This window comes from Streptomyces sp. NPDC002520 (assembly GCF_053595235.1).
Window position 1 is genome coordinate 1 of record NZ_JBSFXG010000014.1, and the last position, 57,671, is coordinate 57,671.

General features: G+C 69.4%; 46 protein-coding genes (1 of these 46 running past the window's edge). 19 read left to right on the forward strand and 27 right to left on the reverse strand.

Annotated features, from left to right (window positions below; genetic code table 11):
• Positions 1 to 99: 99 nt before the first annotated feature.
• From ACWD5D_RS20670 to thyX, 3 genes are all read right to left on the reverse strand, one after another.
• A complete protein-coding gene (locus ACWD5D_RS20670) occupies positions 100 to 1,785 on the reverse strand; it encodes a ribonuclease J (RefSeq protein WP_451374180.1) in 1,686 nt (561 codons plus the stop codon).
• Between the two features lie 154 nt (positions 1,786 to 1,939).
• Positions 1,940 to 2,839: a 4-hydroxy-tetrahydrodipicolinate synthase gene (gene dapA / locus ACWD5D_RS20675; RefSeq protein ID WP_451374181.1), complete on the reverse strand. Its 900-nt coding sequence runs from the start codon at positions 2,837 to 2,839 to the stop codon at positions 1,940 to 1,942.
• A 211-nt stretch (positions 2,840 to 3,050) separates the two neighbouring features.
• Entirely contained in the window at positions 3,051 to 3,794 is a 744-nt protein-coding gene (thyX, locus tag ACWD5D_RS20680) for an FAD-dependent thymidylate synthase (RefSeq protein WP_451374182.1), read from the reverse strand.
• A 184-nt stretch (positions 3,795 to 3,978) separates the two neighbouring features.
• On the opposite strand from thyX, the gene ACWD5D_RS20685 reads away from it, so the two are divergent.
• Positions 3,979 to 4,239 (forward strand): hypothetical protein, encoded by a 261-nt coding sequence (locus ACWD5D_RS20685; protein ID WP_451374183.1) that lies wholly within the window; start codon positions 3,979 to 3,981, stop codon positions 4,237 to 4,239.
• A 90-nt stretch (positions 4,240 to 4,329) separates the two neighbouring features.
• The gene (locus ACWD5D_RS20690; RefSeq protein WP_451374184.1) at positions 4,330 to 4,884 is read left to right on the forward strand and encodes a hypothetical protein; all 555 of its coding nucleotides are present in this window, start codon (positions 4,330 to 4,332) and stop codon (positions 4,882 to 4,884) included.
• A gap of 69 nt (positions 4,885 to 4,953) precedes the next feature.
• Here the strand turns inward: ACWD5D_RS20690 and ACWD5D_RS20695 are convergent, their stop codons facing one another.
• The 6 genes from ACWD5D_RS20695 to eccD all read right to left on the reverse strand — a co-directional run bounded on the left by ACWD5D_RS20695 (position 4,954) and on the right by eccD (position 12,028).
• The gene (locus ACWD5D_RS20695) at positions 4,954 to 5,406 is read right to left on the reverse strand and encodes a hypothetical protein (protein WP_451374185.1); all 453 of its coding nucleotides are present in this window, start codon (positions 5,404 to 5,406) and stop codon (positions 4,954 to 4,956) included.
• Between the two features lie 13 nt (positions 5,407 to 5,419).
• A complete protein-coding gene (dapB, locus tag ACWD5D_RS20700; RefSeq protein WP_451374186.1) occupies positions 5,420 to 6,172 on the reverse strand; it encodes a 4-hydroxy-tetrahydrodipicolinate reductase in 753 nt (250 codons plus the stop codon).
• Positions 6,173 to 6,199: 27 nt separating this feature from the next.
• Positions 6,200 to 7,579 carry a M16 family metallopeptidase gene (locus tag ACWD5D_RS20705; protein ID WP_451374187.1) on the reverse strand — a complete coding sequence of 460 codons (1,380 nt, stop codon included), beginning with the start codon at positions 7,577 to 7,579 and terminating at the stop codon, positions 6,200 to 6,202.
• Positions 7,576 to 9,795 (reverse strand): polyribonucleotide nucleotidyltransferase, encoded by a 2,220-nt coding sequence (locus ACWD5D_RS20710; protein WP_451374188.1) that lies wholly within the window; start codon positions 9,793 to 9,795, stop codon positions 7,576 to 7,578. Before ACWD5D_RS20710 ends, ACWD5D_RS20705 begins: the two co-directional genes overlap by 4 nt.
• A gap of 297 nt (positions 9,796 to 10,092) precedes the next feature.
• Positions 10,093 to 10,380: a 30S ribosomal protein S15 gene (rpsO, locus tag ACWD5D_RS20715; RefSeq protein ID WP_005479656.1), complete on the reverse strand. Its 288-nt coding sequence runs from the start codon at positions 10,378 to 10,380 to the stop codon at positions 10,093 to 10,095.
• A 184-nt stretch (positions 10,381 to 10,564) separates the two neighbouring features.
• A complete protein-coding gene (eccD, locus tag ACWD5D_RS20720; protein WP_451374189.1) occupies positions 10,565 to 12,028 on the reverse strand; it encodes a type VII secretion integral membrane protein EccD in 1,464 nt (487 codons plus the stop codon).
• A gap of 162 nt (positions 12,029 to 12,190) precedes the next feature.
• Here eccD and eccCa point away from each other — a divergent pair, with 162 nt between their 5' ends.
• The 9 genes from eccCa (at position 12,191) to ACWD5D_RS20765 (ending at position 25,215) form a co-directional block, all read left to right on the forward strand.
• Complete coding sequence (gene eccCa / locus ACWD5D_RS20725; RefSeq protein WP_451374190.1) at positions 12,191 to 16,153, forward strand: type VII secretion protein EccCa; 3,963 nt, start codon at positions 12,191 to 12,193, stop codon at positions 16,151 to 16,153.
• A 69-nt stretch (positions 16,154 to 16,222) separates the two neighbouring features.
• The gene (locus ACWD5D_RS20730; RefSeq protein ID WP_451374191.1) at positions 16,223 to 16,726 is read left to right on the forward strand and encodes a hypothetical protein; all 504 of its coding nucleotides are present in this window, start codon (positions 16,223 to 16,225) and stop codon (positions 16,724 to 16,726) included.
• 56 nt (positions 16,727 to 16,782) lie between these two features.
• Positions 16,783 to 18,219, forward strand: a complete 1,437-nt coding sequence (locus ACWD5D_RS20735) for a WXG100 family type VII secretion target (protein ID WP_451374192.1) — start codon at positions 16,783 to 16,785, stop codon at positions 18,217 to 18,219.
• A gap of 72 nt (positions 18,220 to 18,291) precedes the next feature.
• A complete protein-coding gene (gene mycP, locus ACWD5D_RS20740; protein ID WP_451374193.1) occupies positions 18,292 to 19,701 on the forward strand; it encodes a type VII secretion-associated serine protease mycosin in 1,410 nt (469 codons plus the stop codon).
• Between the two features lie 51 nt (positions 19,702 to 19,752).
• Entirely contained in the window at positions 19,753 to 20,184 is a 432-nt protein-coding gene (locus tag ACWD5D_RS20745) for a hypothetical protein (protein ID WP_451374194.1), read from the forward strand.
• 10 nt (positions 20,185 to 20,194) lie between these two features.
• A complete protein-coding gene (locus ACWD5D_RS20750; RefSeq protein WP_451374195.1) occupies positions 20,195 to 22,456 on the forward strand; it encodes a DUF6571 family protein in 2,262 nt (753 codons plus the stop codon).
• Positions 22,457 to 22,468: 12 nt separating this feature from the next.
• The gene (locus tag ACWD5D_RS20755) at positions 22,469 to 23,137 is read left to right on the forward strand and encodes a hypothetical protein (protein WP_451374196.1); all 669 of its coding nucleotides are present in this window, start codon (positions 22,469 to 22,471) and stop codon (positions 23,135 to 23,137) included.
• A 313-nt stretch (positions 23,138 to 23,450) separates the two neighbouring features.
• Positions 23,451 to 24,083: a hypothetical protein gene (locus ACWD5D_RS20760; protein ID WP_451374197.1), complete on the forward strand. Its 633-nt coding sequence runs from the start codon at positions 23,451 to 23,453 to the stop codon at positions 24,081 to 24,083.
• A gap of 499 nt (positions 24,084 to 24,582) precedes the next feature.
• Positions 24,583 to 25,215, forward strand: a complete 633-nt coding sequence (locus ACWD5D_RS20765; RefSeq protein ID WP_451374198.1) for a hypothetical protein — start codon at positions 24,583 to 24,585, stop codon at positions 25,213 to 25,215.
• Positions 25,216 to 25,651: 436 nt separating this feature from the next.
• Here the strand turns inward: ACWD5D_RS20765 and ACWD5D_RS20770 are convergent, their stop codons facing one another.
• Positions 25,652 to 25,966: a WXG100 family type VII secretion target gene (locus tag ACWD5D_RS20770; protein ID WP_451374199.1), complete on the reverse strand. Its 315-nt coding sequence runs from the start codon at positions 25,964 to 25,966 to the stop codon at positions 25,652 to 25,654.
• Positions 25,967 to 25,997: 31 nt separating this feature from the next.
• Positions 25,998 to 26,336 carry a WXG100 family type VII secretion target gene (locus ACWD5D_RS20775; RefSeq protein WP_451374200.1) on the reverse strand — a complete coding sequence of 113 codons (339 nt, stop codon included), beginning with the start codon at positions 26,334 to 26,336 and terminating at the stop codon, positions 25,998 to 26,000.
• Between the two features lie 294 nt (positions 26,337 to 26,630).
• On the opposite strand from ACWD5D_RS20775, the gene ACWD5D_RS20780 reads away from it, so the two are divergent.
• Positions 26,631 to 26,954 carry a DUF397 domain-containing protein gene (locus ACWD5D_RS20780; protein ID WP_451374201.1) on the forward strand — a complete coding sequence of 108 codons (324 nt, stop codon included), beginning with the start codon at positions 26,631 to 26,633 and terminating at the stop codon, positions 26,952 to 26,954.
• Positions 26,955 to 27,157: 203 nt separating this feature from the next.
• Here the strand turns inward: ACWD5D_RS20780 and mycP (ACWD5D_RS20785) are convergent, their stop codons facing one another.
• Both mycP (ACWD5D_RS20785) and eccB read right to left on the reverse strand, forming a co-directional pair.
• A complete protein-coding gene (mycP, locus tag ACWD5D_RS20785; RefSeq protein ID WP_451374202.1) occupies positions 27,158 to 28,393 on the reverse strand; it encodes a type VII secretion-associated serine protease mycosin in 1,236 nt (411 codons plus the stop codon).
• A gap of 19 nt (positions 28,394 to 28,412) precedes the next feature.
• A complete protein-coding gene (gene eccB, locus ACWD5D_RS20790; protein WP_451374203.1) occupies positions 28,413 to 29,942 on the reverse strand; it encodes a type VII secretion protein EccB in 1,530 nt (509 codons plus the stop codon).
• Positions 29,943 to 30,127: 185 nt separating this feature from the next.
• On the opposite strand from eccB, the gene eccE reads away from it, so the two are divergent.
• The 3 genes from eccE (at position 30,128) to ACWD5D_RS20805 (ending at position 36,192) form a co-directional block, all read left to right on the forward strand.
• Entirely contained in the window at positions 30,128 to 31,465 is a 1,338-nt protein-coding gene (gene eccE / locus ACWD5D_RS20795) for a type VII secretion protein EccE (RefSeq protein WP_451374204.1), read from the forward strand.
• A gap of 2 nt (positions 31,466 to 31,467) precedes the next feature.
• A complete protein-coding gene (locus ACWD5D_RS20800; RefSeq protein ID WP_451374341.1) occupies positions 31,468 to 32,256 on the forward strand; it encodes a hypothetical protein in 789 nt (262 codons plus the stop codon).
• Positions 32,257 to 32,613: 357 nt separating this feature from the next.
• Complete coding sequence (locus tag ACWD5D_RS20805; RefSeq protein ID WP_451374205.1) at positions 32,614 to 36,192, forward strand: SCO5717 family growth-regulating ATPase; 3,579 nt, start codon at positions 32,614 to 32,616, stop codon at positions 36,190 to 36,192.
• A 135-nt stretch (positions 36,193 to 36,327) separates the two neighbouring features.
• Here the strand turns inward: ACWD5D_RS20805 and ACWD5D_RS20810 are convergent, their stop codons facing one another.
• On the reverse strand, positions 36,328 to 37,275 hold the full coding sequence (locus tag ACWD5D_RS20810; RefSeq protein ID WP_451374206.1) for a bifunctional riboflavin kinase/FAD synthetase: 948 nt from the start codon (positions 37,273 to 37,275) through the stop codon (positions 36,328 to 36,330).
• Between the two features lie 273 nt (positions 37,276 to 37,548).
• Positions 37,549 to 37,824: a helix-turn-helix domain-containing protein gene (locus ACWD5D_RS20815; RefSeq protein WP_451374207.1), complete on the reverse strand. Its 276-nt coding sequence runs from the start codon at positions 37,822 to 37,824 to the stop codon at positions 37,549 to 37,551.
• A gap of 95 nt (positions 37,825 to 37,919) precedes the next feature.
• On the opposite strand from ACWD5D_RS20815, the gene map reads away from it, so the two are divergent.
• Complete coding sequence (map, locus tag ACWD5D_RS20820) at positions 37,920 to 38,687, forward strand: type I methionyl aminopeptidase (protein WP_451374208.1); 768 nt, start codon at positions 37,920 to 37,922, stop codon at positions 38,685 to 38,687.
• Between the two features lie 194 nt (positions 38,688 to 38,881).
• Here the strand turns inward: map and ACWD5D_RS20825 are convergent, their stop codons facing one another.
• The 8 genes from ACWD5D_RS20825 to rimP form a co-directional block, all read right to left on the reverse strand.
• Positions 38,882 to 42,841 (reverse strand): serine protease, encoded by a 3,960-nt coding sequence (locus ACWD5D_RS20825; protein WP_451374209.1) that lies wholly within the window; start codon positions 42,839 to 42,841, stop codon positions 38,882 to 38,884.
• Between the two features lie 521 nt (positions 42,842 to 43,362).
• The gene (gene truB, locus ACWD5D_RS20830) at positions 43,363 to 44,268 is read right to left on the reverse strand and encodes a tRNA pseudouridine(55) synthase TruB (RefSeq protein WP_451374210.1); all 906 of its coding nucleotides are present in this window, start codon (positions 44,266 to 44,268) and stop codon (positions 43,363 to 43,365) included.
• Positions 44,265 to 44,717, reverse strand: coding sequence for a 30S ribosome-binding factor RbfA (gene rbfA / locus ACWD5D_RS20835; RefSeq protein ID WP_451374211.1), 453 nt, complete (start codon positions 44,715 to 44,717; stop codon positions 44,265 to 44,267). Before rbfA ends, truB begins: the two co-directional genes overlap by 4 nt.
• 42 nt (positions 44,718 to 44,759) lie before the next feature.
• Positions 44,760 to 45,056: a DUF503 domain-containing protein gene (locus ACWD5D_RS20840; RefSeq protein WP_451374212.1), complete on the reverse strand. Its 297-nt coding sequence runs from the start codon at positions 45,054 to 45,056 to the stop codon at positions 44,760 to 44,762.
• A gap of 188 nt (positions 45,057 to 45,244) precedes the next feature.
• Positions 45,245 to 48,331 carry a translation initiation factor IF-2 gene (gene infB, locus ACWD5D_RS20845; RefSeq protein WP_451374213.1) on the reverse strand — a complete coding sequence of 1,029 codons (3,087 nt, stop codon included), beginning with the start codon at positions 48,329 to 48,331 and terminating at the stop codon, positions 45,245 to 45,247.
• A gap of 144 nt (positions 48,332 to 48,475) precedes the next feature.
• Positions 48,476 to 48,772, reverse strand: coding sequence for a YlxR family protein (locus tag ACWD5D_RS20850; RefSeq protein WP_451374214.1), 297 nt, complete (start codon positions 48,770 to 48,772; stop codon positions 48,476 to 48,478).
• Positions 48,773 to 48,884: 112 nt separating this feature from the next.
• Positions 48,885 to 49,871 carry a transcription termination factor NusA gene (gene nusA, locus ACWD5D_RS20855; protein WP_451374215.1) on the reverse strand — a complete coding sequence of 329 codons (987 nt, stop codon included), beginning with the start codon at positions 49,869 to 49,871 and terminating at the stop codon, positions 48,885 to 48,887.
• 2 nt (positions 49,872 to 49,873) lie between these two features.
• Positions 49,874 to 50,383, reverse strand: coding sequence for a ribosome maturation factor RimP (rimP, locus tag ACWD5D_RS20860; RefSeq protein ID WP_451374216.1), 510 nt, complete (start codon positions 50,381 to 50,383; stop codon positions 49,874 to 49,876).
• 343 nt (positions 50,384 to 50,726) lie between these two features.
• Between rimP and ACWD5D_RS20865 the strand changes: the two genes are divergently transcribed.
• From ACWD5D_RS20865 to ACWD5D_RS20875, 3 genes are all read left to right on the forward strand, one after another.
• Positions 50,727 to 51,251, forward strand: coding sequence for a hypothetical protein (locus ACWD5D_RS20865; protein WP_451374217.1), 525 nt, complete (start codon positions 50,727 to 50,729; stop codon positions 51,249 to 51,251).
• Positions 51,248 to 51,751, forward strand: a complete 504-nt coding sequence (locus tag ACWD5D_RS20870) for a ferritin-like domain-containing protein (protein ID WP_451374218.1) — start codon at positions 51,248 to 51,250, stop codon at positions 51,749 to 51,751. The genes ACWD5D_RS20865 and ACWD5D_RS20870 overlap by 4 nt, the downstream gene beginning before the upstream one ends.
• Positions 51,752 to 51,848: 97 nt before the next feature.
• Positions 51,849 to 52,757 carry an aminoglycoside phosphotransferase family protein gene (locus tag ACWD5D_RS20875; RefSeq protein ID WP_451374219.1) on the forward strand — a complete coding sequence of 303 codons (909 nt, stop codon included), beginning with the start codon at positions 51,849 to 51,851 and terminating at the stop codon, positions 52,755 to 52,757.
• A gap of 209 nt (positions 52,758 to 52,966) precedes the next feature.
• Here ACWD5D_RS20875 and ACWD5D_RS20880 read toward each other — a convergent pair whose 3' ends face one another.
• The 4 genes from ACWD5D_RS20880 to ispG all read right to left on the reverse strand — a co-directional run.
• Positions 52,967 to 54,670 (reverse strand): proline--tRNA ligase, encoded by a 1,704-nt coding sequence (locus ACWD5D_RS20880; protein WP_451374220.1) that lies wholly within the window; start codon positions 54,668 to 54,670, stop codon positions 52,967 to 52,969.
• A 121-nt stretch (positions 54,671 to 54,791) separates the two neighbouring features.
• Entirely contained in the window at positions 54,792 to 55,322 is a 531-nt protein-coding gene (locus ACWD5D_RS20885; protein ID WP_451374221.1) for a GNAT family N-acetyltransferase, read from the reverse strand.
• A gap of 145 nt (positions 55,323 to 55,467) precedes the next feature.
• Positions 55,468 to 56,316 carry a GNAT family N-acetyltransferase gene (locus ACWD5D_RS20890; RefSeq protein ID WP_451374222.1) on the reverse strand — a complete coding sequence of 283 codons (849 nt, stop codon included), beginning with the start codon at positions 56,314 to 56,316 and terminating at the stop codon, positions 55,468 to 55,470.
• A 198-nt stretch (positions 56,317 to 56,514) separates the two neighbouring features.
• A protein-coding gene (gene ispG, locus ACWD5D_RS20895; protein WP_451374223.1) for a flavodoxin-dependent (E)-4-hydroxy-3-methylbut-2-enyl-diphosphate synthase crosses the window boundary here: on the reverse strand, positions 56,515 to 57,671 show its 3' portion. Its footprint extends 1 nt past the window's final position; 1,157 of the gene's 1,158 nt are visible here — the last part of the coding sequence; the start codon is cut by the window's right edge — 2 of its three bases fall inside, at positions 57,670 to 57,671; its stop codon occupies positions 56,515 to 56,517.

A 57,671-nucleotide genomic window follows, 5' to 3' on the forward strand; every position in this document is an offset into this window, starting at 1 on the left:
CTCCACTCTTTTTTCCCCCCGCCCGCCTCCGGGGCCCCCCTCGACATGCGTCGAGGGGCCCCACTGCTGGTCAGCGCACCGGAGGTCGGACCAGGACGGTCAGACCTCGACGACGACCGGGAGGATCATCGGGCGCCGGCGGTAGGTGTCGGAGACCCACTTGCCGAGCGTGCGGCGGATGAGCTGCTGGAGCTGATGCGGCTCCACGACGCCGTCCTGGGCGGAACGCTCCAGGACCTCGGTGATCTTCGGGAGGACGTCCGCGAAGGCCGAGTCGTCGATGCCGGAACCTCGGGCCTGCACATGCGGGCCACCGGTGATCTTGCCGGTGGAGGAGTCCACCACCACGAAGACCGAGATGATGCCCTCGTCGCCGAGGATCTTCCGGTCCTTGAGGGCCGGCTCACCGACGTCGCCGACGGAGAGTCCGTCGACGTACACGTAACCGGCCTGGACCTTTCCGGTGATCTTCGCCTTGCCCTCGACGAGGTCGACGACCACGCCGTCCTCGGCGATGACGATCCGGTCGTGCGGAACACCTGTCATCGCGCCCAGCTCGGCGTTGGCGCGCAGATGGCGCCATTCGCCGTGGACCGGCATCAGGTTCTTCGGGCGGCAGATGTTGTAGAAGTACAGCAGCTCGCCCGCGGACGCGTGGCCGGAGACATGGACCTTGGCGTTGCCCTTGTGGACGACGTTGGCGCCCCAGCGGGTCAGGCCGTTGATCACGCGGTAGACCGCGTTCTCGTTCCCGGGGATGAGGGACGAGGCCAGGATGACCGTGTCGCCCTCCACGATCCGGATCTGGTGGTCGCGGTTGGCCATGCGGGACAGGGCCGCCATGGGCTCGCCCTGGGAGCCCGTACAGACCAGGACCACCTCGTTGTCCGGGAGGTCGTCCAGGGTCTTGACGTCGACCACCAGGCCCGGCGGGACCTTCAGGTAGCCGAGGTCCCGCGCGATGCCCATGTTGCGGACCATGGAGCGGCCGACGAAGGCGACCTTGCGGCCGTACTCCTTCGCCGTGTCCAGGATCTGCTGGATGCGGTGGACGTGGCTGGCGAAGCTCGCGACGATGATCCGCTTGCTGGCGCCGGCGAAGACCTGGCGCAGCACGTTGGAGATGTCGCGCTCGTGCGGGGTGAAGCCGGGCACCTCGGCGTTCGTGGAGTCGGTGAGGAGGAGGTCGATTCCCTCCTCGGACAGCCGGGCGAACGCGTGCAGGTCGGTGAGGCGGTTGTCCAGCGGGAGCTGGTCCATCTTGAAGTCGCCGGTGTGCACCACCATGCCGGCGGGGGTGCGGATGGCGACCGCCAGGGCGTCCGGGATGGAGTGGTTGACGGCGACGAACTCGCAGTCGAAGGGACCGATGCGCTCGCGGTCGCCGGCCGCCACCTCAAGGGTGTAGGGGCGGATCCGGTGCTCCTGGAGCTTGGCCTCGATGAGCGCGAGGGTCAGCTTGGAGCCGATCAGCGGGATGTCCGGCTTCTCGCGGAGCAGGAACGGGACAGCGCCGATGTGGTCCTCGTGGCCGTGCGTGAGGACGATGCCCTCGATGTCGTCGAGGCGGTCCCGGATGGACGAGAAGTCCGGCAGGATCAGGTCGATTCCGGGCTGCTCCTCCTCGGGGAAGAGTACTCCGCAGTCGACGATCAGCAGGCGGCCGTCGTATTCGAAGACCGTCATGTTCCGGCCGATCTCGCCGAGGCCGCCGAGCGGGGTGACTCGCAGGCCGCCCTTGGGGAGCGGCGGGGGCGGGCCGAGTTCAGGATGCGGATGACTCAAAAGACTCTCCTCACCACACGCGCCACGTACCGGTGGGCACGTGGCGCGCATGACGTTCGTGCAGAAGCAGTTGTCGTGGTGGATGCGGGCACCGGTGGCCCACGTATGCGGTTGTCGATTCAGTTGTGAAGTTCGGGTGGTGCCAAGTCTGTTGTCAGAGCTGTACCCCGCCAGCAGCAAGATCGATCTTGAGCTGGGCGATCTCCTCGGGCGAGCACTCGACCATGGGGGCACGCAGCGGTCCGGCGGGCAGGCCCTGGAGGGCGAGCGCGGCCTTGGTGGTCATGACGCCCTGGGTGCGGAACATGCCGGTGTAGACCGGGAGGAGCTTCTGGTGGATCTCGGTGGCCTTGACGACGTCGCCCGAGGTGTACGCGTCGACGAGGGCGCGCAGGTCCGGGGTGACGAGGTGGCCGACGACCGAGACGAAGCCGACCGCGCCCACGGACAGGAGCGGCAGGTTGAGCATGTCGTCGCCCGAGTACCAGGCGAGACCGGACCGGGCGATGGCCCAGCTGGCGCGGCCGAGGTCGCCCTTGGCGTCCTTGTTGGCGACGATCCGGGGGTGCTCGGCGAGCCGGACGAGGGTCTCGGTGCTGATCGGGACACCGCTGCGGCCCGGGATGTCGTAGAGCATGACCGGCAGGCCGGTGGTGTCGGCGACGGCCGTGAAATGCCGGTACAGGCCCTCCTGCGGGGGCTTGTTGTAGTACGGCGTCACGACCAGGAGGCCGTGGGCGCCGACACGCTCGGCCTCGCGGGCCAGCTCGATGCTGTGGTGCGTGTCGTTGGTGCCGACGCCGGCCACGATGTGGGCGCGGTCGCCGACGGCCTCCAGGACGGCTCGTACGAGGTCCGATTTCTCCGCGTCGCTGGTGGTCGGGGACTCGCCGGTGGTGCCGTTGACGATCAGGCCGTCGTTGCCTGCGTCCACCAGGTGAGCGGCGAGCCGCTGCGCGCCGTCGAGGTCGAGTGCGCCGTCCGCCGTGAAGGGCGTGACCATGGCGGTGAGGACCCGCCCGAAGGGGGTCTGCGGAGTCGAGGTCGGAGCCATGGGTAACACGCTACTCGGTGCTCAATCCGGGGTCTGCCCTTGGGGTGCCGGGAAAGTCAGGACAAATATGGAGCCCGGCACTGCCTGCTCGGGGGTTCAAGCAGTGCCGGGTCCGTTTGATCAGGCTAGATGAACTTCTCTAAATGCCGCAATACGGACACTTCGGGCGGCTGATCCGTACATCCGTTCCGCGAGGGGGAACAGGGCTTCGTTACGGGGCCACACGGCCGTTCGCATTGAAGGCGGCGTAGGTGAGCGGCATGAGCCGGGCCCACTCCTGCTCCATCTTCTCGCCGACCATCTCGATCTCCCGCTGCGGGAAGGACGGCACCTTGGCCAGCTCGTGCTGGGTGCGCAGACCGAGGAAGTGCATCAGCGAACGTGCGTTGCAGGTGGCGTACATCGAGGAGAAGAGGCCGACGGGGAGCACCGAGCGGGCGACCTCACGGGCCACGCCCTCGGCGAGCAGCTTCTGGTAGGCGGCGTACGCCTGCTCGTAGCTCTCGGCCAGGGTGCTGCTCACCGCCTCGTGCTGGGCCGGGGTGCCCTCGACGAAGACGTACTTGCCCGGGCGCCCCTCCTGGACGAGCTTGCGGGAGGTGTCGGGGACGTAGAAGACCGGCTCCAGCTCCCGGTAGCGGCCCGACTCCTCGTTGTACGACCAGCCCACGCGGTGCCGCATGAACTCGCGGAAGACGAAGATCGGGGCGCTGACGAAGAAGGTCATCGAGTTGTGCTCGAACGGGCTGCCGTGCCGGTCGCGCATCAGAAAGTTGATCAGGCCCTTCGAGCGCTCGGGGTCCTTCTTCTGCTCGTCCAGGGACTGCTCGCCGAGCGTGGAGACACGGGCGGCGAAGAGGACGTCGGCATCCGAAGCGCTGGACTTCACGAGCTCGACGGTGACGTCACTGCGCAGGGTGAGCGACTCGGGGGTGGTCACGAGGGTCCTTCCCATCACTTCTTGAGGTTCGCGCCCACTGTACGGGGGACGTCTGACAGTCCCGAACGACAGACCCGGACCACACCCCTGCCGTGGATTTTTTCGGACATGGGCACCTTTTGCGTCACTCGAGCGTCTGTATCGGTGAGGACCGCACATTCGACCCCCCGAGACGACCCCGAGTGGAGGCGTACGTTCCATGTTCCTCCCCCAGCTGCCGCCCGGAGGTGCCCCCGGGGAGCCCCTGCCGTTCGCCTTCCTGGCCGAGTCGGACAGGTTCCGCAGCGATGTCGCTCCCCCGCCCCGCCGGCGTGCGTCCGCCGGACGAATAGCCGGGCAGTGGCTGCTGGGGCTCACCATCGTGGCCGGGCTCGTGGGCGCGGTGATCATCGGTGCGCCCGCCCTGTCCACGCCGTCGAACACGCCCGCCCAGCAGTCCCAGGCCTCCCAGGGGCACTGACCCTTACGGACGCCCAAGGGTGGTGAGTGGCAACCCGGCCGGATAGCCTCACCGGGCACAGCCCACGCGAGGACCGAGTGAGGACCAGCCGTGCCCCTGCCCTTCCTGACGGCCGACCGCACCTTCGACGCGGCAACCGACAGCTCGCTGCCGTACGACGACCGAGACCGCTGGCGGCGCCCCTACCGCCCCGGCCCGTGGCGCGTGGGCGGGGCCGCGCTCGGGCTGCTGCTGTCCTCGTTCGTGCTGTTCGCGGCGGTCCTCATCGCCCTGACCGGATCGGCGTCCTCCGCCGCCGTGGTGCTCGCGCTCGCGCTGGCGGTCATCGCGTCCGCGCTGCGGGTGCTGCGCATGGGCGTGTGGGTGAGCGCGCGCGGGCTGCGTCACGTGTCCTTGCTGGTGACGCGCACGGTGCCCTGGAGGCGCGTGGTCGCGGTGCGCACGGCACAGCAGCCGGTGCGCTGGCTCGGCCTGCCCCGCACCGTGCAGGGACAGGCCCTCACGCTCGTCCGCAAGGACCGGGCCGTCGAGGACACCGAGCCGCTGCTCACCACGCACACACTGGACTTCCTGAACCGCCCCTCGGCCTTCGACCGGGCGGCGGACACCGTGGAGGCGTGGGCCGCGGAGTACGTGCGCCCCTGACCCCGACAGGCCATGACGCAGGGGCCGATCCGCTCGGTGCGGGTCGGCCCCTGCGTCGTGTCGTCCGGGTCAGGCCTGGACGGGCCGGCCGTCGTGCAGGGCGATGGCGCGCTGCATGGCCTTGCGGGCGCGCGGGGTGTCGCGGGCGTCGTGGTAGGCGACGGCCAGCCGGAACCAGCTGCGCCAGTCGTCCGGGGCCGCCTCCGTCTCGGCCTTGCGCTTGGCGAACACCTCGTCGGCCGAGTCACGCTCGATCCGGCCGCCGGCGGTGCGCCGCAGCTCGTCGACGGGCAGTCCGCCCTCCGCGTCGAGTTCGGCGGCGAGCTGGTTGGCCTTGCGGACGAACTGGGTGTTCTTCCACAGGAACCACAGGCCGATGACCGGCAGGATGAGCACCGCCACGCCGAAGGTGACGGTGAGCAGCGTGCCGGACTGGATGAGCATCACGCCACGGCTGCCGACCAGCAGGAAGTAGAAGAGCAGGACGGCGGCCGTGACGAGGTAGGTGATCTTCGCGCGCATGAGGTGTCCGGATTCAGCCCAGGTCGAGGAAGTTTTCCAGGCCGAACGTCAGGCCCGGGGTGGACACCACGCGGCGCACGCCGAGCAGGATGCCCGGCATGAAGCTGCTGTGGTGCAGGGAGTCGTGGCGGATGGTGAGGGTCTCGCCCTCGCCGCCGAGCAGCACCTCCTGGTGGGCCAGCAGGCCGCGCAGCCGTACGGCGTGCACCGGGACCCCGTCGACGTCCGCGCCGCGCGCGCCGTCCAGGGCGGTGACGGTGGCGTCCGGCGCCGGGGCGGTGCCGGCGGCCCGGCGGGCCTCGGCGATGAGCTGGGCCGTGCGGGTGGCGGTGCCGGAGGGGGCGTCCACCTTGTTCGGGTGGTGCAGTTCGACGACCTCGACCGACTCGAAGTACGGCGCGGCGATCTGCGCGAACTTCATGGTCAGGACGGCCCCGATGGAGAAGTTCGGGGCGATGAGCACACCCGTCTCGGGGAACTGGGCGAGCCAGCCCGTCAGCTGCGCGAGGCGGTCCTCGGTCCAGCCCGTCGTACCGACGACGGCGTGGATGCCGTGGCGCACGCAGAAGTCGAGGTTGCCCATGACGGACGCGGGGGTGGTCAGCTCGACGACGACCTGGGCGCCGGTCTCCGCCAGCGTCTCCAGCCTGTCGCCGCGCCCGAGGGCGGCGACCAGCTCCATGTCCTCGGCGGCCTCGACCGCCCGTACCGCCTCGGACCCGATGCGACCCTTGGCACCGAGGACCGCCACGCGCAGCTTGCTCATCTCTTGCTTCCTTACCGAAGACGGGTGTTAGGCGACGGCGTCGTGCAGCCGTGCGGCCTGCTTGTCCTTCAGCGGGCCGATGACGGACAGGGAGGGGCGCTGTCCCAGGATGTCGCGGGCGACCGACCGGACCTCGTCCGGGGTCACCGCGGCTATCCGGGCCAGCATGTCGTCGACGGACATCTGCTCGCCCCAGCACAGCTCGCTCTTGCCGATACGGTTCATCAGCGCGCCCGTGTCCTCGAGGCCGAGGACGGTGGAGCCCTGGAGCTGGCCTATGGCGCGGTTGATCTCGTCGTCGGAGAGGCCGTTCTCGGCCACCTGGTCGAGTTCGTCGCGGCAGATCTTCAGCACGTCGTGCACCTGGCTCGGCCGGCAGCCGGCGTACACGCCGAACAGGCCGCAGTCGGCGAAACCGGAGGTGTACGAGTACACGCTGTAGCACAGGCCGCGCTTCTCGCGGACCTCCTGGAACAGCTTGGACGACATGCCGCCGCCCAGGGCCGTGTTCAGAACACCCATGGCCCAGCGGCGCTCGTCGGTGCGGGCGAGGCCCGGCATGCCGAGCACGACGTGGGCCTGCTCGGTCTTTCGGCCCGTCAGCTCGACGCGGCCGGACGTGCGTATCGTACGGCTGCCGTCGCGCGGGGCGATGGGACGTGCGTCGAGGTCCTTGAAGGCGCCCGCCTTCTCGAAAGCCGCGCGCACCTGTCGTACGACCTTGTTGTGGTCGATGTTGCCGGCGCAGGCGACCACGAGGTGGGTCGGGTCGTAGTGCTTCTTGTAGAAGCGGCGGATGCGGTCGGCGGTGAGGGCGTTGACCGTGTCGACGGTACCGAGGACCGGACGGCCGAGCGGGTTGTCGCCGAACATGGTGTGCGCGAACAGGTCGTGCACACAGTCGCCCGGGTCGTCCTCGGTCATCGCGATCTCCTCGAGGATCGCGCCGCGCTCGACATTGACGTCGTCTTCGAGGATCAGCGAGCCCGTGAGCATGTCGCAGACGACGTCGATGGCGAGCGGCAGGTCGGTGTCGAGCACGCGCGCGTAGTAGCACGTGTACTCCTTGGCGGTGAACGCGTTCATCTCGCCGCCGACGGCGTCGATGGCGGCGGAGATGTCCAGCGCGGACCTGCGGTCGGTGCCCTTGAAGAGCAGGTGCTCCAGGTAGTGCGTGGCGCCGTTCAGGGACGGCGTCTCGTCGCGGGAGCCGACGTGCGCCCAGATGCCGAAGGTGGCCGAGCGCACGGAGGGCAGGGTCTCGGTGACGATGCGCAGGCCACCCGGGAGGGTGGTCTTACGGACCGTGCCGATGCCGTTCTGCCCCTTGATGAGGGTTTGGGTACGGGCGACGGCCCGCGCCTCCGAAGAGGTGCGGGCCGTCGCCTGCGAGCTGCGGGACGTCACTGGTCGGCGTCGTCCTTCTTCGTCTCGTCGCCGTCCTCGCCCTCGATCACGGGGATGAGGGAGAGCTTGCCGCGGGAGTCGATCTCGGCGATCTCGACCTGGACCTTCTGGCCCACACCGAGGACGTCCTCGACGTTCTCCACGCGCTTGCCGCCGGCCAGCTTGCGGATCTGCGAGATGTGCAGCAGACCGTCCTTGCCGGGCAGCAGGGAGACGAACGCACCGAAGGTGGTCGTCTTGACCACCGTACCGAGGTAGCGCTCGCCGACCTCGGGCATCGTCGGGTTGGCGATGCCGTTGATCGTGGCGCGGGCGGCCTCGGCGGAGGGGCCGTCGGCGGCACCGATGTAGATCGTGCCGTCGTCCTCGATCGTGATCTCGGCGCCGGTGTCCTCCTGGATCTGGTTGATCATCTTGCCCTTCGGGCCGATGACCTCACCGATCTTGTCGACCGGGATCTTGACGGTGATGATCCGCGGGGCGTGCGGGGACATCTCGTCGGGCCGGTCGATGGCCTCCATCATCACGTCGAGGATGTGGAGACGGGCGTCGCGGGCCTGCTTGAGGGCCGCGGCCAGGACGGAGGCCGGGATGCCGTCCAGCTTGGTGTCGAGCTGGAGAGCGGTCACGAACTCCTTGGTGCCGGCGACCTTGAAGTCCATGTCACCGAAGGCGTCCTCCGCACCGAGGATGTCGGTGAGGGTGACGTAGTGCGTCTCGCCGTCGATCTCCTGGGAGATCAGGCCCATGGCGATACCGGCGACCGGGGCCTTCAGCGGCACACCGGCGTTCAGCAGCGACATGGTGGAGGCGCAGACCGAACCCATGGACGTCGAGCCGTTGGAGCCGAGAGCCTCGGACACCTGGCGGATCGCGTACGGGAACTCCTCGCGCGTCGGCAGCACCGGCACGAGGGCGCGCTCGGCGAGGGCGCCGTGGCCGATCTCGCGGCGCTTCGGGGAGCCGACGCGGCCCGTCTCACCGGTGGAGTACGGCGGGAAGTTGTAGTTGTGCATGTAGCGCTTGCGGGTCACCGGAGAGAGGGTGTCCAGCTGCTGCTCCATACGGAGCATGTTCAGGGTGGTGACGCCCAGGATCTGGGTCTCGCCACGCTCGAACAGCGCGGAACCGTGCACGCGCGGGATGGCCTCGACCTCGGCGGCGAGCGTCCGGATGTCGGTGACACCACGGCCGTCGATGCGCTTCTTCTCCTTGATCACGCGCTCGCGGACCAGCTGCTTGGTCAGCGCGCGGTACGCGGCGGAGATCTCCTTCTCGCGGCCCTCGAACTCCGGCAGGAGCTTCTCGGCGGCGAGCGCCTTGACGCGGTCGAGCTCGCTCTCGCGCTCCTGCTTGCCGGCGATGGTGAGCGCCTGGGCCAGCTCGGGCTTGACGGCGGCCGTCAGTGCCTCGAAGACGTCGTCCTGGAAGTCCAGGAAGATCGGGAACTCGCCGGTCGGCTTCGCGGCCTTGGACGCGAGGTCGGCCTGGGCGCGGCACAGGACCTTGATGAAGGGCTTGGCTGCCTCCAGACCGGCGGCGACGACCTCCTCGGTCGGCGCCTCGGCGCCGCCCTCGACCAGCTTGATCGTGTGGTCGGTGGCCTCGGCCTCGACCATCATGATCGCGACGTCGCCGTCCTCCAGGACGCGACCGGCGACCACCATGTCGAAGACGGCGTCCTCGAGCTCGGAGTGCGTCGGGAAGGCGACCCACTGGCCGCGGATCAGCGCGACGCGGACGCCTCCGATCGGGCCGGAGAAGGGCAGGCCGGCCAGCTGGGTGGACGCGGACGCGGCGTTGATCGCGACGACGTCGTACAGGTGGTCGGGGTTGAGGGCCATGATCGTGGCGACGACCTGGATCTCGTTGCGCAGGCCCTTCTTGAAGGACGGGCGCAGCGGGCGGTCGATCAGACGGCAGGTGAGGATCGCGTCCTCGGAGGGACGGCCCTCACGGCGGAAGAAGCTGCCGGGAATCTTGCCGGCGGAGTACATCCGCTCCTCGACGTCCACCGTCAGGGGGAAGAAGTCGAGCTGGTCCTTGGGGTTCTTGGATGCGGTGGTGGCCGACAGCACCATGGTGTCGTCGTCCAGGTACGCCACGGCGGAGCCGGCGGCCTGCTTGGCCAGGCGGCCCGTCTCGAAGCGGATGGTGCGGGTGCCGAAAGCTCCGTTGTCGATAACGGCCTCGGCGTAGTGGGTCTCGTTCTCCACTAGCGTTTTCTCCTCGTCTTCGTCCCTCCTCGCCCGTGTGGCAGGGGGACGGTTGCGGAGCAGCGCGCCGGGCGGTGCGGGCCGGTCTTCGATCGAAGCACCCGGGGCTCGCTTTCCCCCGGGGGCCACTACCGAGGACCGGCGGCGGCTAGGCGCGCTCCTCCTCCTCGTTCTGTGTCGTGCTAATGCGTTCTGCTACCACACTACAAAGCGTGAGTGACACTCCGCACGTTTCCGCACATACAGCAAAGGGAGCGGCTCCCGATCCGTCACGGGAACCGCTCCCTCCATGGCGTCTTACTTGGCGCCCGCCGCACCGCGGCGGATGCCGAGGCGGTCGACCAGCGCACGGAAGCGCTGGATGTCCTTCTTCGCCAGGTACTGCAGCAGGCGACGGCGCTGACCGACCAGGATCAGCAGACCACGGCGGGAGTGGTGGTCGTGCTTGTGGGTCTTGAGGTGCTCCGTCAGGTCGGAGATCCGACGCGAGAGCATGGCGACCTGGACCTCGGGGGAGCCGGTGTCGCCCTCCTTGGTACCGAACTCGGTGATGATCTGCTTCTTCGTAGCGGCGTCGAGCGACACGCGTACTCCTCATAGTCTGTGAGTGCCACCGAGTGCTCCCGGTCTTCATCTCGGGAAAGCTTCCGTTACTCGGGAGGCGGGATCCGTCTGCACGCGGCCGCCGGGCCGGTGGGCTCCGGGGGTGCGTGCGGGTACGGCCGTCACTCAGGGTACCAGGGCCCAGGACCGCACCGTCCCGGGCCTCCTAGCCGACCATCGAGCGCACGTCCGTCAGCACGCCCAGCACCGCGAGGCAGAGCGGGGCCAGGGAGAGCAGGACCGTGCCCTCGGCGAGGTCGAGGAAGCGACCCCAGAAAGGGGACAGGCCCTTGCTCGGGATGATCAGACCGATCGCCGTGATCAGTGCGGCTCCGGCGGCGACGGCCGCCGTGAGCCAAGCGGTGCGCAGGTCGAGGGCGCCGCGGTCGTGGTGGAGGACGAATTCGGTGAGGGCGCCGGCGGGTGGGTTCAGGGCGAGGCCCACCAAAAGCAGCGCGATCGCCGCGAGACCGGCGACCAGGACGCAGGTCACCTGGGAGGTGTAGCGGAACAGGCGCGCGCGGATGAGCATGGCCAGGCCCGCGGCCAGAGCGAGCAGCTGCCCCCAGGTATTGGCGGAGAAACCGAGTACGGCGGCAGACGCGACCACCAGCGCCGAAGTGCCGCCGACCAGGCCCAGCAGCATCTCGTGGCCCCGCCGCGCCTGCGCGGCGATCCGCTCGACGTCCAGCGGCTCGGCGTCCGCCCCCTGAGTGGGGTCGGAGTCGTCATCCGTGGCTGCGCGGGGAGAGGCATAGCCGATGGGCAGCCGGGCGAAGCGGGCGGAGAGCCCGGGCAGAAAGGCGACCAAGCCGATCGCCACCGGGGCGCACACCGACGCGGCGCCGGTGGCGGAGGCGTCGGTGAGGAGAGCCGCGAAGGCGGCCAGGGTTCCGGCCGTGGACAGGAAAGAGGCCGCCACGAAGGGCGCGTCTCCGCCGGGCGTGAGCACCACAAGGGCGACCGACGCCAGCAGAACCGCCACACAGCCGAGCATGAACTGGAGTTTCCCCGGCCCCTGTCCTGCCGACGGGCTGATGACCCCTGAGCCCGCGATCATCAGCAGAGGCAGCGCGCCGAGCCCCAACGCGATGGCAGCAAGCCGGTCGCCGTACACGCGTGCGCGAACGCCGGCGAATGCGGTGAGCAGCACGCCAAGACCGGCGGCGATGATTCCGGGCAGCCCGTGCATGTCGTGACGGACGGGATCGGCAGACCAGAGGACGAAGCCGGAGAGCAGCAGGAGCAGGGCGCCACCGGCCAGGCCCGCGACGCGCAGCAGATCGTCGCTCCAGAGGTGTCGGTCGCGTACGACGGCGGAGGCGACGGCGTCGGAGACGTCGTCGTAGACCGTGGGGGGAAGGGACTCGGCGAAGGGGCGCAGGCTAAGGACCTCGCCGTCGAGGACCCGTTCGTCGGCGAGGGTCCTGGCGCTGTCGAGAACCCGGCCGTCACGACGCACGAGGTGGTATCCGGCCGGAGCGCCGACGGCCTGGGTCTGGCCTGTCAGGCGCAGGATCTCCGGGTAGATGTCCGCCACGGCGATGTCCACCGGGAGCGCCACATCGATGCGGCTGTCGGGTGCCACGACCGTGACTCTGCAGAATCCCGTCGCCGCTGTCGTACTCACCTTCACAGACCCCCTGTTCGCGGATGCGCACGCTCGGGCGTCACCCTACCGGGAGGCCGTGTCGGTGGTGACCAGTAGGATCGCGCAACAAGCGGAGGACAGCCGTCGCCACGGGGGTGCCGGTGATCAACCGATCGTCCCTACAGGAGGATTGACGCTCCGGTGAGCCAGATCGCCATCAAGCGCCCGCCACGCGCACTGCCGCCCGAAGTGCCCTCGGATGAGGTGCAATTGGAAGCTCCTCCCGAGCTGCCGCGCGGGCAGCAGGAGGGCATGCTGATGCAGGTCCTGCCCACCCTCGGTATGGGCTCTTCCGTGGTGTTCTACTTTGCCTCCCCCAACGCCCATCCGTTCATGCGGATCATGGGTGTGGTGATGCTCGTGTCGACAGCGGCGATGGTGGTCTCACAGATCGTCCGCTATCGCCGCGGTACGCAAGGGCAAATGGCCGATGTCCGCAGGGACTACCTCCGGTACCTGGCCCAGACGCGCCGCACGGTCCGCAAGACCGCACTGCGCCAGCGCGACGCACAGTTGTACCTGCACCCGGCACCGGACCAGCTGTGGTCGCTGGTGGCCGAAGGCAGCCGGGTATGGGAAAGGCGCATCGGGGACGAAGACTTCGGACAGGCACGAATCGGCCTGGGGCCGCAGCAATTGGCCACCCCCCTGATGGCGCCGCAGACCGCGCCGGTGGATGAGCTCGAACCGTTGTGCGCGGGCGCCATGCAGCGCTTCCTCGCGGTGCACGGCCAGCTGGACGGCCTGCCGGTGGCACTGTCGCTGCGGGCCTTCTACCACCTCACGGTCTCCGGTGATCCCGAGTGCGCCCAGTCCGCGGCACGTGCGCTCGTGTCCCAGACGACCACCCTGCACTCCCCCGACGACTTGATCGTGGCCGTGGTGGCCTCGAGGGGCACGGCAGCCCGCTGGGACTGGACGAAGTGGCTCCCGCACTGCCAGTTGACGGGGCAGTTCGACGGAGCCGGCACCCGTCGCCTGTTCGGCGACGACCTGGGCGAACTGGAGCAGTTGCTCGCGGCCCGCCTGGATGGCCGACCCCGGTTCAGCCGAAGCGGACATCCGCTGCTGGACCAGCCGCACGTTCTCGTGATCGTGGACGGCGGCGTCGTGCCGCCCACGTCCGCGTTCGCGGCGCCGGAGGGCTTGCAGGGTGTGACGATCGTGGAGGTCGTCTCCGGCGAGCTCGACCGACCCCGAGGCGACCTGTCGATCGTCGTGCGCCCGGACAGGCTATGGCTGGATTCCGGTGGAGGTGTCGCCTTCGAGGGTGTGCCCGACGGACTGTCGCTGCCCGCCGCGGAGGCGCTGGCCCGCCAGCTCGCCCCTTTGCGCATGGGCGGTGGGGACGATGACGAACCACTGCTCGCGAACCTGGACTTCACCGATCTGCTGAACCTCGGCGACGCTGCCTCCGTGGATGTCAGGCGCACCTGGCGGCCGCGCTCCATGCCGGAGCGGCTGCGCGTGCCGATCGGCGTCGGCGAGGACGGCCAGCCCGTCATGCTCGACCTCAAGGAGGCCGCGCAGGACGGCATGGGACCACACGGCCTGTGCGTGGGCGCGACCGGCTCCGGCAAGTCGGAGTTGCTGCGCACCCTGGTACTGGGCCTTGCGGTCACCCACTCCTCGGAGACCCTGAATTTCGTCCTCGCCGACTTCAAGGGCGGCGCGACGTTCGCAGGCATGTCGCAAATGCCGCACGTGGCCGCCGTCATCACCAACCTCTCCGACGACCTCACCCTGGTCGACCGCATGGGAGACGCGATCCGGGGCGAGCTGCAACGGCGTCAGGAGCTGCTTCGCGCGGCGGGCAATTACGCCAACATCCACGATTACGAGAAGGCACGCGCCGCCGGCGCCCCCTTGGAGCCGCTGGCATCGCTCGTTCTGGTGATCGACGAGTTCAGCGAACTCCTGACAGCCAAGCCCGACTTCATCGACATGTTCATCCAGATCGGGCGAATCGGTCGATCCCTGGGTGTGCATCTACTGCTCGCCTCGCAGCGCCTGGAGGAGGGCCGGTTGCGCGGCCTCGACACCTACTTGTCGTACCGAATCGGCCTGCGGACCTTCTCCGCGGCGGAGTCCCGGGCGGCCCTGGGTGTTCCGGACGCGTATCACCTTCCTTCCGTCCCGGGCTCCGGGTACCTGAAGTTCGGTACGGAAGAAATGGTGCGCTTCAAGGCAGCGTACGTATCGGGGACGTACCGCACGGGTGGCACTCAGGTCACGCAGGGAAGTCTGCCCATCGACCGCCGGCCCGCGTACTTCACGGCCTCGCCCGTACCGATGACCTATGCGGCGCCCGACCCGGCACAGCTGCAGACCCAGGCGGTGCGCGCGGAGGACGACGCACTGGCCGACACCGTGCTGGACGTGGTCGTGCAGCGGCTAGAGGGCCAGGGTGTTCCGGCCCACCAGGTATGGCTGCCTCCGCTGGACGAGGCACCGACGCTGGACCAGCTGCTGCCCGCGCTGGCGACCACCCCCGAGCGCGGCCTCCACGCGCCGGAGTACACGCGCCTGGGCGGACTGACCGTCCCGCTCGGCCTGATAGACAAGCCGTTCGAGCAGAAGCGCGAGTTGCTCTACCGGGACTTCTCGGGCGCGGCGGGTCACATGATGATCGTGGGTGGCCCGCAGTCCGGAAAATCGACGTTCCTGCGCACCCTGGTCTCTTCCTTCGCACTCACTCACACCCCACACGAGGTGCAGTTCTACTGCCTGGACTTCGGTGGCGGCGGCATGGCCGCCCTGGCGGACCTCCCGCACGTGGGCGGCGTCGCCTCCCGGCTGGACCCCGAGCGAGTCCGCCGCACGGTCGCGGAGGTGGCGGGCATCCTGAACCGCCGCGAGCAGTTCTTCCGCACGAACAACATCGACTCCGTCGCGACGTACCGCCGTCGCCGCGCGGCCGGCGAGTTGCCGGGCGAGCTGTGGGGCGACGTCTTCCTGGTCATCGACGGCTGGGGCAATTTCAAGACGGACTACGAGGGCCTCGAGGGCGTCGTCAACGACATCGCCGGCCGGGGTCTCGGCTACGGCGTCCACGTCGTCGTCTCGGCGTCGCGCTACATGGAGGTCCGCGCAGCCCTCAAGGACCAGGTTCTGGGCCGGCTGGAGCTGCGTCTGGGTGACGTGATGGATTCCGAGTTCGACCGCAAGGTCGCCATGAACGTGCCGGCCGGCGTGCCCGGCCGCGGGCAGGTCCCGGAAAAGCTCCACTTCATGACGGCGCTGCCGCGCGTCGACTCCTCCTCGTCGCACGACGACCTCGCCGACGCGACGGCGCAGTTCGTGCAAGCGGTGAAGGCCGCCTGGCACGGGCCGGCCGCGCCCGCGGTGCGCCTGCTGCCCCGCAAGCTGCCGGCGGACCAGCTCCCCAAGGGCTTCGAGTTCCCGCAGCACGGGATCGCGATCGGTATCGACGAGGCGAACCTGGAGCCCGTCTTCATCGACCTCGACACCGACCCGTTCCTCCTTGTCTTCGGTGAGAGCGAGTCGGGCAAGACCAACCTGCTACGGCTTATCGCCAAGCAGATCGCCGAGCGCTACACGCCCGCCGAGGCCCGGATCGTCGTCGGCGACTACCGGCGCTCGATGCTCGAGGCGGTCTCGGAGGCACACCTGCTCGAATACGCGCCCATGGCGTCGGCGATGCAGGTCCACATGGACGCGATCCGCCAGTTCATGGAGATGCGGGCACCGAAGCCTGACATCACACCCCAGCAGCTTCGCGATCGGAGCTGGTGGACCGGCCCCCAGCTGTTCGTCATCATCGACGACTACGAACTGGTGGCGACCAACTCGGGCAACCCGCTGAGCCAGCTGGTGGAGCACCTCCCCTACGCCCGGGACGTCGGCGTCAAGTTCATCGTCGCCCGCAGCGCGGCGGGCGCCTCCCGAGCCATGTACGAGTCCTTCATGCAGCGGGCGAAGGAGCTGGGAGCGCAGGGAGTGATCCTTTCGGGTGACCCGAGCGAGGGCGACATCATGGGCACCGTCCGAGCCCGTCCGATGCCGCCGGGCCGTGGCGTGTTCGTTTCCCGCAAGCGGGGGACGTCACTCATTCAACTGGGGTTGCTTCCGCAACGGCATTAGAGTGATTGACCAAGTGTTTATTCCGTTCGACCGAGCGGAGCGTACGGGGAAAGCGGGGAGGCGACCGAGGTGAGTTCGAGCGGGGGCGACGGGTCGAGGAGCGCTCCGGACACGGGCAAGTCCTTCGACAGCCTGTCCGGCGTGAACCCTCAAATGGCGCTGGACATCCAGCACAGCGCCATGAAGAAGTTCAAGAAGCGCGTCGACGAACTACTCCTCGACCTGGAGAAGTCGGAGGCCGCCCCGGGCAAGGTGGGCGACGACCGCCTCCCACGCACCCAGCTGGGCTCCTCCGACTTCAAGGAAGCACAGTTCCTCTACGACTCGTACACCATCGTCCACGACGAGTTGGAGAACCTCTCGAAAGCGCTGAGCGCCCAGATCGAGGGGATGGGGCTGGCTGTGCACGCGTCGCGGGTGGGCTACCAGAACCTCGACGATGACATCAAGGCGCGGATGAGGGCGGTCAACGCGGAGTCGGAGAAGTATTACGACGTTGATCGGGATCCGTATGCGTTGCAGCCGGACAAGTCGACCACTTCCGGCTCCGAGGGAACGAAGGAGCAGTGGTAGTGGGCGAGCAACCCAAGAGGCGAGAGCCACAGCTCGCCCGCACGGACTTCGAGTCCATGACGCACGAGCAGCTGGCAGCAATGCTCGATACCGCAAGCACGGCGGGGGCGTCGCACCTCTCCTCCAAGCTCTCCAAAGCTGCGTCTACGATCACCAAGATCGGCGACGACCTCATGAAGCACGTGAAGGGCCTGGAGTGGCAGGGCGAGGGCGGTGACGCCTTCCGTGACTGGGGTGGGCAGACAGCCAGCGCCACTCTGCGCCTGGGTGAGTATGCCGCAGTGGCGTCCCGCTGGATGGGCACGGTGTCCCAGGGCATCGCCGAGGCCAAGGCAGCGATGCCGGATGTCTCCGAGACGACCCAGGCCGAGAAGGACCTCATTAACGCCCACGACACGATCGCGGCGACCAAGCAGCCGGGTGCCCACAACGACCCCGACGCACAACAGTTGGCCCGGACAGCGAGGACGGACGCCGCGACAGCGCAGCAGCGGATGGACGCGGCACGGGGCGAGGCGATCCAGCAGATGCGGAAGCTGGCGCAGACGTACGAATACTCGGCACAGCAGGTGAGCAGTGTGACGCCGCCTACGTTCTCGCCGCCGGCGAAGCATATGGATTCCAGAGATTGGGTCGGAAGCTCCCAGTACGTCCCGGCGGGCTCTGGCGGGTACGTGGCAACCTCCAGGACCGACCTTGGCCCCAGCGGAGGCGCCACTGCACAGCACGGCACCCCTCACGTGGTTCGCCAAGTTGCCACTGAGCGAGTCACGCCAGATGTGACGAACCGGCACGTGCATCCTTCACAGCCCGCGTCTCTTGATCTTGACGGGGTGGACACGCTCCCTGAGAGCACGACGCCAACTCGCACACCGCCTACAGTCGTCCCGCACCAGGATGTACCGGTGCAAGGTCAGCCAACCTCCGTGCCGCCCATCTTCACCGGCGGTGACCGCGGTCCCAGTGCGACCTCCAGACCACGGTTCCCCACCCAGCCCCAGGTTCCGCAGATGACCGCACCTAGGGGCATTACGACCGGGCAGGCGCCCCGTCTCCCCCGCGAGACGGGCATCACGGGCGGGCGACCCGTGACATCCGTCCCCGGCCGGCCTCAGAACGGCATTCCGCGCGGAACGGTCATCGGCAATGAAAGCACCCAGGGCCGTACGGGCATGGCGCGTGGGGTCACGACAGGGGCTCCTGTCGAAGGTGGCGCCAGCTACACCAAGGGTCCGGCCAGCGGCCGTCGTCTGACATCCGAGACAGGCGGGGTCGTCGGCAGCAGGCCGATGCAGCAGGGCCGTGGCCGCGCACGTCCGTTCACGCCAGGAGGCTCGGGTCTCGTTCGCCCTGCGCCCAATACGGCCGAAGGCAGCCGCGCAGTGGTCGGCCGTACGGGTACGACGGCGAACCCGGGGCAGCCTTCGGACTCACGCAAGGACCAACAGCGGGGCCAGCGGCCGTACGACCTCGTCGAGGGCGAGGAGACGTGAACGCGTGACGACCGTCGGTCGCTTCCTCCGGTCGTCGACTGAGTCTGGCCAACCCCACATCCAGGAAGGCATATGCGTACCAGCAGGAAGCGAAGGCTACGGCCCCTGCCAACATTGTCGGCTGTTCTCGGCCTACTGCTTGTGGGCGTGGGTGCCGCGCCCGCCCACGCGGATTCCGTCCGGGAACGTCAATGGCACCTCGATGCCATGCACGCCCCGGAGATGTGGAAGTCCAGCACGGGTCGTGGCATCACGGTGGCGGTCATCGACTCCGGGGTCGACGACTCTGTGGCCGATCTCAAGGGCCAGGTTCTGAACGGCAAGGACTACTCCAGTCAGCGCGGCGATGAACACACTGATCTCGACGGCCACGGAACGGGAATTGCCGCGCTCATAGCGGCTACCGGGGCACGCGGTTCACTGAACGGCTCCTACGGCCTCGCCCCGGGTGCCAAAATCCTCCCCATTCGCATGCGTTACGCCACGGAGGACTACGGTCAGCTCGACAGCAAGGCCGAATTCTCCCGCGTTCTGAGCCAAGCCATTCGCTACGCGGCAGACAGTCGTGCCCAGATCATCAATATGTCCCTGGCCAGCTCCGACGCACCGGGAACGCACAACGTCGGAACCCCCGAACTGGCGGAATCCGTGAAGTACGCCCTTTCCAAGGGAAAGCTGCTGTTCGCCGGCGTTGGCAACAACGGGGACAAGGACAACTCCCTGATGTACCCGGCTGCCACACCCGGCGTGGTGGGTGTTGGTGCAGCAGACAAGAACGCCAAGGTTCTTCCGTTCTCGGAAACCGGTGACCAGGTCGACCTGGTGGCACCTGGATCGGACATGGTGCACGCCTGCCCCGGGGGATCCGAGGTCTGCAAGTCGAGAGGGACCAGCGACGCCGCGGCCATCGCCTCTGCCTCGGCAGCTCTCCTCTGGGCCAAGCACCCCGATTGGACCAACAACCAAGTCCTCCGAGTCATGTTGAACACGGCCAGCAAGCCATCGGGGGGCGAAAAACACAGCGACTACGTGGGCTACGGCGGCGTTCGGCCCCGTGTCGCTCTGGAAAACCCGGGCGGCCCTGGCCCCGCCGACGAATACCCACTCCCCGACCTGGCTGCTGCAGCCTCCGAGCCTCCGTCTCCCGGGGCGTCCGCATCCACCGGCTCGACAAGTGCCGGCAAAGCCGATAACAAACCAGGAGCCGCCGCATCGAAGGAGAGTAACGGAGACAGCACCCCACTGTGGATCGGGCTCAGCGTCGCAGGCGTAGCCCTCCTCGGAACCGCGATCACGTTCTCCGTGCTCCGAGCCCGTCGCCGTTCGGCTCCTGCGCCGATGCCGACCATTCCACCGATGCCGCCCACGTACGCGCCATACGGGCATCCGCAGCAGTTCCCGCGCTCCGGACCACCCCAAGGCCGCGTCACTAGCACAGCTCCAGCCGAGGGAGCGCAGCCCCATCCGGAACAGAACCCGTGAGCCTGCGAGGACGTACTCCATCAGTTGCCGGTGACAGTCAAGAGGACAGACATGTCGTTCGATGAAATGTGGGGGCAGGCCCGCAGCACGGCCGCTACCCGCCAGCAGAGCAGCATGCAACTCAATCATCTCGTGGCCAGCGGGGGCGGAGGAGGAAGCGATTCCGACTACACCGTGACGTCGTCGGAGCTGAAAGCCGTGGGCAACGAGGCCCAGGAGCTGTATCACCGGCTGGAGACTGACGCGTTTCACGCCGGTGCCCAAACAGGAACCGCGTCGACTGATCTGACCAATGACGGCTTCACGACTGGCCCAGCACTGTGCTCCGCATGGGACACATGGCGCTCACAAGCGGAAGCACTGCTGAGTGCATGTGCGCACATCCACAACCACCTTGAGGACACCGTCATCACACACGAGAACCATGAAGAAGTCCTCGTGACCAATCTCTCCGTCGAAGACATCGACAAGCACTTCAAGTGAGGCATTCATCGTGGTGACGTTTGACCATCTCATCCATGCCCGCTTTAAGGGCTTGCAAGATGCCGTCGATGACTGGTCAGAGACAGTCAAGAAACTGTCCAGCCTGCAAGAAAAGGCTGAGAACGGCATGCAACGGAAGGCTGAGAAGGCAGACTGGAAGGGCGAGAACGCCGGTATCACCCTACCGTTCGTCAAAAAGACAGCTAAGGAGTTCGGGGACGCCACCAAAGAAGCCGAGAGCATTCGAAACATCCTTCGCGATGCTCTGGCCGAGTTCAAGGCTGCGAAAAAACAGTTGAAGGACGTGATCAATGATGCCCCATCCAGAGGCATCCGCGTCGACCTCAACGGAGCCGTGAGCTATCTAGTACACCCAGACCGACGCGGCAAGAACTACCACGGTCCGGAGCCCAAGCAAGCTGACTTCGACAAAGTAAACGCCGACATAAAGGCTGCGCTCGACAAGGCGAGCCATGCTGACGAAATCGCCTCCCGGGCGCTGCGAAAACTGGTCGGAAAGGACGAAAATAACTTCTCAGGCACCGACTATGACTCGCTTAAGCAGGCTGGCAGGCTGCAAGATGCCGAGGATGCTCGAGCGGCTGCGAAAATTGTCGCGAAGGGTGACAGCGCCACGTCCGATGAAATCGCCCGCCTAAACAAGTACCTCACGGACAACGACAGCGATCCGTACTTCGCGGAGCGTTTCGCACTCGAGGTCGGAACAAAAGGCACCCTCGCCTACTGGGCAGATATGGGCGACCCGAGCGACGCATCGCGATTGGCCATGGACCACCCGAAGCAAATCGCAGAACTCCAAAAGAACTGGAGCCTCACGCTAGCGAGTGCGTCACACTCCGACAGCCCGGACATGGCCAAGTGGAAGGCAGACATGATCAAGTCCGGCGACGACTATGTGCGCTCGCGCGGAACATCTGCGTACGGATTCCAGATCATGAGCAACCTCATGCGTGATGGCTCATATGACTCGAAGTTCCTGCACGATTATGGAAATGCTGTCTTTGCCACGGAACGCCGCTTGACTCATGAGGGAAAGCTGAAACCAGACCAAGCCTGGCATACACCTGTTATGGGGATGATTCCGAAGCTCAACTGGGACGGAAAGGGTGTCGGAGAGGATCCGATGACCGGATTTATGGAGGCACTCGGACACAACCCCAAGGCGTCCACCGAATTCTTCAACAGTAAGCTCGACCTCACCCCCGACAATACTCATGACCACAAAGACGTCGACGCGTTCAAGTACTTCACCCATGATCGCGACTGGGTAAAGGACAACACACTTGACGGCCTGACCGACAAGTACGGCTACGAGAGCCTGGGGCACGCGTTGGAATCCGCGACCTTGGGCCATGCTTACGACGACCCGACGCCTCAACTCGTTCGCACTGACGAAAGTGCCAAGGTGATGGAGAAGGTAGTTGAAGCGTACGGCGATCCCACGCACCTGAAGAAGGAAGAAGCCCTGTCGGGGAGTCTCGGTCGAATGACCGCAGGTTACATCGACGACGTCAACTGGGCCCTGAACGAGAACCGGACGGACAGCATGTTTGCTCCTGGTCACGGGGCACATGGGCACGCAGAGTTCGGGATGGACGGTGCGAGGAAGTTCCTCAGCGCGCTCGGCCAGCACCCGGATGCGTACTCCGAGGTTGCAAACGCCGAACGGATCTACACATCGGCGGGAATGGAGGCTCAGGTCGACGCCAATGGCCACATCCATGAGCCCCGCGTCCGTGAGGCACTGCGAACCGGCGCGGAAGTCCAGGGCATGCTCGACCAAGCCCGGGCTGACCAGGTCCAGGCCGCAGGTGTGGCGAAGGACAAGGAGTACAACGATGCATTGGAGAAGCGAGCATCCTGGATCGAGTTCGGTGCCGGGGTCAGCATTGCTGCAGGTGCAGCCTTCCTCCCTCCGGTGGCTGCAGCAGGTGTGGCCGGCACCCTGATCCCGCTCGGCATGGAGCAGGGGCAGGCACTCTTGGAACAGGCAATGGGGGATGCGGTCGGAGACTGGGCCGAGTCTGATCAGAAGGACAGTGGAGACGACACTCAAAAGCAGCGAAACGAAATCTTCAAGACCGGTGAGTTCAATGCAGGCTATCCGATGAATGAATTCCTGAATCGTCATCACATTAATCCAGACGACAGTAATTTTGCCCAAACCCTAGAGACCGACATGATCGCCGGATATGGTAAGGGCACCGACCGTGAGAGCCAACAGGGGGTTCGCCCTCAAGCAGGCGGCTGACAAGGAGGCGAAATGACCCGTGTGCGTACGACAGCAGGCATCCTGGCCCTTTGCTTCCTCACCATTGCTGGAGCCTCCGCTTGCCAGTCTGGCAATAGTGAGAAAGATACAGAGTCCAACCGGACGGCCGACATCAACTGCGACGGCTCCTTGAATAGTTCGGCCATAAGCGCCACGAGGAAACTGCTTGGGTCAGAGTCCTTTATTACTTCAACTGGTGATGGCGGCGCTGCCAGCACAGCAAAGGATATCGTTTCCGAATACCGCACTCATGGAATCAGCGGGGGAAAAGAGGCTGGGCTCTGCTGGATCTATAGCTCCAAGAAAGACCTCAGCGACATAACGATCTCCTTCGCCTTCTCAGGCGAAGTTCCACAGAGTGACAAGGTAGCCTCAACATTCACTCCGTATCGCCTGGGCGCACTGGCACTGACCAGCACACAGCGAGCAGTCATTTATATGAAATGTTCCAGTGTGAAGTTCGAGTCCGACGGCAGCAGAGAGACGTTCGTGCTTCGCGGTGAGACGAACAACCGCTACGAGCCCGAAGGCTCATCTTTCGAAGCGCAAAAAAACAACCTTATCGTCATGCACTCTGCCAGCCTTGCTCTGGCCAGGGCGCTGAGATGCGAAAACAACGGAGGACTCCTGAGCGAGTTCAAGATGCCAGCCAAGGCCTAATGGCCTCCGATTCACAATCGAATACCCTGCCCTTCCTCCTCACCACCCTCCTTGTGATTCTTGGCCTCGCCAATCAGCGCAAGCTCTACTGGCGCTTCACGGCGTTGCGTTTTTGAAATCCTGAAGCCGATGAATCCTCGGATGCTGTCTTCGTGTGGCAGCGTGGGCTGCTGTTCGTTGCGGCTGGGGTGTTGGTGCTTCAGGACTGCAACGCGATGAACCCGCACAGATGGAGGTCGCCGGTGAGTAACTCTCGTGCTGCCGCATACCGTCGCGGAGCAAACGCAGCAGATCGTATAGACGGAGGTCGCCGATGAGCCGTTTTCGCGTTGACATTCTTGGGACAGCACTTCTTGTGATTGCCTGCACTGGATGCGGGGAGAACAAGCCGCTCCAAGGGGCGGCGGGGCTGAAAAAGGCGTGCGGTGGGATTCTGGACTCCGCGGCGGTCAAGGAGGCCAAGACGAGCGAAAAATTCAGTCGCGCATACGATGCCTCCACCTCTCAAGAATCACCTACTGCTGCCGCGAAAATTCTGCTGGCTGAAGATCATGCTGCCTATGCATGCAAGATCGCCGTTGATGACGCCCCCGCGTCCGGGAGTGCTGGCTTGTGGATCAAGTTCACACCAGGACTGGAAAGCCTCTTCCCGGAAGAGGAGAACCGGAGTTTCAGTTCCTATAAAGCCTACAAGCTCGGTTCAGGTATGCAGGCAACCACCGAATCAGGGAGCGCCGACGTGTACTTCCCGTGCAAGCTCAGGGATCAGGACACGCCCCTTTCGGTGACGGGCAGCCTCTACAACGATCTGGATCTCTCCGTGAAAACGAGGTTCAGGACTCTCTTCCGCTCCTCTCTCCACATGGCGAAGCTCCTCAAGTGTGAGAACAAGATCAGCTTTCCATCGCCGGAAGAGATGAAGCCCCTTCCCCTTGACAAGAGTTGACACCTTCCGTGTCCGTGCCCCTTTACATCACCGAGACAGCCGCAGTGAGACAGACCTACGCCGTAAATCCGAAGCGAAGCTTCACTGGCTCGTCGCCTCCGCTACCCCGGGCTTCCGCACCAGTTCGCAAGTAACCCAACGTCGTGGGCGGACGGAGACACTACGGACAAGATCAACGACAAGCTCGGAGAATCGGCCGAGTGGAAGAAGTTCGGCATCGGCCAAGGCCTCGGCTTGGCAACGGGTCTCGTGCTTCTCCCGATAGGCGGGCCAGCCGTTTCCGCTGCGGCAGCATTTGTCGTCCCCACTCTGGTCGAAGGAGCAGCTGGAGCTGCAGAAACACAGTGGGGGATCGAGGTCGACAGGGAGACCAAGGAAAAGAAGCTGATCTCTCTAACAAGAAGCGCATGAAGGAACATCCGGGCGATAAAACGGAAAGCGTCCTGAACGCGTACGATCGCGGGGCGAATACAAGTGATCGCACAGACGGAGGCCGACGGTGACGCACTACCGAATTACTGTTCTTTCTACGGCACTACTCATTTTTGCCTGCGCTGGATGTGGAGGCGACAAACCGCCCCACGGGTCCGCCGCTCTGGAACGGGCGTGCGACGGCGTTCTGGATTCCGCAATGATCAAGGAGGCCCAGAAGAGCGAGAAATTCAGTCACGTATACGATGCGACGACCTCGGGTAAATCTCACACATCTGCCGTAAAGACTCTACTCACCGAAGATCATGCCGCTTACGTATGCCAGATCGCCATCGACGATGACCCGACACCTGGCTCTGGTGCCCTGTCGATCAAATTTACGCCAGGCGAAGGAAGGCTGTTCTCGGAAGAGCAGACTCATAGCATGAGCTCATACAAGGCGTACAAACTCGGCTCAGGCATACAGGCTACCATCGAAGCAGAAAGTGCCGACGTATATTTTCCGTGCAATCTGAAGACTGAAGATACTCCACTTTCCGTGACGGGGAATATTTATAATGACCTGGATCTCTCCGTCCAAACGCGGTTCAGGACTCTCTTCCGCTCCTCCATCAAGATGGCGAAGCTTCTCAAGTGTGAGAACAAGATCAGTTTTCCATCTCCAACGGAGATGAAACCCCTTCCGCTCAACAAGAGCTGACACCTTCCATCGGAGCGGAGACAGTCCACTACCGCCCGCAGAAGCGCCGACCAGGCCCATGGCACGTGCGCGGGGGCCCGCTCTCAATCCACCGTGCGGGAGACCGCGGCACGGAGCGCCCCGGTCGAGTACTGGGTCCTCGGCGACAGCTTGCGGTTGAGTGCTTATTACTGCCCGTTCGCCAATGACAGTGAAATCAAAGACGACGGTGCATACGGAGGCTTCGAAGAGCCCTCCGGTTCCCAGAATTTTGTGGCGTGGGTCACCGCAGCCTGCACGGGTGCGCAAGCATGGGGCTCTACACCGTGACCCCTACCGAGGGATCTGGAAGAGTCGCCATCATCTCCTTGTGGGTTCGAGGGTGGGGCAGAAGAAAAGAAGAAGGAGGCAGCGTTCATCACGCTGCCTCCCTCCTTGCTTGCCGGTGCAGAAGGCTTCAGCCGCCCATCAGCATCCGGAACCGCGCCGCGTTCCCCTTGTCCGTGTCCTGGTAGCCGATGACCGACTCGTCGAGGAGCTTGGCGATGTGGGCGAGCTTCTGGCCCATCTGGGCCATTTGCTCGCCGCTGTCCCGCTGGATCTCGATGTAGGCCGTCTTCGCCTCGCCCTCCCAGGTCTCGGCCACGGCCTTGACCCGGCCCATAAGGTGCTCCAACTGCTCCGACAGATTCTTGGCAGTGTTGCGGACATCGGTGGCGGCCTGGGTGACCGTGTCGAAGTTGACTGCTGTGCGGTCGGCTGCGTGGCTCATGATGGGTATCTCCCTCGTGGGTGCGTCGGGCTCAGGCGAGATCGGTGATGCGGCTGGTGACCTGGTAGGAGTTGTCCACCTTCCGGATGTGGGAGATGCGCTCCTGCTCTTGGTCGCTGAATCCGCCGACGCTGGCCCTCATCGCCTCCTCGAGGTCGACGAGATCGTCCTGGAGCTTCTTGAGGTGCCGGTTGACGCCCTGCTGAACGGTGTCGAACTCCTTGCCCGCGGCGCCCTTCCAGCCGGCCTGGATCATGTCCACGACGCGGTTGAGTGAGGTGATGCGCTCGCTCACCTGGCCGTGGAAGTCGCGGATGTCGTTCGCCAGACCGGTGAGCGCATCTGCGCTGAGGTCAACGCCCGAAGCCATACGTTCTTGCCTCCTCTTGCAGCGACGGTGACCTTCACCACCGCGACGGGTCTACCCGGACGCGTGTCCCGGCTCTCCTGGCGGGCAAGATCTGCTGCGCTGTACACGCGACGCGTGGCCGCAGCGTCGCACCGCCCCCGTGCAGTACCACAGCCGTGGTACTCGACGCCACTCTAGTCACTTCCTGTGGTCCTTCCAACTGCAAAGAGGGCACAGGGGAGTTCCGTCGGCCACTACCGTGACAAGTACGGTGGCCGCCACAGCATTCACACGGCAGGAAGGGGTCTCTGCGGCATGACGGAGACGGCTGAGGAGATCAAGGCGCGCAAGGAGCGCGAGCGCGACGAGTTGTATGCCCTCGACATCGCGGACGTTGAGTGGCACTGCGCTCCCGGCACCGAGGAGCACGACGAGCGTGTCGAAATCGCCTACCTTCCCGAAGGTGCGGTGGCCATGCGCTCGTCCCTCGACCATGAGACCGTGCTGCGGTACACGGCTGCCGAATGGCGGGCCTTCGTACTCGGTGCCCGGGACGGTGAGTTCGATCTGAAGCCGATGGCACACAACGGGGGCCTGACGGCTGCCGCGACTGCGGAGGATGAAGCGTCCGACATGTGAGGCCTAGGCCAGTGGGGGCAGGCGCGCACGTGTTCCCGCCCCCACGGTGACGTGTCAGTGCTTCAACCCCTGTCCGTGCGGACGTTCCAGCTGACCACTGCCGCGCGCTCGACCTCGAGGTCACGTGGACAAGGAGGTCGTCGCCGCTCATGGGTCCGCAACGCGGGCGGATTCGGTGGACATCAACGGAGGTGGGCCGAAGCTCACGCCGAAGGGGACTTCCGATGGCGACGACGGAGGTCTCGCGTGACGATGGCCGCACCGGCGATGATGGCCAGGAGGACCACCGTGATACCGAGGGCGTAGGTGGCGTATCGCTGGTTGCGCTGCTCAGGAGTCTCGGCCAGGGAGAACGCGGCCACATCCGGGACGGGCCCACTGGACATGCCGGGGTCGGGGGCCGGGGACGACGGCGGGTCTTCGACGTCCGAGTCCTGGACGGCACGGACCGGGTCGACCACGCCCCAGCCGACGTAGTTGTCGTGCCCGTTGATCGAGCGCTCTGCCGTCTGTTCGATCTGGGTGACGATCTGGGCGGTGGTCCAGTCCCCGTGCTTCTCCTTGAGGAGTGCCGCGACGCCCGCCACGAACGGCGCGGAGAAGCTCGTTCCGTCGTCCGTGCACTGGCCGCCGGCGGGGACGGTGGACACGATGTCCACGCCGGGGGCCGCCACCCCGACGAAGGAGCCTGCCTGGGAGAACGGCGCGCGTTCGTTGTTGCGGTCCGACGAGGCCACGGCCAGGACGCCCTCGAAGGCGGCGGGGTAGGTGTTCTTGACCTTGCCGTCAAGGCCGTCGTTGCCTGCGGAGGCGACCACGACGATCTTCTGGGCGATCGCCTTGCGTACGGCCTCGGCAAGAGCGGACGTGGCCGAAAGAGGCTTGGTGGTGTCCTGGGAGATGTTGATGACGTCGGCGCCCCTGCTCACGGCGTAGGTGATCGCCTGAGCCATGGTGTCCGAGTCTCCGCTGTTGTTGGCGTCGTTCTGCCGGATGGGGATGATCGTGGCGTTCGGAGCGAGGCCCACGAAGCCCGTTCCCTTGCGTGGGCGGGCAGCGATGATGCCGGCGACCTTCGTGCCGTGTCCGACCTGGTCGTTCGTAGGATCGCCGCCCTTGCCCTTGCTCAGGTAGTCGCGCCCCGAGGCCTTGTCGACGACCTGAGTGAGCTGCGGGTTCTTGTCGTCCACTCCGGTGTCGATGACCGCGACCCGCACTCCCTTGCCCTTGTTGGTTCCCTGCCACAACTCGTCCAGCAGGACACGCTGCAGGGACCAGGGCGTGCCCTTGATCTGTTTGGCGGGGAAGGTGCATTCGCCACTGCCGTCGAGGTGGAGGACGGGTGCGGGTGGGGCGGTGCCGAGGGTGGTGAGCAGTACGGCGGCGGTCAGCAGGGTGGCCTTCGTCGGCAGCACGCGTGCGGCGCTCCTCTTCGTCATGTCCGTGGAAAGAGGCGCGTCACGAACCCTGCGGCTGCCGCGCACCGTTGGTGTCGAGCCGGGGGCCCTTGGCCAGGAGCTCGGACCACACCGCCGGAACCTTGGCAGGCCTGACGTCCCGGTATCCGAGCTTGACCTGGGCCTCGCTGGGTTCGGGGCTGCCGTCGGAGGTCTTCTTCCCGCCCGCGCCGATGTTCGACTTGCGGCTGTCGCTGTCCCCGTTCGCCTGGACGGCGTACCGCAGGCCCGTGTCGGTGACAAGGAAGAGCGTTCCGGCGCCCGTCTCGGTGCCCTGGACCTGGGTGTAGAGCAGCCCTGTTCCTGGCGTCACGTAGGTGCTGGTGCCGTCTGCGGTGATCTCGGCCGGATAGTCGCTGCCGGCCCAGGTGCTCAGCGTCGGGGCGTTGGCGCCGTCGCCACCGCCACCATGCAGCACGCTGCACACGGTGTCGCGAGAGGACCTGGCGTCGGCCTCGTTGACCTGCCGGGCACGCTGCTGGGGCCACTTGGCCGGCTGCCCGGCGAAGGTCTCGGGATCGGCGGTGAAGTCCTGCAGGCCGACCGTGCGGGCCTCGCCGTTCATGTTGAGGCCGGCGGTCTGCGGTGAGGAGATGAGCAGCCAGGCAGTGAACTCACTGATGGGCTGCACCTTGCCGGGCAGGACCACGTAGTACTTGGTGCCGTCGCCGGTCTCGGTCTGCAGGACCATGCCGATCCTGTCCTCCGTGGCAGACAGTTGCCCCGGTACGTGTGCTCGTGTGCCGACGCCCGAGGGCAACTGCGGGAACTCGATCGGATCACCCGGACGGAGGGTGGCAAGCCACTCCTTGGTGACGAGCTGGGGTTTGCGGGTGCCCACGAGGGCGTTCGTCAGCACGTCGGACTCGGTTCCGGTGATGGCGTACGAGGTTCCGCGCGCGTCAACGAGGAAGCGCGCCCCGGTGCGGGTCTTGACGTAGAGGACGTCTCCGGCAGAAAGGCGTCCGGAGTCTTCGGTCTTCGTCGCGTCGCGTTGGGCCAGGACAAAAGTGGCCTGCTGAACGGTCTCGCCTTTACCGCCGGGCTGTTCGCATACGGCCCACCGCTTGGGCTTCCCCGCCTCTTCGGGCGAGGGCAGCCGGTCGGGGGCGTAGGGAATGCCGAGGATGGGACCGCGCGGCGGTTTGCCGGAGTCGAGAATCTTGTCGCTCACCTGAATGACCTGGTAATCGGCGTCGTTCATCAGCAGGCGGGCGGAGGCGAGATTGAGGACTGGGTGAAGGCGGGTGGTCTTGCCCGTCTTGAGCACGACGTAACGGGTCGTCGACTGCTTTCCGACGATCACGCGCGTCCCCGGCTTGTCCCAGCCTGTGGGCGCGGTTGGCTGGAACATGCCCCATGCGCCGAACACGGCCAGTGTCATGGCTCCGGCTACCAGGCTGGGCACGACCGCCCGCAGCGGCTTGGGCGCCCCTTCTTCCGAACCAGACTGTGATGGCTGGATGAAGGCGGCAAGGGTGCGCCTCTTCGCGAACGTGTAAGCGTTGAGTTCGTCCCGCTGTGATGCCATTGGTGCCCGCTTCTCCCCGTCCTCGCGTCGGCGGGTGGCTGCCCCGCGCCGCGATGTCAGACCGGCCCCCTACTATGCATGGTGTCCGTGGGGGCTGGTGGAGCGGGTAGGGTACCGGGGCCTTGGAGTGGCTCAAGTGCGATGCGCGGACCAGCGAGTTGTGAGCGAAGCGGGGGGAAATTGTGATGGCTTCCGGTACGCGGGCGCGATCGCGTGGCCGGGCGAGGGGCGAGGCCTCTCGTACGGTCTCCCCCGGGGCGGCCACGGGGGCCGACGGGGCCGCTCGTCAGGCGCCCGGTGGTGGTACGCCGCATGTCAGGACGTCGCCGGGGCAGGGTGGTTCGTTCCGGTTGCAACGACTCGTGCTGCTGGAACTGGCGGCCGCTGTGCTGGTCGTCGGGTGGGTGATCGCTCCTTGGGCGATGGTCGCCGCGGTGCCGGTCGCGGTGGGGCTCGTGCTGCTCGCGGTGGTGCGTCGCCGAGGGCGGTCGCTGCCCGAGTGGGTGGCTACGGCGAGGCAGTTGAAGGCGCGTCAACGGCGGGCCGCGGGCACCCTCATTCCGCCCGGCACGGAGCCGGCGCTGGTGCCCGCGCTCGAGTGCGAGCCCGCGCTGCGGACCTACTCGTACGGGGCACGGGACCGGCGGCCTGTCGGGATGGCGGGGGACGGGACCTTTCTGACCGCCGTGCTCCAGGTGGAGGCCGACGCGACCGCGCTGCGGGCCGAGCGGGGCCGGCAGCCGCTGCCGTTGGCACTGGTGCGGGACGCGCTCGAGGTGGACGGGATACGGCTGGAGTCGGCGCAGGTCGTGCTGCACACGCAGCCCGCGCCGGCGCTGCACCTGCCGCAGCAGTCCGTCGCCGTCTCCAACTACGTGCCGCTCCAGCAGCAGACGGGCGCCCCGGCGGTGCGTATCACCTGGATCGCGCTGAAACTCGATCCGGAACTGTGCGCGGAGGCCGTCGCCGCGCGCGGGGGCGGGCTGCCGGGGGCGCAGAAGTGCGTGGTGCGGATCGCGGACCATCTCGCGAGCCGGCTGACCGGCGCGGGCTTCAGGGCCACCGTGCTGGACGAGGAGGAGCTGATCGCCGCGCTCGCCACCTCCGCCTGCGCCAATCCCCTGGTCACCGCCGAGGCGGGGCGCGCCGAGACGCGGGAGCGGCGTACGGAGGAGTCCGGGCGCAGCTGGCGTTGCGACAACCGGCGGCACACGACGTACTGGGTCAGACGCTGGCCTCAGCTGGGCGGCACCCGGGGCGAGTCGCTGCCCCAGTTCATCGCCCGGGTCACCGCGATCCCGGCGCTGGCCACCACCTTCAGCCTCACTCTCGCGCGCGGCGAGCGCCAGGAGGTGTCGCTGTGTGGGCATCTTCGGGTGACCGGACGCAGTGACGACGAACTGGTCGCGGCCCGGCGCGCGCTGGAGGGTGCGGCCCGGCAGGCCGGTGCCGGACTGGCCCGGCTGGACCGTGAGCAACTGCCCGGCATGCTGGCCACGTTGCCTCTGGGAGGTGCGCGGTGACGATTCCGACGACGACAGCGGTCCCCGCCGGACCGGGCGCGGGCGGCCCGGAGGCGCCGGGTTCGTCCCGGCTGCGGCGGGCCGGTGAGCGGGTGCGGAACGGGCTCGGACTGATCGGGCCCCGGCACGGACGGCACTCGCTGCCCGCGGGGCAACTGGACGCACTCGCGCTGCCCATCGGGGACGACGGCGTGGTAGCCGGCGTGGACGCCGAGGGGCAGCCGGCCGTACTGGGCATCAACCGGCCCACTCCGTACGACGTCGTCCTGATCGGCGGTCTGTGGACCGCACAGGTGCTGGCGCTGCGGACGGCGGCGACGGGCGCGCGGGTGGCCGTGGAGACCGGCCGGCCGCAGGCCTGGATGCAGATGGTGCACGCCATGGGCGGCGGGCAGAACGGGCTCGCCGTGTACGACGTCGGGCGGGTGCCGCCCCAGGGCGCGTCGGCCGGTACGCCCGTGCTGGTGGTGCGGGACTGCGGCATGCGGCCGCCGCGCGGCCGGGTGGTGGGCGGACCGTGGCAGTCGGTGGTGACCCTGCTGCCGTATCTCAGTCCCGTCGCCCCCCGGCTGCTGCGCCAGGCGCGGCTCGCGGGCATCCAGCGGGTCTCGCCGGACGAGGCCGCGGAGCTGGGGCGCACGGTCGGGCTGTCCCGGACCGAGGTGGAGTCGCTGCCGACTCTGCCCGACGGCGTGACGCTGTGGTGCACGGACCGTGACCGGCAGTACGTGATGACCCAACCCACCGACGCCGAGATCGGATTGTTGGGGACCCCACGCCGGATGGATTGAACTGACCTTCCCTGTCCGGTTTATTCGCCGTGTGGGCCGTGCCTGTGCGTCGGAAATTCGCCCCTTGTCCACCGTTTGCTCCCCGATTGCCATGGTAGAGCTCGGGGTTGACGGGACGCGTACGGGCGCGGCGCGAGCCCGTGGCCGGGTGACGAGAGCCGGGCGGGCCTGCCGAGGGTTTGCTTCCGGTGATTAGGCTGGGAGTGGGCGCGATGCCAGAACCCGTGGACCGGGCGTCGTCCCCAGGGGGAGAACCGGTGGATCGGCCTGCCCCGAACCGACTACGGACGACTTGAACGAACACGACTTGGTCGCCCCGGCACGCCATCCGGGTGCTCGACCACACCAGGAGGAACTGTGAGCAGCGATCGGGACGGGATCCGCGGGGGCTGGGCCACACCCGACGATGACCAGCCCGACGCGGAGTCGGCCATCGAGACCACCGGCGAGTTCACCATCGACTACGCCCCGCCCGCCTGGTACACGCAGAACGCGTCCGGAGCGTCCGGGGCCACCGGGGCCGCGGGAGGTTCGCCCGCACCGGCCCCGGGCCCGACCGGGACGAGCGGTTCCGCCGGTACGGGTGACGGTCAGGGCGTTGCCGGTGGCCCGTACGGTCCCGGTGTGGTCGGCGGGCACGACGGCGCGCCGGTTCCGCCGTTCCCTCCGCCAGCCCCCGTGCCGGGTCCGACGCCGCCGCACACGGCGCCGGTGTCCGGTGCGCCGGCGACCGGTGTCCCGTTCCCCCCTCCGGCTCCGACTCCGCCCGCGCCTCCGACTCCGCCCGCGCCTCCGGCGCCGACGCCCGGCATGCCCTTCGCCGGGCAGGCCCCCGCGCCGGCTCCGGCCCCCGGTCCCGTGGCGCCGTACGCTCCGCCGGCGTCACCGGTCGGCAACCCCGTTCCGGTACCGAGGCTGCCGGACGGCTTCGAGCCGCAGCAGGGGCAGCAGCCGCCTCAGCCGTTCCCGCAGCAGGCGTCGGCGCCTTCCGCTCCGGTCGCCCCTGCCCTCGCCCCCGCCGCTCCCGTTCCCGCCCCTGTTCCCGAGGCCGAGACGAGCAACGGTGACTTGGAGAGCGGGGCGACCATGCGGTTCTCGGCCGTCGCCCTGAAGCGGGAGATCGCCGAGATCGCGGAGCGCGCCGCTGCGGAGCTGCGGGCCACCGAGCCCGCGAGCGAGGGCTCCAGGGAGGGTGTCGGTTCGGCGGAGAAGGACGACAAGGGCGACGAGGGCGACAAGGGGTTCATCGTCGGTGCCCCGGTAGCTGAGACCGAGGCCGAGACGGATGCCGAGGCGGTGGCCTCGTCGTCGGTGGCTTCTTCGTCCATCGACTCCGCTGCGACCGGCTCCACGCCGAGCGCCGAGAAGGACGAGTTCGCGAAGGGGCGTACCGAGGACGCCGGTGGCGAGAGCGACGCGGACGAGGGTGCCGAGGTGACCGGCGCCGATGCCGAGGCGTCCTCCACGTCCGCCGAGGAGCAGGCTGAGGCCGAGGGGGACGACTCCCCCGAGCCCTCGGATGCCACTGCGTCCGAGGACGGCGCCTCCTCCCAGGAGGGCCCCTCGTTCCAGGCCGGCACGACCACCGCTGGGGCCGGCTCCGACTCGGCGGAGTCGGGCGCCGCGGAGTCCACGGACGCCGTTTCGCCGGAACCGCAGGACGCGGCCCCCGCGCCCACCTCCGCTCCCCAGGACGCCGTCCCACAGGATGCCGTCCCACAGGATGCCGTCCCGCAGGATGCCGTCCCGCAGGACGCGGTACCCCGGGACGCCGCTCCGCAGGACGCCGTCCCGGCTGCCCCTGCCGCGCCCCAGGGCGTTCCGGCCCCCTGGTCTCCCCCGCCCGTGCCGCAGGACGGGATGCCCCCGCTGCCGCCGACGTACCAGCCCGCCGCCCCGGCCCCGGCCGCCCAGTGGCCCGCGCAGCCCGCGCCGCCCGCGCAGCCCGCGCCGCACCAGCCGGGCCCGGTACCCGGTCAGCCGCAGCCCGCGGCGGCACAGGGGCCGGCAGGCGTGCCCGGACAGCCGGCGCCGTTCCAGCCCCATCCGCAGCAGCCCGCGCCGGCCGCCTCCTGGAACCAGCCCGGCCAACCCGGCCAACCCGGCCAGCCCTACTCTCCCGGCACCCCCGTGCCCCCCGCGGCCGACCAGCCTGGAGCACCCGCACCGGCCCCTGCCCCGTTCCCGTCCCCCTGGCCGGCACAGCAGCAGCCCCCCACCGGCCCCACGCCGCCGAGCGGTTACGGCTTCCCTCAGCCCCCCGCCCCCCAGCCGGCCCCGGGCGACCCCAACGCGCAGGCCGGTTACGGCTTCCCGCCGCCCGGCGCCCCCAACCCCCAGGGACAGCCCGGCGGTTACGGATTCCCGCAGCCCCCGGCACCCCAGCCGATCCCGGGCGATCCCAACGCGCAGGCGGGCTACGGCTTCCCGCCGCCCGGCGCCCCCAACCCCCAGGCTCAGCCCGGCGGTTACGGATTCCCGCAGCCGGGCCAGCAGCCGCTGCCTCCGCAGAGCCCCGAGGCCGCCGCGCAGGCCGCCGCCCAGGCGGCCGCCGCTCAGGGCCAGCAGGGTCCGCAGCCGAACGTCGACCCGCGCCTCGGTGCCGCGTGGCCGCAGCCGATGCAGCACGACCAGCGGCAGATGACCAACCCGGGGGCGGCGCCGCTCGGTTACACCGCGGCCGTGGAGCTGTCCTCGGACCGGCTGCTCAACAACAAGAAGCAGAAGGCGAAGAGTGGTCGGCCCACCGCCGCACCGTCCCGGTTCAAGCTGGGCGGGAAGAAGGAGGAGGCCGAGCGGCAGCGGAAGCTGGAGCTGATCCGCACGCCGGTGCTCTCCTGCTACCGGATCGCGGTGATCAGCCTCAAGGGCGGTGTCGGCAAGACGACCACCACCACCGCGCTCGGCTCCACCCTCGCCATCGAACGGCAGGACAAGATCCTCGCCATCGACGCGAACCCGGACGCCGGCACGCTCGGCCGCCGGGTGCGCCGCGAGACCGGGGCGACCATCCGTGACCTGGTCCAGGCGATCCCGTACCTGAACTCGTACATGGACATCCGGCGCTTCACGTCCCAGGCGCCCTCCGGTCTGGAGATCATCGCCAACGACGTCGACCCGGCCGTCTCGACCACGTTCAACGACGAGGACTACCGGCGCGCCATCGAGGTGCTCGGCAACCAGTACCCGGTCATCCTGACCGACTCGGGCACCGGTCTGCTGTACAGCGCGATGCGCGGGGTGCTGGACCTCGCCGACCAGCTCATCATCATCTCCACGCCGTCGGTGGACGGCGCGAGCAGCGCCAGTACGACGCTGGACTGGCTGTCCGCGCACGGGTACGCCGACCTCGTCTCCCGGTCGATCACCGTCATCTCCGGGGTCCGCGAGACCGGCAAGATGATCAAGGTCGAGGACATCGTGTCGCACTTCGAGACGCGTTGCCGGGGCGTGGTCGTGGTGCCGTTCGACGAGCACCTGTCAGCCGGCGCCGAGGTCGACCTCGACATGATGCGGCCGAAGGTGCGGGAGGCCTACTTCAACCTCGCCGCGATGGTCGCCGAGGACTTCGTACGGCACCAGCAGATGCACGGGCTGTGGACCAGCGACGGCAACCCCCCGCCGGTGGCCGCCCCGCCGATGCCGGGACAGCCCATGCCCGGTCAGCCCATGCCGGGACAGCCTTACCCGCAGACCGGCCCCGGTCAGCCCATGCCCGGTCAGCCTTACCCGCAGGCCGCCCCCGGTCAGCCCATGCCCGGTCAGCCCATGCCTGGACAGCCCTACCCGCAGGCCGCTCCCGAACAGCAGCAGCCGTACCCGCCGCAGCCCGAACAGCAGCAGCCCTACCCGCCGCAGCCCGGATACCCGCAGCCGGGATACCCGCAGCCCGGACAGCCGCAGGGGCAGCCTCCGCAGGGCCGGCCGCCGCAGTAGGCGGCGGGCGGCAGGAGGACGACGGTACGACGAAGGGCGGCCGGTGCTCACCGCACCGGCCGCCCTTCGCGTTCAGCTGTTCGTGTCCGCAGACGTCCGCGTCCCCGGGCGTACGCCCCGGGCGAGGGCCGGGAGCTACGCCTCCGCCGCCACGATCTGGCGGCACCGCTCCACGTCCTCGGCCATCTGCTCCAGCAGGGCCTCCAGCGAGTCGAACTTCGCCTGGCCGCGTACGTACGCCAGGAAGTCGACGGCGACGTGCAGGCCGTACAGGTCCAGGCCGACGCGGTCGATGGCGTACGCCTCCACCGTGCGCTCGGTGCCGTCGAACTGCGGGTTCGTGCCCACGGAGATCGCGGCCGGCATGGCCTCGCCCTCGACGTGCAGGTAGCCGGCGTAGACGCCGTCGGCGGGGACGCAGGTGTGCGGCAGGGTCTCGACGTTCGCCGTGGGGAAGCCCATCTCGCGGCCGCGCTGGGCGCCGCGCACGACGATGCCCTCGACGCGGTGCGGGCGGCCCAGGATCTCCCGGGCGCCGAGCACGTCGCCCTCGGCGACGAGGCGGCGGGTCAGGGTGGAGGAGAACGGCTGCCCGCCGCCCGCGTCTCCGGTGACGTACAGGTCGACGACCTCGACCTCGAAGTCGTAGACCTTGCCCTGCTCGGCGAGGAACTCCACGTTGCCGGCCGCGCGGTGGCCGAAGCGGAAGTTCGGGCCCTCGACGACGGCCTTGGCGTGCAGCTTGTCCACCAGCACCTTGACCACGAAGTCGGCCGGCGACAGCTTCGAGAACTCGGAGGTGAAGGGGAGGACGAGCACCGCGTCGACGCCCAGCTCCGCCATCAGCTCGGCCCGGCGGTGGTGCGGGGCCAGCAGCGGGGGGTGGCTGCCGGGGCGCACGACCTCGCTGGGGTGCGGGTCGAAGGTGACCACGACGGTCGGTACGCCCAGCTGGCGGGCGCGGTCGACGGCATGCCTGATGATCAGCTGGTGGCCTCGGTGGACGCCGTCGTAGGAACCGATGGTGACGACACTGCGCCCCCAGTCCTGCGGGATGTCCTCCAAGCCACGCCAGCGCTGCACTGTGACCGCTCCTCGAACCTGTGTCCGTGTCTACCGTTGACCTCTTGTGCAGGTCCAAGGGTGCCATGCCGGGCGCCGTCGGCCCGCATCGGCATGGTGGCTGTGACCGGGCGCACGTTCTGGACGGCATTCCCCGGGTTCCTCCGAGCCCCACCGAGCCACCGGCCTCGTGGCCATGGCGGTTCTTCCTCCCTCGGGTTTGTGTGGCTTTGTGATGTGACGTCGGGACAAACCCCGGCACGTCCCCGAGTGAGTCGAACCCACCGTCGGGGTTCACGCCGAAAGTGCCTGCTCACCGCAGTCGCTGTCCAGCACACAGGCAGCGGCCAATTCGTCCAGGGACACCTCCAGCGCCGCGGCCAGAGCCGCCACGGTGAAGAACGCCGGAGTCGGCGCCCGGCCGGTCTCGATCTTGCGCAGCGTCTCCGCCGACACCCCCGCCGCCGCGGCGACCTCCGCCATGCTGCGGTCGCCGCGCGCACGACGCAGCAGAGCGCCGAACCGTTCGCCGCGCTGCCGTTCCGACGGAGTCAAAGGAGTTCTCACCATGCCCGTGATACTAATACCGGTATAAGAATTGGTTGGCGTGCGTGAGACCTGGCGTGCGTGGGACCTCGCGTGCGTGAGACAAGGAGTCGCAGGACATGGTGGAGATCAAGACCGACGCGTCGCTGGACGCGATGCGAGAAGCCGGGCGCGTCGTGGCGAACGCCTTGGCCGCTGCCCGGGAAGCGGCAGGTGTCGGGGTGTCCCTGCAGGAACTGGACGAAGCGGCCCGCACCGTCCTCGGCAAGGCCGGGGCCCGCTCGCCCTTCCTCGGTTACCGGCCCTCCTTCGCCCCCACCCCCTTCCCCGCGGTGATCTGCACCTCGGTCAACGACGCCGTGGTCCACGGCATCCCGACCGGCTACCGCCTGCGCGACGGCGACCTGGTCAGCGTCGACTGCGGCGCGGAGCTCGACGGCTGGACCGGCGACGCCGCCATCAGCTTCATCGTCGGCACCCCCCGGCCCGCCGACGTGGAGCTGATCAACGCCACCCAGCGCGCTCTCGATGCCGGGATCGCCGCGGCCGCCCCCGGAAACCGCATCGGCGACATCTCCCATGCCATCGGCACGGTCGCCCAGTCGGCGCGTTGCGGCATGCCCGCCGACTTCGGCGGGCACGGCATCGGCCGCCGCATGCACGAAGACCCCCACGTCCCCAACCGGGGACGCCCCCACCGCGGCTTCCCGCTCCGCCACGGTCTGACCCTCGCGATCGAACCGATGCTCATGGCCGGCGGGCGCGACGAATACCGCACCGGCACCGACGGCTGGACTCTGCTCACCACCGACGGCAGCCGGGCAGCCCACATAGAGCACACCGTCGCCATCACCGAGGACGGACCCCGCATTCTGACCCTGCCCTGAACAGGACGGCGAACCGCGCGTTCACGAGAACCCGCGGGACCGGGACCGGGACCGGCGACCGGGACCGGCGACCGAGACCGGCGACCGATACGCCAGACCAGGTGGCTTCAGGTACTCGTGTGATCAGCGCATCGCCATGTCCTACTCGTCCGGCGCAGCACCGCGACTGTCCGCGCCGGGCGCACGACGACCGCTCACGCCGGTACACGGAGTCCCGCGAGGTTCTCGATCATGCGGCGGGTGCTGGGGCCCACGACGGCGGCCCAGTCGTCCGGGGTGTCGGTCAGCCAGCGGGCCACCCGTGCGGCGAACCCGGGGACGTGGCGGGCCAGGTCGACCAGGCCCCGGTCGAAGCGGGTGGCGCCGTCGGGCGTGCGGACGAGGAGCAGGCCGGTGCGGTGCACGAGCCCGCGGACCTCGTCGTCCCGAAGGGACTCCCCGCCGGGTTCCCTGCGCCCGCTCCGACCGTCTCCACGGCGGCCACTGTCCGTGCCGGCAACACCCCGGTGCTCGGGCACGGACCCTCCGTCGGCATCCCTGTCCTCGCCCGAACCCGCCTGCTGGACGGCGGTACGCAGCACCGCGATCAGGACCACGGGGTCCCTCTCCTGGGTGAGCAGTAGCTCCCGCAGCTCACGGCGCAGGGGGTGGGAGGCGGGGGAACCGGAGGCGCCGAGCACGGTGGCGAGAGCCGCGCGGACCTGTCCGGAGCCGCCGTCGAGGAGGCCGGTGACAAGGGGCAGCACCACGGGGCGTGCGGTGGGGCCAGGGCCGAGGAGCCGGTCGACGTACGCGGCCACGTGTCCCGCGGTCTCGGGCCGGAGCGCGACGGTCTCCCGCACGAGGGCGGTGACCCGGCGGGCGAGCGCCGGGGTGGTGACGTCGGCGAGCGCCCGCAGCGTGTCTGTCGGGTCGAGGCGGCCGCTCAGGCGGGTGCGGAAGGCGTCCAGGACCGGTGCCGAGTGGGTGGTCAGGGCCGGGACCAGGGCGTCCGGCGGGACCTGTGGATCGCCGTCGGCGAAGCGGCGCAGTGCCTCGGTCAGGTACTGGGCGCGCGTGTCCGGGTCGCGGACCAGGAGGGCGAGGGCACCGCCGTGCAGGGTGCAGTCGGCCGGGCGGGCTAGCACGGCCTGCGCGGCGTAGCGCAGCAGCGCGCGGTCGGCCGTCGAGCGGACGTGCGGAGCGGCACGCAGCCCGAAGGCGACGGCCGCCACGCGGCGGGCGGGGCGCTCGTCGTGCGCCCAGCGGTCGACCGCCCGGCACACGGCCGAGGGCTCGTCCTCGGCGAGCACGGCGAGCAGTTCGTCGGCCCTGCGGTGGGCGCTGTCCACCAGCACCTCGGCGAGGTCGTCCAGGGCCCCGCGCCGGTGCGTGTGCAGCAGCGCCTGCGCGGCGGTCGCCACGGTGGCGTGCGGAGTCGCGGGCAACGGCCGCTCGTCCTCGAACCAGCGCGCGAGCTGCGGCTGTACGGCCGCGGGACCGGCGCCCAGCAGCCGGGCGACGGCATCGAGATACCGTTCACCCCCGAGTTCGACGGCCCGGCGTCCGTCACCCACGGGTTCGACAGCCCAGCCGGCTCGGCCCAGTTCGCCCACCGGCTCGGCACCCCGGCCCACACCGCCCCGCTCACCACCCACCCAGGTTCCCCGGCCGGCACGACCTCCTTCGCCGCCCCCGGTCATCACCGCGCTGGCGCGCCTGCCGTCACCCTCGGGCCCTCCGGTGGCCGCCCCGGCTCCCTCCCCCGGCCCCATCGGCGCCTCGTCCGCCAGGATCAGGCGTTGCAGCAGGTCGAAGCGTTCGGTGACCGGGAGGGGCACCGTGGTCCAGAAGGCGGGGGCGAAGTCGGGCGGTACGGGGCGGCCGGTGCGACGCCAGGTGACGACGCGGTCGGCCAGGAGGCGCAGCACCTCGCGGTACGGCGTCGCGTCAGGCACCTCGAGCAGAGTCCGGGAAAGTAGGCGGGCGGCCCACCAGGAGGCGGGGTCCAGTTCCAACGCGTCGGCCAACTCACGCAGCCGGAAGGAAAGTTGACGGGTTCCGGACTCACGGCCGAGGAGGAGCAGGGACTGGACCACCGGACCCACGCGATGGTGCGGTACGGGCAGCGGGTGCGCTCGTTCCGGGGTGCGCGGGTGATGGACCAGGGCGTGCAGCGCCTCGTCCAGGTCAAGGTGCATGCCCTGGATCCAGTCGGCCAGTTCCTCGTGCGCGAAGCGGTAGCCGCCGCCCGCCGGGACCAGGAGCCCTTCGGCGAGGACGGCCGACGCCCAGCCGGCGCCACCGCCGAGCCGGGCCGGCGCGGGCCCCCACGGGAACACCGCCTCGAAGGACTCCCGGTCCAGCGAGCCCTGTCCGGGGCCGAGGCTGCGTCGGGCGGCCTCGTGCACCTGCCCGGCCACCCGGGCCGCCAGCCGCCGTACGGCCGTGCCGCGCAGCCCGTCGGCGGCGGCGAGACGGACCGCGACGCGCAGGCACATCAGGTCGAGGTGGGCGGCGAAGACGTCGTGCCGGTCCAGGGCTCGGACCGCCGGGGCGTCCGGGAGGGCCGAGCGGACCTCGGAGAGGAGGCGCAGGGTGAGCGGGTGCCGGGCATCGCACTCGGTGAGCATGCCGTCCGGGATGCCGTAACGGGAGCGGGCCCGCCCGGCCTCCTCAGGGGTGAGGTCGGTCAGCCGTACGCGGGGCGGGAACGGGGTGGCGTCGTCCGCGGGGGTGTGGAGGAGGTCCGCGGGGAACTCGGCACCGACGCGCTCCCAGTACTCCTCCCGGCAGGCCACCACCAACTGCGCCCCGGTCCTCCGCAGCCACTCGGCAGTCCCCTCTGTCCACGCGGGCAGCCGGTGGGCGAGGTCGGGCGGCATCTCCTCGGGGCCGTCGAGGAGAAGCAGAAGGGGGCGTCCCGCGCGTCCGGCGAGACGGGCCACACACTCGGGCGTGAGGTCGCCGAGGTCTCCGAGGTCTCCGAGGTCTGCGGGAACGGCAGGACTGACAGAACCGGCGGGGCCGGCAGGGTCGGCAGGGTCGGCAGGACCAGCAGGATCCTCGCCACCCGCACCACCCGCACCACCCGCACCACCCGCACCACCCGAACCACCTGCGGAGCGAGACGCCGCCACGATCCGCGCCGCTCGGTCGAGCGCCCGGTGGGCCGCGTCGGCCACGGAGTTGTCGGCGTCCCGCAGATCCGCGCCGCTCAGCCACAGCGTGGGGGCCGGTCGTTCGCCCCAGCTGCGGCGGGCGGCGAGGGCCACGAGTTCGGTCGTACGACCGCTGCCGGGGGCGCCGACGAGACCGAGCACGGAGCGGGAACCATCGGCGAAGATCGTCAACTCCCGTGCGGTGACGACACGTTCGACCGGCGCCACGGCCACGCCGCCGCCTCCGTCTCCGTCTCCGGGGTCCGCACCGTCGGTCCGGTCGGCGTGAGTGGCGAGGGCGCCCGGCGGGCCGTCCTGGGCCACGGAGGTGGCCGTCAGTTCCAGGACACCGGCGAGGTTGAGGTCGGCGCCGTAGGCGGGCACGGTGGCCTCGTTGCGGGCGAGCAGGTCGACGAGGGCGCGTTCGGCGACCGGGTACTCATCGCCGTCCTTGGCGGATGAGGGAGTCGGAGTGCGCAGCGGTACCGCGAAGCCCGCGTCCCGCCGGGCGGTGTACAGGGCGGTGCCGAGTACACCGAGCACCGCGCCGGTCCGCGCGTCCAGTACCGGTCCGCCGGCCGCGCCGCCGCCCAGCCGGAGCGCGTCCCGGCCCGCCGTACCGATCGCCAACTCCAGCGCGTCGTCGAGGAGATGGAAGCGGTCCATGGCGGTGTACGTCACCTGGGTGGCGGCCAGCACCCGCGCCTCGCGCCAGCAGCCCGCGGCGATCCTGACGTACGTACCGGCCTCGATCCGGTCCCGCACGGTCAGCGCGAGCGGCTCCACACCGAGCCCCTCGGTGCGGATCAGGGCCAGGCCGCGCGCGGGCAGTGGAACGACGGCCTCCGCCCCGACCACGCACGTGCGCTCCCCGGCCGCGTGCAGCACCACCCGGGCCAGGCCGTCGACGGCCTCGTGGCTGGTGAGGAGGGTGCCGTGATGGTCGGCGAGGAAGCCGAGGCCACGGGGGCGGCCGGCCAGGTCACGGATCTGGACGAGGGCGTCGGTACACATATCGTCAACGGCCCCGGCCCCGGCCCCGGCGCTGTCGCCGACGCCAGTCCCGACCCCAGGCCCAACCCCAACCCCGACCCCAACCCCGGCCCCGGCCCCAGGCCCAGGCCCAACCCCAACCCCGGTCCCGGCCCCAGCCCCGCCGGCTTTCTCCCCACCCGCAGCAGCACCCCACCTGCCGACGGCATGACGCGTAGCGCCCCTCGGTGTTCGGTGACCGCTTTCGGGCCGTCGGTCTCGTCCCGTCATGGCCGCACCTCCCCGCCCCTGCACCCGCGCCCTCCTCTTCGACGGTAGGTGCACGGTGATCAGCGGGACAGGGCCCGATGTGAAAGCGCCCCCCTCCGCTCCCCCGGTTCACTCCGAGCGCCTGCCCGGACGGGTGAATAGGTGGGGGCGTCCCGACACACCCTAGAGGTGGGGGAACCGAGGGGGGACCGTGGAGCGGCGGCAGTGGCAGTATCCCGTGGCCGCCGCTCCACGGACAGACAGCGTCTCGTGGCGACCGGTCCGGGTCCCGGTCAGCCGAAGACGGCGAGGCTCTTCGCCTTGCCCTTGTGTTCCTCGACGAGTACGAGGAAGCGGCCCTCGGCGTCGAACACCGCGACCGGGCCGGCGCCCGCGTACTCGTCGGGGATCTCCAGCCGCACGCCGTTGGTGAGCAGCCGGGCACGCTTGGCGTCCACGTCCCAGCGCGGGAACGCGGCCGCGGCCGCCTCGGCGATCGGCATCACGCTCAGGTCCTGCTGGAGCTGGTCGAGCGTCTTCGCGGAGTCCAGCTTGTACGGGCCGACACGCGTCCTGCGCAGCGCGGTGAGGTGGCCGCCGACACCGACGTCGGCGCCCAGGTCGCGGGCGAGGGCGCGGATGTAGGTGCCGGAGGAGCAGACCACCGAGACGACCAGGTCGAGCACCGGGGTGCCGTCCTCGGCGACGGCGTCCCGGACGTCGTACACCGTGAAGGAGGAGATGGTGACCGGCCGGGCGGGGATCTCGAAGTCCTCGCCCTCGCGGGCCCGCTTGTAGGACCGCACGCCGTCGATCTTGATGGCGCTGACCTTGGACGGGACCTGCATGATGTCGCCGGTCAGCTTGGCGATGCCGGCGTCGATCGCTTCCCGGGTCACCTTGGAGGCGTCGGTGGAGGAGGTGATGTCCCCTTCGGCGTCGTCCGTGAGCGTGTTCTGACCGAGGCGGACCGTGCCCAGGTACTCCTTCTCCGTGAGGGCGAGGTGCCCGAGGAGCTTGGTCGCCTTCTCGATGCCGAGCACGAGGACGCCGGTCGCCATGGGGTCGAGGGTGCCGGCGTGGCCGACGCGGCGGGTCCGGGCGATCCCGCGCATCTTGGCGACCACGTCGTGCGAAGTGAAGCCCGACGGCTTGTCGACGATGACGAGGCCGTCGGGCGGGGTGGGCTTGCTGGTCATTCGGCGGCGTCGTCCGTCTCGTCCTCGGAGCCCGGCTTCTTGTACGGGTCCGCCTCACCGGCGTACGCGGCGCCCGCGGACGCCTCCCGCACCGCCTCGTCGGACTGGCGGGCCCGGTCGAGGAGGTCCTCGATGGTCCGGGCGGTGTCCGGCAGGGCGTCCGCGACGAAGGTGAGGGTCGGCGTGAACTTCACACCGGCCGCGCGGCCGACCTCGGAGCGCAGGATGCCCTTGGCGCTCTCCAGGCCCGCGGCCGCGGCCTTCCGCTCCTCGTCGTCGCCGTAGACCGTGTAGAAGACGGTCGCCTCCCGCAGGTCACCCGTGACGCGGGTGTCCGTGATGGTGACGTGCGAGCCGAGCCGCGGGTCCTTGATCCCGCGCTGCAGCTTCTGGGCCACCACCTCTCGGATGAGGTCCGCCAGCCTTTTCGCCCGCGCGTTGTCGGCCACTGGTCCGTCTCCCGTTCTTTTTCTTCTTCTTGCGTTCTGTGGTCAGTCGTCGTCGTCGCCGTGGAAGCGCCGTCGTACGGACAGCAGTTCCACCTCGGGGCGGCCGGCGACCAGCCGTTCGCACCGGTCCAGTACGTCGGTGAGGTGTGCCGCGTCTCCGGAGACCGCCGCGAGGCCGATGATCGCCCGCCGATGGAGGTCCATGTGGTCCACCTCGGCCGCGCTCACCGCGTACTTCCGCTGGAGTTCGGCGACGATCGGGCGGACGACGGAGCGCTTCTCCTTCAGCGAGTGGACGTCGCCGAGGAGGAGGTCGAAGGACAGAGTCCCCACGTACATGTGTGTAGCCGGTTCACCCGCCGGTACGGGATCGGTGGCCCCGGGCCCGTGTGGGCCGGGGACACCAAGAACGGTACCGCGTACCTGTCGGTGCCTCGACAGGGTTTCGGCAGCGCCGCGAGGTGCGAAAAGGGCCGCTGGCCGGCGGGACCGAAGTCCCGCCGGCCAGCGTCACGCACCGTCGGGTGTCACACCCGCGGCTTCTCCCGCATCTCGTACGTCGCGATGACGTCGTCGACCTTGATGTCGTTGAAGTTGCCGAGGTTGATACCGCCCTCGAACCCTTCGCGGATCTCGGTGACGTCGTCCTTGAAGCGACGCAGGCCGTCGATGTTGAGGTTCTCCGCGACCACCTTGCCGTCGCGGATGAGGCGCGCCTTGGTGTTGCGCTTGACCTCGCCCGACCGGATGAGCACACCGGCGATGTTGCCCAGCTTGGACGACTTGAAGACCTCGCGGATCTCCGCCGTACCGAGCTCGACCTCTTCGTACTCCGGCTTGAGCATGCCCTTGAGGGCCGCCTCGATCTCCTCGATCGCCTGGTAGATGACCGAGTAGTACCGGACGTCCACGCCCTCGCGCTCGGCCATCTGCGCCGCGCGGCCGGCCGCGCGGACGTTGAAGCCGATCACGATGGCGTCGGAACCCATCGCCAGGTCGATGTCGGACTCCGTGACCGCACCGACGCCGCGGTGCAGGACGCGGATGTCGACCTCTTCGCCGACGTCCAGCTGGAGCAGCGAGGACTCGAGGGCCTCGACCGAACCGGAAGCGTCACCCTTGATGATCAGGTTCAGCTGCTGGACCTCGCCGGCCTTGAGCACCTTGTCCAGGTCCTCGAGCGAGACACGGCGCGTGCGCTTGGCGAAGGCCGCGTTCCGCTCGCGGGCGGCGCGCTTCTCGGCGATCTGACGGGCCGTACGGTCCTCGTCGACCACCAGGAAGTTGTCGCCCGCACCCGGGACGTTGGTCAGGCCCAGGACCTGGACCGGCGTCGACGGGCCGGCCTCGGCCACGTTGTTGCCGTTGTCGTCGAGCATCGCCCGGACGCGGCCGTACGCGTCGCCGACCACCATCGTGTCGCCGACCCGCAGCGTGCCTCGCTGGACGAGGACCGTCGCCACGGCACCGCGGCCGCGGTCGAGGCGGGACTCGATCGAGATGCCCTGCGCGTCCTGGTTCGGGTTGGCCCGCAGGTCGAGCGAGGCGTCGGCCGTGAGGACCACGGCCTCCAGCAGCGAGTCGATGTGCAGACCCTGCTTGGCGGAGATGTCGACGAACATCGTGTCGCCGCCGTACTCCTCGGCCACCAGGCCGTACTCGGTCAGCTGACCGCGCACCTTGGTCGGGTCGGCGCCCTCGACGTCGATCTTGTTGACCGCGACGACGATCGGGACGTCGGCCGCCTTCGCGTGGTTGAGCGCCTCGACCGTCTGCGGCATGACGCCGTCGTTGGCCGCGACGACCAGGATCGCGATGTCGGTCGACTTCGCACCACGGGCACGCATGGCGGTGAACGCCTCGTGACCCGGGGTGTCGATGAAGGTGATCTTGCGCTCTTCGTCGTTGACCTCGGTCGCGACCTGGTAGGCACCGATGTGCTGGGTGATGCCACCGGCCTCGCCCGCGATGACGTTCGTCTTGCGGATGGCGTCGAGCAGGCGGGTCTTACCGTGGTCGACGTGACCCATGACGGTGACGACCGGCGGACGGACCACCAGGTCCTCCTCGTCGCCCTCGTCCTCGCCGAACTCGATGTCGAAGGACTCGAGCAGCTCGCGGTCCTCCTCCTCGGGGCTGACGATCTGAATCGCGTAGTTCATCTCGCCGGCGAGGAGCTGCAGCGTCTCGTCGGAGACGGACTGCGTGGCCGTGACCATCTCGCCGAGGTTCATCATGACCGCGACGAGGGACGCCGGGTTGGCGTTGATCTTCTCCGCGAAGTCGGTGAGCGACGCGCCGCGGGAGAGACGGATGGTCTCGCCGTTGCCGCGCGGCAGCATCACGCCGCCGACGCTCGGGGCCTGCATGGCCTCGTACTCCTGGCGCCTCTGCCGCTTCGACTTGCGGCCACGACGCGCGGGACCACCGGGACGACCGAAGGCGCCCTGCGTGCCACCGCGGCCACCGGGACCGCCGGGACGGCCACCGAAGCCGGGACGGCCACCGCCGCCGGCACCGGGACCGCCGGGACGACCGGCGAAGCCGCCGCCGCCACCGGCACCGGGACCGCCGGGACGACCGGCGAAGCCGCCGCCGCCACCGCCGCCACCCGGACGACCGGCGAAGCCGCCACCGGGACGACCGCCGCCGCCACCGGGACGACCGCCGCCACCGGGACCGCGGCCGCCGGGGCCACCGCCACCGGGACGCGGGCCCGCAGCGGGACGCTGCGGCATCATGCCGGGGTTCGGACGCGGACCGGCCGGGCCGGGACGCGGGCCGCCCTGCGGGCGGGGCATGCCGCCGGGCGTCGGGCGCTGACCGCCCGCACCCTGCGGACGCGGACCGCCGCCCTGGGCACCGGGCGCCTGCGGACGGGGACCGCCGCCGGGAGCACCGGGACCGCCATGGCCGCCGCCAGGACGGGGTCCGCCCTGCGGGCGGGGCGCCTGCGGGCGCGCCATGCCGGTGGAGCCACCGGAGGTGAAGGGGTTGTTACCCGGACGCGGACCGGCCGGACGGGCGCCGGGACGCGGGGCCTGACCACCGGAGCGCGGAGCACCCTGGCCCGGACGGGCCTGGCCCTGACCGGGAGCGGCCGGACGGCCACCGGGCTTCGGAGCACCGGGACGGGCGCCGGGACGCGGACCCTGCGCGGCCGGAGCCTGCGGGGCCTGCGCGGCCGGAGCGGCCGGCGGGGCGGTGAACTCCGGGGCCGCCGGGGCCGGGCGCGGCGCGGGCTTGGGGCCCGGGACCGGACGCGACGCCGACGTGGGGGTCAGCGGGGCCGACGGAGTCGCGGGCGCCGCCGGAGCGGCGGGCTGCGGAGCCGTCGGGGGCTTGGGGGCCGCCGGCCTCGGAGCAGCCGGACGGGCCGCCTGCGCCGGAGAGGGCGCGGCGGGCTTGGGGGCCGCCTTGCGGGGGGCGGGCTTCCCGGTGGACTTGCCGGAGCCGCCGCCCTGGAAGGCGTCGGTCAGCTTACGTACTACGGGCGCTTCGATGGTCGAAGACGCCGAACGGACGAATTCACCGAGTTCCTGGAGCTTGGCCATGACGACCTTGCTCTCGACACCGAACTCCTTGGCGAGTTCGTAGACCCGGACCTTAGCCACTTCGCTCCTTTGAGGTCCGGGTGAAGCCGGACCGTCGCTAGTTCATGGGCGTACTCATCGCGTACTCATCGAGTGCTCATCGCAATCTCGACCTGCTTTCGACTCGCGAGGTACCAGGCCGTACGGAGTTGCGTACGGCACGTCTTACGGTGTTGCCTGCTCAGCAACTGTCGTCTGCTCGACGTACCGGCGCAACGCCTTTGTGTCGAGCGCTCCCGGGGCGCGCAGTGCCCTCGTGAACGCTCGGCGGCGCACCGCCTGGTCGAGACAGACCGGTGCCGGGTGTACATACGCACCCCGGCCGGGCAGCGTACCGCGAGGATCGGGGACGCACTCGTCCTCGATCTTCACGATCCGCAGTAGATCGTCCTTGGCCGCTCGCTCCCGGCACCCCACACAGGTGCGTTCAGGGCGTGCTCCGGCGTGCGTCCGGCCAGACACCGTTAAGTCTACCTCCCCGTACCGACCTCACCCGTCTGGGGCAATGATCGAACAGTTGCCGCGCGTGTACCTGTCGTGATCCAAGCGGCCGACGGCCGGGATCATTCCCCGACTACTCCCCGACCTGCTCGGTGTCGGGGCGGATGTCGATCCGCCAGCCGGTGAGCCGGGCGGCGAGCCGGGCGTTCTGGCCCTCCTTGCCGATCGCCAGCGACAGCTGGTAGTCCGGCACGGTCACCCGAGCGGACCTGGAGGCGAGGTCCACGACCTCGACCTTGCTCACCCGCGCGGGTGACAGGGCGTTCGCCACCATCTCGGCCGGGTCGTCCGACCAGTCGACGATGTCGATCTTCTCGCCGTTCAGCTCACCCATCACGTTGCGCACCCGGCCGCCCATCGGGCCGATGCACGCGCCCTTGGCGTTCAGGCCCGAACGGGTGGACCGCACGGCGATCTTGGTGCGGTGGCCGGCCTCGCGGGCGATGGCCGCGATCTCCACCGAGCCGTCCGCGATCTCCGGCACCTCCAGGGCGAAGAGCTTCTTCACCAGGTTCGGGTGCGTACGGGAGAGAGTCACGGAGGGACCGCGCACACCCTTGGCCACCCGGACGACGTACGAGCGCAGCCGCATGCCGTGCGGGTATGTCTCGCCGGGGACCTGCTCCTGCACGGGCAGGATGGCCTCGAGCTTGCCGATGTCGACGAGCACGTTCTTCGGGTCGCGGCCCTGCTGGACCACGCCGGTGACGATGTCGCCCTCACGGCCGGCGTACTCGCCGAGCGTCGCGTCGTCCTCGGCGTCGCGCAGCCGCTGCAGGATCACCTGCTTGGCGGTGGTGGCCGCGATCCGGCCGAAGCCGGACGGGGTGTCGTCGAACTCGCGGGGCTCCTGCCCCTCCTCGAGGTCCTCCGGGTCCTCCTTCGCCCACACGGTCACATGCCCGGTCTCCCGGTTGAGCTCCACGCGCGCGTGACGGCGGCTTCCCTCGGTGCGGTGGTAGGCGATGAGGAGGGCCGACTCGATCGCCTCGACCAGCAGGTCGAAGGAGATCTCCTTCTCCCGGACCAAGCCCCGCAGGGCGCTCATGTCGATATCCACAGCTACGCCTCCTCCTCTTCCTTCATGTCCTTCTTGTCCTTGCGGTTGAACTCGACCTGCACGCGCGCCTTGACGATGTCCGGGAAGCCGAGCCTGCGGCTCGTCGCCTTGCGGCCCTTCACGCCGGGCACCTCGAGGTCCAGGCCCTCGTCGTCGACGCCCAGGATCCGCGCGACCAGCTCGCCGCCCTCGGTCAGCTGGAACTTCACGAGCCGGTCCACGGCGCGCACGAAGTGCCGGCGCTCGGTGAGGGCGCGCTCCGCGCCGGGGGTGCCGACCTCCAGGTCGTACGCGTCGTCGCCCATCACGTTGGTCTCGTCGAGCTTCGCCGAGAGCGCGCGGCTCACATCGGCGACGGCGTCCAGGTCCGCTCCGGTGTCGGAGTCGACGACCACCCGCAGCACCCGCTTGCGTCCGACCACGTCCACGGCGATCTCTTCGAGATCCAGCCCCTGGGAGGTGACGAGCGGTTCCAGCAGCTCTCGCAGCCTCTCGCTCTGGGTGGTGCTCATCCGGGTGACTCCTCGGCCGCGTGTGCTGTTGTGGGATGGGTCGCGCGTCTGGTCAAAGGGTATCCGGTCGCGGGGAGTGTTGCCGTCCACGTGGGCCTACGGCGGGGCCGGGCGGCTTCGGGCCCGGGCGGCCGAGGTTGTCGGGCTGATGCGGATCGTGCGGGGCCGCTCGCGCCCACGGGGCCAAGGCGCATATCGCCACAGCCCCGCGCCCTTCGGACCGGCTGCCGAGCCGGTGACGTGAGTACGGAGGAAGCGCGGGTACCGTGATCACGGGCGTGCCGCCCCCGGTCTTCCTTACGCCCGGTCTTCCCTTCGTACGAGTGCCCCGAGGACGTCTGCCGTGCCGTACTCCCCGCCGCCGCGTACCCCCTCGGGGCCGCGCAGAAGAACCCTGCTCGCCTCGGCCGCCGGGGCCGCCCTGCTGATGGGCTGCTCGGCCGGACCCGACTCCGGGTACGGCGACGGCAGTTCGCCGGTGTCCGTCCGGGCACGCGCGCGCGCGGCGCGGGACAGCGCGGACCTGCTCACGCGGTACGACGCCGTGCTCGGCGCCCATCCCGCGCTGACACAGCGGCTGCGGCCGCTGCGCACCGAAGTGGCGGCCCACGTGAAGGCGTTCGGCGAAGGCACGGCCACCAGGTCGCCGTCCCCCAAGGCCTCCGGCACGGCCTCACCGTCGTCGGCGCCGGCCGTGCCCACGACCGAGAAGGACGCGCTCACCTCGCTCGCCACCGCCGAGCGCGCCCTCGCCGACCGCAGGGCGAAGGACCTGCTGGAGGTGCCGGGCGAACTGGCGCGGCTGATGGCGTCGGTGGCGGCTGCCGGGGCCGCGCACGCATACCTGCTGACCGAGGGGGCCAAGTGAGCGACGAGGCCGGGAAAGCCGAACTGACCGCCCTGCAGGCTGCGCTGGCGGCCGAGCACGCGGCGGTGTACGGGTACGGCGTCGTCGGCGGCCGGATCGACGGGCCGCGGCGCGCCGACGCTCGGGCCGCCTACGACGCGCACCGGGCCCGCCGGGACGCGCTGATGCGCGACGTCCGCGACCTGGGCGGCGAACCGGTGGCCTCCAACGCCGCCTACGCGCTGCCGTTCCCGGTGGCGGACCCCGCCTCCGCGGTGCGCCTCGCCGCCGAACTGGAGGAGCGGGTCGCCGGGGTGTACTCGGACCTGGTGCGCGCGGCGACCGGCGCGCGGCGCGCTTCGGCGGCTGGTGCGCTGCGGGAGTCAGCGGTGCGGGCGGTGCGCTGGAGCGGGGAGAGCGTAGCCTTCCCTGGGCTCGCCGAGCGGGCCGGTGACACGGCCGGACGGGCCGGTGCCACCAGTTCGACGGTTCCGAAGGGTGCCGCGTCGCCGACGGCGTGACGCCCGACAGCACCCGTACGGGACTGCCCGTACAGCGGATCCAGGAGAAATCCGGGAGTAATCCGGGAGTAATCAGGAGAAAGGGAACGACTCGCGCATGGCTTTCGAACCGCCGCAGCGCCTGGTGCGGGCGATCGGGGAGACGGCACCGGCCGGCGACGACTGGCTGGCGAGGCTGCCCGAGACGGCCGAACGGGCCATCGCCCGGCGCGAGTTGACCGTGGAGCGGGTACAGATGCCGGGCGGGCGCAGCAGCCTGGTGGTGCTGGTCCGGCGTGCGGACGACACCCCGGCGGTGCTCAAGCTGGCCCCGGCCAGGGCCCGGCCGGAGAGCGAGCGGGCGGCGCTCGCGCACTGGGGCGGCCTGGGCGCCGTCCAGCTGCTGGAGACGGGGCCCGAGGACGCCGCCGAGGGGGTGCTGCTGCTGGAGCGGCTGCACCCAGACGTCTCGGTGCGGTCGCTGCCCGAGGCCAAGGCGCTGCTGGAGGCGGCGGGTACCCTGCGGCGGCTGTGGGTCGAACCCCCCGCAGACCACCCGTTCGAGACGGTGGCGGAGCGCACCGGCCGACAGGCCGAGGCGATGCGGGCGAGCGCGCAGACCGAACCCGAGGCGGCGGCACTGGTGGACGCGGCGCTCGCGGCCCGCACCGAGCTGTTGGCCGCGCCGCCCGAACACCGGCTGCTGCACGGCACGTTCCGGCAGAGCAAGGTGCTCGCCGGGGAACGGATGCCGTGGCTGGCCGTGGGGCCGGACCCGGTGGCCGGTGAATGCGCGTTCGATCTGGCGCGGCTGGTACGGGACCGGGTGGAGGACCTGATCGCGACGCCGTCCGGCCCGGTCACCACCCGGCGCCGGATCAAGCGGCTCGCCGAGTCCCTGGAGGTGGACCAGGAGCGGCTGCGCGGATGGACGCTGTTCCGGGCCGTGGAGTCCGGAGTACGGGCCCGCAGAGTGGGGCGGGAGCAGGACGCCGAGCTGCTGCTGGAGTTCGCGAGCTGGCTCTGAGCGGCCGGATGACGACGTCGAGGGGCCGGATGACGACTTCGAGGGGCCGGATGCCGGCTCTGGGAGTCCGGACGCCGGCTCTGAGCCGCCTGGTCGCGCGGCACGCGAAGAACGCCGGCCGACCGGGTGCGGTCGGCCGGCGTTCACGTGCCGTCGGTGGGAGCGTCCCGCGCGGGGCCGTCAGGCACGGAGCCGTCAGGCGCGGACCGTCAGGCGCTGAGGCGGGCGATCGCGTCCTCGATCGACAGTTCCTCGCGCTCGCCGGTCTTGCGGTCTTTCAGCTCCAGGACGCCCTCGCCGGCGCGGCGGCCGGCCACCAGGATCTGGGGCACGCCGATCAGCTCGGCGTCGGTGAACTTCACGCCCGGGGAGACACCGGCGCGGTCGTCGACCAGGACGCGGACGCCGGCGGCGGCCAGCTTGTCGGCGACGTCGAGGGCCACCTCGGTCTGCAGGGCCTTGCCGGCGGCGACGACGTGCACGTCGGCCGGGGCGACCTCCTTGGGCCAGCACAGACCCTGTTCGTCGGCCGTCTGCTCGGCGAGCGCGGCGACGGCGCGGGAGACGCCGATGCCGTAGGAGCCCATGGTGACGCGGACGGGCTTGCCGTTCTGGCCGAGGACGTCGAGCTTGAGGGCGTCGGCGTACTTGCGGCCCAGCTGGAAGATGTGGCCGATCTCGATGGCGCGGTCCAGCTTCAGACCGGTGCCGCACTTCGGGCAGGGGTCGCCCTCCTGCACCACGACGACGTCCACGTACTCGTCGACCTCGAAGTCACGGCCCGCGACGACGTTCTTCGCGTGCATGCCCTCCTTGTTGGCACCCGTGATCCAGTCCGTGCCGGGGGCCACACGCGGGTCGGCGATGTACTTCACCTTCTCGCCCAGGCCCTGCGGGCCGACGTAGCCGCGGACCAGGTCGGGGCGGCCCGCGAAGTCCGCCTCGGTGACCATCTCGACGGTCGCCGGGGCGAAGTGCGCCTCCACCTTGCCCAGGTCGACCTCGCGGTCGCCGGGCACGCCGACGGCGACGATCTCGCCGTCCACCTTCACCAGCAGGTTCTTCAGCGTGGCGGAGGCGGGGACGCCGAGAGAGGCGGCCAGGGTCTCGATGGTCGGGGTGTCGGGGGTCGGGATCTCCTCGAGCGCGGGCACGGTCGAGCCGTCCACCGGCCGGAGGTCGTAGGTGATCGCCTCGGTGTTCGCCGCGAAGTCGCAGTTCGGGCAGTCCGCGAAGGTGTCCTCGCCGGCCTCGGCCGGGGCGAGGAACTCCTCGGACTTGGAGCCGCCCATCGCGCCGGCGGTGGCGGCGACGATGCGGTAGTCGAGGCCGAGGCGCTCGAAGGTGCGCTGGTAGGCCTGGCGGTGCAGGGCGTAGGACTTGGCGAGACCCTCGTCCTCCGTGTCGAAGGAGTACGAGTCCTTCATCAGGAACTCTCGGCCGCGCAGGATGCCGGCGCGGGGGCGGGCCTCGTCACGGAACTTCGACTGGATCTGGTACAGGATCACCGGCAGGTCCTTGTAGGAGGACGCCTGGTCCTTCACCAGCAGGGTGAAGATCTCCTCGTGGGTGGGTCCGAGGAGATAGTCGCCGCCCCTGCGGTCCTTGAGCCGGAACAGCTCCTGGCCGTACTCGTCCCAGCGGCCGGTCGCGTCGTAGGGCTCGCGCGGCAGCAGCGCGGGCAGCGAGACCTCCTGGGCGCCGATGGCATCCATCTCCTCGCGGACGATGCGCTCGACGTTGGCGAGCACCTTCTTGCCGAGGGGCAGCCAGCTCCAGATGCCGGCTGCGGTGCGGCGGACGTAGCCGGCGCGGACGAGAAGCTTGTGGCTGAGGACCTCGGCGTCCGCCGGGTCGTCACGCAAGGTCTTCGCCAACAACTGGGACATGCGCTGGACCGGTGCGTTCGCCATGGTTCTCGTACTCCTGCCGATGGGGACCCCTCTCGAGCGCGGCCGAGAGTGGGGGAAGGTGATGGCATGGAGGTTAGCCGGGCTGGCTGTTCCGGCGGAAATCGGTTATGGCCGACGTGCCCTAAGGGCGGCGCAGCGGGAGGGGCGCGCCCATCACCGCGTACGGCCTGGGGGCGCTCGGGAAGTGGACCTGACGGGCGAGGTCGACGTAGCCGAGGGAGTGGTAGAGGCCGCGTGCGGGGCTGTCGGTGTCGATCGCGGAGAGGATCGAGCGGGGTTCGGTCGCGGCGTCCGTGATGGTGGTGATCAGGCGGCGGCCGATCCCGTGGTTCTGGTGACCTGGGTGGACGTGCAGCTCGGTGATGACGAAGGAGTCGTCGAGCCACTGGTCGTTGTCCTGGGCGCGGAGGTAGGGCTCCACGACGGTGGACCACCAGTGGGTGCGGCTGTTGGGCATGCCGTAGACGAAGCCGACCAGGCTCCCCCGGCTGGTGGCGCCGAGGGCTCGCGCGCCGGGGAACTCCATGTGGCGCTGCACGATGTGGCGGCGTACGGCGACCTCCTCCGGGCCGAGCCCGAAGGCCACGGCTTGGACGGCCAGGGCCTCGTCCACGTGTGCGGACAGGTCCAGGGGGCCGATGACGAGGTCCATGGCGGGAGCGTACAGGGGGGTCCGGCGTGTGCTGAAGGAAGATCTGGAAGACCGCCTTCGCCGAAGAGCCGCAGAAGAGCCGCCGCATTGCCGGGGCAGAACCGCGGCAGCGCCGGAGAAAAGCTGCCGGCGTAGCGGAGAAGCGCTAGAAGAGCACGCTCATGAACGCGCCCACCTCGTGGAAGCCCACGCGCTTGTACGTCCTTCGCGCCGCCGTGTTGAAGTCGTTCACGTAGAGGCTGACGACCGGGGCGACGTCCGCGAGCGCGTACCGCAGGACCGCCGCCATGCCCGGGGCCGCGATGCCCCTGCCCCGGTACTCGGGGGCGACCCACACGCCCTGGATCTGGCAGGCCTGGGACGTCGCCGCCCCGATCTCCGCCTTGAAGACGACCTTGCCGTTCCCGTCCAGGCGGGCGAAGGAGCGGCCGGAGCCGACCAGCTCGGCGACGCGGGCCTGGTACAGGAGGCCGCCGTCACCGGCCAGCGGGGAGACGCCGACCTCCTCGGTGAACATCGCCACGCACGCCGGCATGATCGTCTCCATCTCGTCCTTGCGGATGCGGCGGACGTACGGATCCGGGGCGATGTCGTCGGACATGCGATCGGTGACCATGAGGGGCTGCTGGGCGCGGATGTCACGGGCCGGGCCCCAGTGGGGCTCGAGCAGCTGCCACAGCTGTGCGGTGGGTTCGGCGGGGCCGACGATGGAGGAGCAGCGGCGGCCGGCCCGGCGGGCGCGGTCGGCGAAGGCGCGCACGGCGCGCGGGGTGGCGCAGATGGGGACGAGGTTGGCGCCCGCGTAGCACAGGGACGTGAGCATGCCGTCCTCGTACCAGCCCCACATCTCGCCGCCCAGACGCCATGGGTCGAGGCCGGCGACCTGGACGCGAGCCGCCACGAAGGCGTTGGCCACCGGCTCGCTGTCGAGGACGGCGAGCGCGGCGTCAAGGTCGCTCGGACCGAGCACCCTTGAGGTGGTCTGGGTCAACAAGTGCGGGGCCTCACCCTGGGGTTTCTGCTGATCTCCGCACTATAGCCGCGCCGCTTTGGCCGCGCCTGTGAGCCCGGGATGCCGAGGTCTCCCGGCGATCGCCGGGTCGTATGTGGCCGCTCGCGCCCACGCGGCGGAGCCGCACACGGATACGACCCCGCGCCCCTTTCGGGGCGCTGCCCACCCGGCGTCGGAAACTCAGCCCGCGACCGACACCGACGGTTCGCCCGAGACCGCGCCCTCGGCCTGCATCCGCTCGGCGAGCTTCATGGCCTCTTCGATGAGGGTCTCGACGATCTTGGACTCGGGGACGGTCTTGATGACCTCGCCCTTGACGAAGATCTGGCCCTTGCCGTTGCCGGAGGCGACGCCGAGGTCGGCCTCGCGGGCCTCGCCGGGGCCGTTGACGACGCAGCCCATGACGGCGACGCGGAGCGGGACCTCCATGCCGGTGAGGCCGGCGGTGACCTCTTCGGCGAGCTTGTAGACGTCGACCTGGGCGCGGCCGCAGGACGGGCAGGAGACGATCTCCAGGCCACGCTGCTTGAGGTTGAGGGACTCCAGGATCTGGAGGCCGACCTTGACCTCCTCGACGGGCGGCGCCGACAGGGAGACGCGGATGGTGTCGCCGATGCCCTGGGACAACAGCGCGCCGAAGGCCACCGCCGACTTGATCGTGCCCTGGAAGGCGGGGCCGGCCTCCGTCACGCCGAGGTGCAGCGGGTAGTCGCTCTGGGCGGCGAGCTGGCGGTAGGCCTCGATCATGACGACCGGGTCGTTGTGCTTGACGGAGATCTTGATGTCCCGGAAGCCGTGCTCCTCGAAGAGGGACGCCTCCCACAGGGCCGACTCGACCAGGGCCTCGGGGGTCGCCTTGCCGTACTTCTGGAGCAGGCGCTTGTCGAGGGATCCGGCGTTGACACCGATGCGGATCGGAGTGCCGTGGTCCTTGGCGGCCTGGGCGATCTCCTTGACCTTGTCGTCGAACTGCTTGATGTTGCCCGGGTTGACGCGGACCGCCGCACAGCCGGCCTCGATGGCCGCGAAGACGTACTTGGGCTGGAAGTGGATGTCGGCGATGACCGGGATCTGGGACTTCCTGGCGATGGTGGCGAGGGCGTCGGCGTCGTCCTGGGTAGGGCAGGCGACGCGGACGATCTGGCAGCCGGAGGCCGTCAGCTCGGCGATCTGCTGGAGGGTGGCGCCGACGTCGGACGTCCGGGTCGTGGTCATCGACTGGACCGAGACGGGCGCGTCTCCGCCGACGGCCACGGATCCGACCTGGATCTGCCGGCTCTTGCGGCGCTCGGCGAGCTTGGTCGGAACGGACGGCATGCCGAGAGAAATCGCAGTCA

What these genes read in the sequence shown, in the direction of transcription:
- dapA (WP_451374181.1), bottom strand. Translation starts at nt 2,839, where the DNA reads ATGGCTCCGACCTCGACTCCGCAGACCCCCTTCGGGCGGGTCCTCACC.
- thyX (WP_451374182.1), bottom strand. Translation starts at nt 3,794, where the DNA reads ATGGGAAGGACCCTCGTGACCACCCCCGAGTCGCTCACCCTGCGCAGT.
- ACWD5D_RS20685 (WP_451374183.1), top strand. Translation starts at nt 3,979, where the DNA reads ATGTTCCTCCCCCAGCTGCCGCCCGGAGGTGCCCCCGGGGAGCCCCTG.
- ACWD5D_RS20695 (WP_451374185.1), bottom strand. Translation starts at nt 5,406, where the DNA reads ATGCGCGCGAAGATCACCTACCTCGTCACGGCCGCCGTCCTGCTCTTC.
- dapB (WP_451374186.1), bottom strand. Translation starts at nt 6,172, where the DNA reads ATGAGCAAGCTGCGCGTGGCGGTCCTCGGTGCCAAGGGTCGCATCGGG.
- ACWD5D_RS20735 (WP_451374192.1), top strand. Translation starts at nt 16,783, where the DNA reads ATGACGCACGAGCAGCTGGCAGCAATGCTCGATACCGCAAGCACGGCG.
- mycP (WP_451374193.1), top strand. Translation starts at nt 18,292, where the DNA reads ATGCGTACCAGCAGGAAGCGAAGGCTACGGCCCCTGCCAACATTGTCG.
- ACWD5D_RS20745 (WP_451374194.1), top strand. Translation starts at nt 19,753, where the DNA reads ATGTCGTTCGATGAAATGTGGGGGCAGGCCCGCAGCACGGCCGCTACC.
- ACWD5D_RS20755 (WP_451374196.1), top strand. Translation starts at nt 22,469, where the DNA reads ATGACCCGTGTGCGTACGACAGCAGGCATCCTGGCCCTTTGCTTCCTC.
- ACWD5D_RS20760 (WP_451374197.1), top strand. Translation starts at nt 23,451, where the DNA reads ATGAGCCGTTTTCGCGTTGACATTCTTGGGACAGCACTTCTTGTGATT.
- ACWD5D_RS20770 (WP_451374199.1), bottom strand. Translation starts at nt 25,966, where the DNA reads ATGAGCCACGCAGCCGACCGCACAGCAGTCAACTTCGACACGGTCACC.
- ACWD5D_RS20775 (WP_451374200.1), bottom strand. Translation starts at nt 26,336, where the DNA reads ATGGCTTCGGGCGTTGACCTCAGCGCAGATGCGCTCACCGGTCTGGCG.
- ACWD5D_RS20780 (WP_451374201.1), top strand. Translation starts at nt 26,631, where the DNA reads ATGACGGAGACGGCTGAGGAGATCAAGGCGCGCAAGGAGCGCGAGCGC.
- mycP (WP_451374202.1), bottom strand. Translation starts at nt 28,393, where the DNA reads ATGACGAAGAGGAGCGCCGCACGCGTGCTGCCGACGAAGGCCACCCTG.
- eccB (WP_451374203.1), bottom strand. Translation starts at nt 29,942, where the DNA reads ATGGCATCACAGCGGGACGAACTCAACGCTTACACGTTCGCGAAGAGG.
- eccE (WP_451374204.1), top strand. Translation starts at nt 30,128, where the DNA reads ATGGCTTCCGGTACGCGGGCGCGATCGCGTGGCCGGGCGAGGGGCGAG.
- ACWD5D_RS20815 (WP_451374207.1), bottom strand. Translation starts at nt 37,824, where the DNA reads ATGGTGAGAACTCCTTTGACTCCGTCGGAACGGCAGCGCGGCGAACGG.
- map (WP_451374208.1), top strand. Translation starts at nt 37,920, where the DNA reads ATGGTGGAGATCAAGACCGACGCGTCGCTGGACGCGATGCGAGAAGCC.
- ACWD5D_RS20825 (WP_451374209.1), bottom strand. Translation starts at nt 42,841, where the DNA reads ATGTGTACCGACGCCCTCGTCCAGATCCGTGACCTGGCCGGCCGCCCC.
- truB (WP_451374210.1), bottom strand. Translation starts at nt 44,268, where the DNA reads ATGACCAGCAAGCCCACCCCGCCCGACGGCCTCGTCATCGTCGACAAG.
- ACWD5D_RS20840 (WP_451374212.1), bottom strand. Translation starts at nt 45,056, where the DNA reads ATGTACGTGGGGACTCTGTCCTTCGACCTCCTCCTCGGCGACGTCCAC.
- rimP (WP_451374216.1), bottom strand. Translation starts at nt 50,383, where the DNA reads ATGAGCACCACCCAGAGCGAGAGGCTGCGAGAGCTGCTGGAACCGCTC.
- ACWD5D_RS20875 (WP_451374219.1), top strand. Translation starts at nt 51,849, where the DNA reads ATGGCTTTCGAACCGCCGCAGCGCCTGGTGCGGGCGATCGGGGAGACG.
- ACWD5D_RS20880 (WP_451374220.1), bottom strand. Translation starts at nt 54,670, where the DNA reads ATGGCGAACGCACCGGTCCAGCGCATGTCCCAGTTGTTGGCGAAGACC.
- ACWD5D_RS20885 (WP_451374221.1), bottom strand. Translation starts at nt 55,322, where the DNA reads ATGGACCTCGTCATCGGCCCCCTGGACCTGTCCGCACACGTGGACGAG.